The sequence below is a fragment of the Azospirillum sp. SYSU D00513 genome, assembly GCF_017356015.1.
Lineage (GTDB): Bacteria > Pseudomonadota > Alphaproteobacteria > Azospirillales > Azospirillaceae > Azospirillum.
This window is the reverse complement of sequence record NZ_JAFIQV010000008.1, coordinates 112,014-158,051: the sequence shown is the minus strand read 5'-3', so window position 1 is coordinate 158,051 and position 46,038 is coordinate 112,014. Positions and strand designations below refer to the sequence as shown.

The 46,038-nt window shown below is 68.8% G+C and carries 49 protein-coding genes and 2 tRNA genes (1 of these 51 cut by a window edge); 24 read left to right on the top strand and 27 right to left on the bottom strand.

The window, feature by feature from the left end:
• Positions 1-645 precede the first annotated feature (645 nt).
• On the bottom strand, positions 646-987 hold the full coding sequence (locus JUB11_RS08745) for a carboxymuconolactone decarboxylase family protein (protein WP_207458142.1): 342 nt from the start codon (positions 985-987) through the stop codon (positions 646-648).
• A 166-nt stretch (positions 988-1,153) separates the two neighbouring features.
• On the opposite strand from JUB11_RS08745, the gene JUB11_RS08740 reads away from it, so the two are divergent.
• The 3 genes from JUB11_RS08740 (at position 1,154) to JUB11_RS08730 (ending at position 5,859) form a co-directional block, all read left to right on the top strand.
• Positions 1,154-2,119 carry an AraC family transcriptional regulator gene (locus tag JUB11_RS08740; protein ID WP_207458128.1) on the top strand — a complete coding sequence of 322 codons (966 nt, stop codon included), beginning with the start codon at positions 1,154-1,156 and terminating at the stop codon, positions 2,117-2,119.
• A gap of 129 nt (positions 2,120-2,248) precedes the next feature.
• A complete protein-coding gene (locus JUB11_RS08735; RefSeq protein WP_207458127.1) occupies positions 2,249-4,651 on the top strand; it encodes a Tex family protein in 2,403 nt (800 codons plus the stop codon).
• A gap of 101 nt (positions 4,652-4,752) precedes the next feature.
• Positions 4,753-5,859, top strand: a complete 1,107-nt coding sequence (locus JUB11_RS08730; RefSeq protein WP_207458126.1) for a sensor domain-containing diguanylate cyclase — start codon at positions 4,753-4,755, stop codon at positions 5,857-5,859.
• Between the two features lie 207 nt (positions 5,860-6,066).
• Here the strand turns inward: JUB11_RS08730 and JUB11_RS08725 are convergent, their stop codons facing one another.
• The 3 genes from JUB11_RS08725 to fumC form a co-directional block, all read right to left on the bottom strand.
• Positions 6,067-6,777, bottom strand: coding sequence for a DUF599 family protein (locus JUB11_RS08725; RefSeq protein ID WP_207458125.1), 711 nt, complete (start codon positions 6,775-6,777; stop codon positions 6,067-6,069).
• An 84-nt stretch (positions 6,778-6,861) separates the two neighbouring features.
• On the bottom strand, positions 6,862-7,092 hold the full coding sequence (locus tag JUB11_RS08720; RefSeq protein ID WP_207458124.1) for a ribbon-helix-helix domain-containing protein: 231 nt from the start codon (positions 7,090-7,092) through the stop codon (positions 6,862-6,864).
• Positions 7,093-7,116: 24 nt separating this feature from the next.
• Positions 7,117-8,517, bottom strand: coding sequence for a class II fumarate hydratase (gene fumC, locus JUB11_RS08715; RefSeq protein WP_207458123.1), 1,401 nt, complete (start codon positions 8,515-8,517; stop codon positions 7,117-7,119).
• A 217-nt stretch (positions 8,518-8,734) separates the two neighbouring features.
• On the opposite strand from fumC, the gene JUB11_RS08710 reads away from it, so the two are divergent.
• The 3 genes from JUB11_RS08710 (at position 8,735) to JUB11_RS08700 (ending at position 9,892) form a co-directional block, all read left to right on the top strand.
• Complete coding sequence (locus JUB11_RS08710; protein WP_207458122.1) at positions 8,735-9,007, top strand: hypothetical protein; 273 nt, start codon at positions 8,735-8,737, stop codon at positions 9,005-9,007.
• A gap of 104 nt (positions 9,008-9,111) precedes the next feature.
• Complete coding sequence (locus JUB11_RS08705) at positions 9,112-9,507, top strand: TerB family tellurite resistance protein (RefSeq protein WP_207458121.1); 396 nt, start codon at positions 9,112-9,114, stop codon at positions 9,505-9,507.
• 172 nt (positions 9,508-9,679) lie between these two features.
• A complete protein-coding gene (locus JUB11_RS08700) occupies positions 9,680-9,892 on the top strand; it encodes a hypothetical protein (protein ID WP_207458120.1) in 213 nt (70 codons plus the stop codon).
• A 143-nt stretch (positions 9,893-10,035) separates the two neighbouring features.
• On the opposite strand, the gene JUB11_RS08695 is transcribed toward JUB11_RS08700, so the two are convergent.
• The gene (locus JUB11_RS08695; protein ID WP_207458119.1) at positions 10,036-10,524 is read right to left on the bottom strand and encodes a GNAT family N-acetyltransferase; all 489 of its coding nucleotides are present in this window, start codon (positions 10,522-10,524) and stop codon (positions 10,036-10,038) included.
• Positions 10,525-10,682: 158 nt separating this feature from the next.
• Between JUB11_RS08695 and JUB11_RS08690 the strand changes: the two genes are divergently transcribed.
• The 3 genes from JUB11_RS08690 to JUB11_RS08680 all read left to right on the top strand — a co-directional run bounded on the left by JUB11_RS08690 (position 10,683) and on the right by JUB11_RS08680 (position 14,356).
• On the top strand, positions 10,683-12,092 hold the full coding sequence (locus tag JUB11_RS08690) for a chloride channel protein (RefSeq protein WP_207458118.1): 1,410 nt from the start codon (positions 10,683-10,685) through the stop codon (positions 12,090-12,092).
• A complete protein-coding gene (locus tag JUB11_RS08685; RefSeq protein WP_207458117.1) occupies positions 12,089-12,457 on the top strand; it encodes a cupin domain-containing protein in 369 nt (122 codons plus the stop codon). The genes JUB11_RS08690 and JUB11_RS08685 overlap by 4 nt, the downstream gene beginning before the upstream one ends.
• 198 nt (positions 12,458-12,655) lie before the next feature.
• Positions 12,656-14,356 (top strand): calcium-binding protein, encoded by a 1,701-nt coding sequence (locus JUB11_RS08680; RefSeq protein ID WP_207458116.1) that lies wholly within the window; start codon positions 12,656-12,658, stop codon positions 14,354-14,356.
• Positions 14,357-14,426: 70 nt separating this feature from the next.
• On the opposite strand, the gene JUB11_RS08675 is transcribed toward JUB11_RS08680, so the two are convergent.
• The 8 genes from JUB11_RS08675 to JUB11_RS08640 all read right to left on the bottom strand — a co-directional run bounded on the left by JUB11_RS08675 (position 14,427) and on the right by JUB11_RS08640 (position 22,632).
• Positions 14,427-15,473 (bottom strand): glycosyltransferase, encoded by a 1,047-nt coding sequence (locus JUB11_RS08675; protein ID WP_207458115.1) that lies wholly within the window; start codon positions 15,471-15,473, stop codon positions 14,427-14,429.
• Between the two features lie 106 nt (positions 15,474-15,579).
• Positions 15,580-16,590, bottom strand: a complete 1,011-nt coding sequence (locus tag JUB11_RS08670) for a glycosyl hydrolase (RefSeq protein ID WP_348771392.1) — start codon at positions 16,588-16,590, stop codon at positions 15,580-15,582.
• 209 nt (positions 16,591-16,799) lie between these two features.
• Positions 16,800-17,552, bottom strand: coding sequence for a TIGR04290 family methyltransferase (locus tag JUB11_RS08665; RefSeq protein ID WP_207458113.1), 753 nt, complete (start codon positions 17,550-17,552; stop codon positions 16,800-16,802).
• 42 nt (positions 17,553-17,594) lie between these two features.
• A complete protein-coding gene (locus tag JUB11_RS08660; RefSeq protein ID WP_207458112.1) occupies positions 17,595-18,338 on the bottom strand; it encodes a sugar phosphate nucleotidyltransferase in 744 nt (247 codons plus the stop codon).
• A 1-nt stretch (position 18,339) separates the two neighbouring features.
• Positions 18,340-19,419, bottom strand: coding sequence for a glycosyltransferase (locus JUB11_RS08655; protein ID WP_207458111.1), 1,080 nt, complete (start codon positions 19,417-19,419; stop codon positions 18,340-18,342).
• Positions 19,416-20,039, bottom strand: coding sequence for a histidine phosphatase family protein (locus JUB11_RS08650; RefSeq protein WP_207458110.1), 624 nt, complete (start codon positions 20,037-20,039; stop codon positions 19,416-19,418). Before JUB11_RS08650 ends, JUB11_RS08655 begins: the two co-directional genes overlap by 4 nt.
• Before the next feature lie 11 nt (positions 20,040-20,050).
• Positions 20,051-21,142: an inositol-3-phosphate synthase gene (locus JUB11_RS08645; RefSeq protein ID WP_247886929.1), complete on the bottom strand. Its 1,092-nt coding sequence runs from the start codon at positions 21,140-21,142 to the stop codon at positions 20,051-20,053.
• 389 nt (positions 21,143-21,531) lie between these two features.
• A complete protein-coding gene (locus JUB11_RS08640; protein ID WP_207458109.1) occupies positions 21,532-22,632 on the bottom strand; it encodes an acyltransferase in 1,101 nt (366 codons plus the stop codon).
• A 366-nt stretch (positions 22,633-22,998) separates the two neighbouring features.
• On the opposite strand from JUB11_RS08640, the gene tyrS reads away from it, so the two are divergent.
• Positions 22,999-24,288 (top strand): tyrosine--tRNA ligase, encoded by a 1,290-nt coding sequence (gene tyrS, locus JUB11_RS08635; RefSeq protein WP_207458108.1) that lies wholly within the window; start codon positions 22,999-23,001, stop codon positions 24,286-24,288.
• Positions 24,289-24,574: 286 nt separating this feature from the next.
• Here tyrS and JUB11_RS08630 read toward each other — a convergent pair whose 3' ends face one another.
• Positions 24,575-24,937 (bottom strand): hypothetical protein, encoded by a 363-nt coding sequence (locus tag JUB11_RS08630; protein WP_207458107.1) that lies wholly within the window; start codon positions 24,935-24,937, stop codon positions 24,575-24,577.
• Positions 24,938-25,189: 252 nt separating this feature from the next.
• Between JUB11_RS08630 and JUB11_RS08625 the strand changes: the two genes are divergently transcribed.
• From JUB11_RS08625 to JUB11_RS08610, 4 genes are all read left to right on the top strand, one after another.
• Positions 25,190-26,488, top strand: coding sequence for a lytic murein transglycosylase (locus JUB11_RS08625; protein WP_207458106.1), 1,299 nt, complete (start codon positions 25,190-25,192; stop codon positions 26,486-26,488).
• A gap of 133 nt (positions 26,489-26,621) precedes the next feature.
• Complete coding sequence (locus JUB11_RS08620; RefSeq protein ID WP_207458105.1) at positions 26,622-27,458, top strand: phosphate ABC transporter substrate-binding protein; 837 nt, start codon at positions 26,622-26,624, stop codon at positions 27,456-27,458.
• A gap of 10 nt (positions 27,459-27,468) precedes the next feature.
• Positions 27,469-28,338, top strand: coding sequence for a phosphate ABC transporter substrate-binding protein (locus JUB11_RS08615; protein WP_207458104.1), 870 nt, complete (start codon positions 27,469-27,471; stop codon positions 28,336-28,338).
• A gap of 10 nt (positions 28,339-28,348) precedes the next feature.
• Entirely contained in the window at positions 28,349-29,725 is a 1,377-nt protein-coding gene (locus JUB11_RS08610; RefSeq protein ID WP_207458103.1) for a TAXI family TRAP transporter solute-binding subunit, read from the top strand.
• Between the two features lie 4 nt (positions 29,726-29,729).
• Here the strand turns inward: JUB11_RS08610 and JUB11_RS08605 are convergent, their stop codons facing one another.
• Positions 29,730-30,149 carry a secondary thiamine-phosphate synthase enzyme YjbQ gene (locus JUB11_RS08605; protein ID WP_207458102.1) on the bottom strand — a complete coding sequence of 140 codons (420 nt, stop codon included), beginning with the start codon at positions 30,147-30,149 and terminating at the stop codon, positions 29,730-29,732.
• Between the two features lie 193 nt (positions 30,150-30,342).
• Here JUB11_RS08605 and JUB11_RS08600 point away from each other — a divergent pair, with 193 nt between their 5' ends.
• Positions 30,343-30,627, top strand: a complete 285-nt coding sequence (locus JUB11_RS08600; RefSeq protein ID WP_207458101.1) for a hypothetical protein — start codon at positions 30,343-30,345, stop codon at positions 30,625-30,627.
• Positions 30,628-30,717: 90 nt separating this feature from the next.
• Positions 30,718-31,074, top strand: a complete 357-nt coding sequence (locus JUB11_RS08595; protein WP_207458100.1) for a hypothetical protein — start codon at positions 30,718-30,720, stop codon at positions 31,072-31,074.
• Between the two features lie 14 nt (positions 31,075-31,088).
• On the opposite strand, the gene JUB11_RS08590 is transcribed toward JUB11_RS08595, so the two are convergent.
• The gene (locus tag JUB11_RS08590; protein WP_207458099.1) at positions 31,089-32,246 is read right to left on the bottom strand and encodes a hypothetical protein; all 1,158 of its coding nucleotides are present in this window, start codon (positions 32,244-32,246) and stop codon (positions 31,089-31,091) included.
• Positions 32,247-32,576: 330 nt separating this feature from the next.
• Positions 32,577-32,652: transfer RNA gene (locus JUB11_RS08585), tRNA-Glu, on the bottom strand.
• Between the two features lie 139 nt (positions 32,653-32,791).
• Between JUB11_RS08585 and JUB11_RS08580 the strand changes: the two genes are divergently transcribed.
• Positions 32,792-32,867: transfer RNA gene (locus JUB11_RS08580), tRNA-Phe, on the top strand.
• 126 nt (positions 32,868-32,993) lie between these two features.
• Here the strand turns inward: JUB11_RS08580 and JUB11_RS08575 are convergent.
• Together JUB11_RS08575 and JUB11_RS08570 are read right to left on the bottom strand one after the other, a co-directional pair.
• Positions 32,994-33,923: a restriction endonuclease gene (locus JUB11_RS08575; protein WP_207458098.1), complete on the bottom strand. Its 930-nt coding sequence runs from the start codon at positions 33,921-33,923 to the stop codon at positions 32,994-32,996.
• Positions 33,924-34,000: 77 nt separating this feature from the next.
• Complete coding sequence (locus JUB11_RS08570; RefSeq protein ID WP_207458097.1) at positions 34,001-34,420, bottom strand: lysozyme inhibitor LprI family protein; 420 nt, start codon at positions 34,418-34,420, stop codon at positions 34,001-34,003.
• Between the two features lie 275 nt (positions 34,421-34,695).
• On the opposite strand from JUB11_RS08570, the gene JUB11_RS08565 reads away from it, so the two are divergent.
• A complete protein-coding gene (locus JUB11_RS08565; protein WP_207458096.1) occupies positions 34,696-35,139 on the top strand; it encodes a carbon monoxide dehydrogenase subunit G in 444 nt (147 codons plus the stop codon).
• 28 nt (positions 35,140-35,167) lie between these two features.
• Here the strand turns inward: JUB11_RS08565 and JUB11_RS08560 are convergent, their stop codons facing one another.
• Positions 35,168-35,500 (bottom strand): hypothetical protein, encoded by a 333-nt coding sequence (locus tag JUB11_RS08560; RefSeq protein ID WP_207458095.1) that lies wholly within the window; start codon positions 35,498-35,500, stop codon positions 35,168-35,170.
• Between the two features lie 9 nt (positions 35,501-35,509).
• On the bottom strand, positions 35,510-35,917 hold the full coding sequence (locus JUB11_RS08555) for a response regulator (RefSeq protein ID WP_207458094.1): 408 nt from the start codon (positions 35,915-35,917) through the stop codon (positions 35,510-35,512).
• A 216-nt stretch (positions 35,918-36,133) separates the two neighbouring features.
• Between JUB11_RS08555 and JUB11_RS08550 the strand changes: the two genes are divergently transcribed.
• Positions 36,134-37,018 carry an aldose 1-epimerase family protein gene (locus JUB11_RS08550; protein WP_247886927.1) on the top strand — a complete coding sequence of 295 codons (885 nt, stop codon included), beginning with the start codon at positions 36,134-36,136 and terminating at the stop codon, positions 37,016-37,018.
• A 6-nt stretch (positions 37,019-37,024) separates the two neighbouring features.
• On the opposite strand, the gene JUB11_RS08545 is transcribed toward JUB11_RS08550, so the two are convergent.
• The 3 genes from JUB11_RS08545 to JUB11_RS08535 form a co-directional block, all read right to left on the bottom strand.
• On the bottom strand, positions 37,025-37,483 hold the full coding sequence (locus JUB11_RS08545) for a hypothetical protein (protein ID WP_207458093.1): 459 nt from the start codon (positions 37,481-37,483) through the stop codon (positions 37,025-37,027).
• A 37-nt stretch (positions 37,484-37,520) separates the two neighbouring features.
• Complete coding sequence (locus JUB11_RS08540) at positions 37,521-37,859, bottom strand: LysM peptidoglycan-binding domain-containing protein (protein ID WP_207458092.1); 339 nt, start codon at positions 37,857-37,859, stop codon at positions 37,521-37,523.
• A gap of 98 nt (positions 37,860-37,957) precedes the next feature.
• On the bottom strand, positions 37,958-38,563 hold the full coding sequence (locus JUB11_RS08535; RefSeq protein WP_207458091.1) for a hypothetical protein: 606 nt from the start codon (positions 38,561-38,563) through the stop codon (positions 37,958-37,960).
• Positions 38,564-38,934: 371 nt separating this feature from the next.
• On the opposite strand from JUB11_RS08535, the gene JUB11_RS08530 reads away from it, so the two are divergent.
• The 4 genes from JUB11_RS08530 (at position 38,935) to JUB11_RS33355 (ending at position 42,836) form a co-directional block, all read left to right on the top strand.
• A complete protein-coding gene (locus JUB11_RS08530; RefSeq protein ID WP_207458090.1) occupies positions 38,935-39,948 on the top strand; it encodes a trypsin-like peptidase domain-containing protein in 1,014 nt (337 codons plus the stop codon).
• Positions 39,949-40,128: 180 nt separating this feature from the next.
• The gene (locus JUB11_RS08525) at positions 40,129-41,103 is read left to right on the top strand and encodes a lytic transglycosylase domain-containing protein (RefSeq protein ID WP_348771390.1); all 975 of its coding nucleotides are present in this window, start codon (positions 40,129-40,131) and stop codon (positions 41,101-41,103) included.
• A 118-nt stretch (positions 41,104-41,221) separates the two neighbouring features.
• Positions 41,222-42,301, top strand: a complete 1,080-nt coding sequence (locus tag JUB11_RS08520; protein WP_207458088.1) for a sensor domain-containing diguanylate cyclase — start codon at positions 41,222-41,224, stop codon at positions 42,299-42,301.
• A gap of 400 nt (positions 42,302-42,701) precedes the next feature.
• Complete coding sequence (locus tag JUB11_RS33355; protein ID WP_348771389.1) at positions 42,702-42,836, top strand: hypothetical protein; 135 nt, start codon at positions 42,702-42,704, stop codon at positions 42,834-42,836.
• Positions 42,837-42,920: 84 nt separating this feature from the next.
• On the opposite strand, the gene JUB11_RS08510 is transcribed toward JUB11_RS33355, so the two are convergent.
• The 3 genes from JUB11_RS08510 to JUB11_RS08500 all read right to left on the bottom strand — a co-directional run bounded on the left by JUB11_RS08510 (position 42,921) and on the right by JUB11_RS08500 (position 44,029).
• Positions 42,921-43,289 (bottom strand): response regulator, encoded by a 369-nt coding sequence (locus tag JUB11_RS08510; RefSeq protein WP_207458087.1) that lies wholly within the window; start codon positions 43,287-43,289, stop codon positions 42,921-42,923.
• Between the two features lie 125 nt (positions 43,290-43,414).
• Positions 43,415-43,789, bottom strand: a complete 375-nt coding sequence (locus tag JUB11_RS08505) for a hypothetical protein (RefSeq protein ID WP_207458086.1) — start codon at positions 43,787-43,789, stop codon at positions 43,415-43,417.
• Between the two features lie 102 nt (positions 43,790-43,891).
• Positions 43,892-44,029, bottom strand: coding sequence for a hypothetical protein (locus JUB11_RS08500; RefSeq protein WP_207458085.1), 138 nt, complete (start codon positions 44,027-44,029; stop codon positions 43,892-43,894).
• A gap of 406 nt (positions 44,030-44,435) precedes the next feature.
• Here JUB11_RS08500 and JUB11_RS08495 point away from each other — a divergent pair, with 406 nt between their 5' ends.
• Positions 44,436-46,038: the 5' portion of an EAL domain-containing protein gene (locus JUB11_RS08495; RefSeq protein ID WP_207458084.1), read on the top strand. The gene runs 881 nt beyond the window's last position; only the first 1,603 of its 2,484 coding nucleotides appear in the window; it begins with the start codon at positions 44,436-44,438; its stop codon lies beyond the right edge, outside the window.

The window sequence follows — 46,038 nt, the reverse complement described above, 5'->3', positions numbered from 1 at the left end:
AGATGCCGTAGAAATCGCTGCTTTCGATCGAGCACTCCGCGCCTATGGCCGAGATTACAAGCCAGAAGCCTAATCAAACAGGCTCTGAAACCCGATTGATGGAGGATCTCACGACTCTCGGCGTACCCTTGCAGCGCTCCCCCTGCTCACCCGCGCCCTCGTGACGGCACTGGCCGACCTCCGGCTGACGGCCGCAACGGTACGCGAAGCGCAGACACGCGCCACAACCGAACAGGACCTCGGGCAAAAAAAAGCGGCCCACCGCATGAGCGGGGGCCGCCGAGTTTATTTGGGAGGAAACGCAACCAAGTTGCTGAAGAAGGATATATGGCCTAAGTTATAAACACCTGGTTAACAGCAACGCAAATTTTCGCACCGACCGCGAAGTTTTTTTCCCCCACATGCCAAGCCAAGCCAAAAAAAAAGCGGCTCAGCCACAAATGCAGCGAGCCGCTTCAAGTCTGTTCGGGAGGAACGCAACCATGTTGCAGAAACGGTTCTATCGCCGACATGGTTAACGTCAGGTAAAGATGGAACGCTTTTCCGGTTCCTATCCTTTTTCGTGTTGGGCTGCCACTTTGTCGTGGGATCGGCCGGTCCCGTGGGACCGGCCGGAGTTCCAGGGAGCGCTCAAGCAAACGGGGGTCAGCCATTCAGGGCCGCCGCGTGGGCGTCCATCACGCGGGTGGAATAGACGAGGGCGGCGCCGGCGTTGACGGAGATGGCGACGCCCAGTGCCTCGGCGATCTCCTCGCGGCTGGCGCCCTGCTTGATCGCCGCGTCGGTGTGGACGGCGATACAGCCATCGCAACGGACGGTCACGGCGACGGCGAGCGCGATCAGCTCGCGGGTCTTGGCGTCGAAATTGGCGGTCTTCTGGCCGGCGGTGCTCATGGCCTGATAGCCCCGGATGGTGTCCGGGCTCAGCTTCGCGATGTCGCCGACGCCGGCCAGCACCTGCTGGCGGTAGAGGTTCCAATCCTGCATCATGGTCTTCACTCCTTGTTTCACCGGCCCGGATCGTCCGTGCCGCGTGGTGAGAAGAAGGTGCCACGGGGCCGGGTCCGGCTGAATGACCGGGCGGATCGATCGCATGACCGCGCGGATCAAACCGACGCGGGCAAGGTCCGGACACAGCGTTTGAGGACGGGACATGGATGACGCCCTGACGCGGCTCGCGCAGCTCATGCGCGTCCACCCGCGGCTGGACCTGCTCTGCCGCTTCGCCGAGGACTGGGCGGTCCCGCACGAGCCGGAACCGGAGGGCGAGGCACCCTTCCACATCGTCACGCGCGGGCGCTGCATGGTGGATCTTCCCGGTCTCGAGCGGTCCCTGCTTCTGGAGGCCGGCGACATTCTGGTCCTGCCGCACGGCCACCGCCACGTCCTGCGGGGCGAGGGCACGGACGCGCGGCGCGCCGGATCCTTCACCTTCGGGCAGAGCCACAACGGCGCCGTGACGGTACGCGGCAACGCGGGTGGCCTCTCTGATAGGGAGCCGGACTGCGAACTGATCTGCGGGCGGCTGCGCTTCGAGCAATGGCGCGACAACGCGCTGCTCGGCGCCCTGCCCGACACACTCCATCTCGGCACCGCGCAGGACCCCGCGCTGGCCAGGCTGGAACGGCTGGTCGAGACGATGCGGGCGGAGCTGGAGGAGGCACGCCCCGGCGCCGGCGCCATCGCCGCCGACTTGGCGAGCGCGCTCTTCACGATGCTCGTCCGCGCCCATGTGGAGCAGGAGCGGGAGGTCGGCGGGGTGCTGGCGCTGCTGGGCAACCGTACCACGGCCAGGGCGCTGCTGCTGATGCTGGAAGACCCGGCACGCGGCTGGACGCTGGACGGGCTGGCCAGCGCCAGCAACGCCTCGCGCGCCGGGCTGGTGCGGGCCTTCCGCAAGCAGGGGAACATCGCCCCGCTGGCCCTCTTGACACAGCTTCGCCTGCAACTGGCGGCACGGCAGCTGACCGCGACGGAGCTGCCGGTGAGCGAGGTGGCCGCCCGCGTCGGCTACGAGGCGGAGGAAGCCTTCTCCCGCGCCTTCAAGCGCCATTTCGGCGCATCGCCCAGCGCCTTCCGGCTGGAGCGGGCGGAGGACCCGGCGCTGGCCGAGCCGTGAGCGGCAATCTGGTGAAGGGTGCCCTGAACGGCCCCATGACCAGATCACCGTCACCAGATCGCCACTGGCCTCCGCGGGAGGCTTCGGGGTATAGAGCCCCCCTTTGTTCTCACCACGCGACGGTCCTTCATGCAGCCCATCAGCCAGCGCATCGCAACCGAGCTGTCGGCCCGCGAGTCCCAGGTGGAGGCCGCCATCAGGCTCCTCGACGAGGGGTCCACGGTCCCCTTCATCGCCCGCTACCGCAAGGAGGCCACGGGCGGGCTCGACGACACGCAGCTCCGCACGCTGGAGGAGCGGCTTGGCTACCTGCGCGAGCTGGAGGACCGGCGCGCCAGCATCCTTTCCTCCATCGAGGAGCAGGGGAAGCTGACACCGGAACTGGCCGCCCGGATCCGCTCCGCCGACACCAAGACGCGGCTGGAGGACCTCTATCTCCCCTACAAGACCAAGCGCCGCACCAAGGCGCAGATCGCGCGGGAAGCCGGGCTGGAGCCTCTGGCCGACGCGCTGCTCGCCGATCCGGCCAAGGCGCCCGATGCGGAGGCCGCGGCCTTCGTCAGCGCCGACAAGGGGATTGCCGACGCCAAGGCCGCTTTGGACGGCGCCCGCCACATACTGGTGGAGCGGTTCGGCGAGGACGCCGAGCTGGTCGGCCGCCTGCGCGCCACCATGGCGGACAAGGGCGTGGTGACGTCCAAGGTGATCGAGGAGAAGCGCGCGGAGGGCGCCAAGTTCTCCGACTATTTCGATTTCCAGGAGCCCTGGTCGAAGCTGCCCTCGCACCGCGTGCTGGCGCTGCTGCGCGGACGGGCGCAGGGCGTGCTGGACGTCCGGCTCGACCTGCCGGTCGAGGAGGGGCAGCCCCATCCGGCCGAGCGCGGCATCGCCGCCCACACGGGCATCCGCGACCTGGGCCGCCCGGCCGACAAGTGGCTGGGCGACGTGGTGCGCTGGACCTGGAAGCTGAAGATCGGCCCGCATGTCGAGACCGACCTTATGGGCGACCTGCGCGAGCGCGCCGAGGACGAGGCGATCCGCGTGTTCGCCCGCAACCTGCACGACCTGCTGCTGGCCGCCCCGGCCGGCCCGCGCGTGACCATCGGGCTCGACCCCGGCATCCGCACCGGCGTGAAGGTCGCGGTGGTGGACGCGACCGGCAAGCTGGTCGAGACCACCACCATCTACCCGCACCAGCCGCGCAACGACTGGGACGGCTCCATCGCCGCGCTGGCGGCGCTGGCGGCCCGCCACAAGGCCGAGCTGATCGCCATCGGCAACGGAACGGCGAGCCGCGAGACCGACAAGCTGGCGTCGGACCTGATGAAGCGCCACGCCGAGCTGCATCTGACCAAGCTGGTGGTGTCGGAGGCGGGTGCTTCGGTCTATTCGGCATCGGAGGTGGCGGCGCACGAGTTCCCGCAGCTCGACGTGTCGCTGCGCGGTGCCGTGTCCATCGCCCGGCGCCTTCAGGACCCGCTGGCCGAGCTGGTGAAGATCGAGCCGAAGTCCATCGGCGTCGGCCAGTACCAGCACGATGTGTCCGGCCAGAAGCTCGCCCGCTCGCTCGACGCGGTGGTCGAGGACTGCGTGAACGGCGTCGGCGTGGACCTGAACACGGCGTCGATCCCGCTGCTGACCCGCGTGTCGGGGCTGAACGAGACCATCGCCCGCAACATCGTGGAGTTCCGCGACAGCCACGGCGCCTTCCGCTCGCGCAAGCAGCTGCGCGAGGTGCCGCGGCTGGGGCCGAAGACCTTCGAGCAGGCGGCGGGCTTCCTGCGCATCCAGGGCGGGGATACGCCGCTCGACGCGTCGTCCGTCCATCCGGAAGCCTATCCGGTGGTGGAGCGCATCCTGAAGAAGACGGGGCGCGACCTCGGCAGCCTCATCGGCGACGCGCGATTCCTGCGCTCGCTGAACCCGGAGGAGTTCACAGACGAGCGCTTCGGCGTGCCGACCGTCGAGGACATCCTGAAGGAGCTGGAGAAGCCCGGCCGCGACCCGCGTCCGGAATTCAAGACGGCCGAGTTCAAGGAGGGCGTCAACGAGCTGAAGGACCTTCAGCCGGGCATGGTGCTGGAGGGTGTCGCCACCAACATCACGGCCTTCGGCGCCTTCGTGGACATCGGCGTGCACCAGGACGGGATGGTCCACATCTCCCAGCTCGCCAACGGCTTCGTGAAGGACCCGCACACGGTGGTGAAGGCGGGCGACATCGTGAAGGTGAAGGTGCTTGAGGTGGACATCCCCCGCAAGCGCATCGCCCTCACCATGCGTCTGAGCGAGCCGGCGGCCCGCCAGGCCGAGGGCGCGCCGCGCGGCGAGCGGGGCGGCGGGGATCGGGGCGGCGACCGGGCGGGCGGTGGACGCGGGCCGCAGGGCCGGCCGGGGAACGCCGGCGGCGGTCTGCGCCAGGGCCAGGGCTCCGGCCAGGGGAAGGGTCCGGCGAAGCCCGCGAAAGCGCCGGAGCCGGTCAACAGCGCCTTCGCCGAAGCCTTCGCCCGCGCCAACGCGAACAAGCGGAAGTAGGCGGCACCTCCCGCTCCTGGTGGCGTCCATGCAACTCCTGCGTGGACGCCATCCTCCGAAAGGCGTAGTCTCCTCGCTCGATCGGAGCGCACGCGAACCCCATGAAAAGCCCTGCCCTGACCATCGTCGGCGTCTACGCCGCGTCCGCATCGCTTTGGGTGCTGGGCTCGGATCTGGCCGTCGACCGCTTCCTGGAGGCGGACAGCACGTTCGCGCAGAGCGCCAAGGGCATGGGCTTCGTTCTGGTGACCTCGCTCGTCCTGTGGCTGTTCCTGCGGCGGGCCTTCGCGCTCTACACCGCCAAGGAATCGGCGCTGCGCGAGGCCATGGCGCGGGTCCAGCGGTCGGAAAGCGACCTCCGCTCGATCCTCGACAATCTTCCCGACGCCTTCTACCGCGTGGACATGAAGGGTACCATCACCATGGTGTCGCCGCATTTCGCCCGCGAGTTCGGCTATGAGCTGGAGGAGGTGATCGGCACCAACCTCGCCGACTACTACCTCGATCCCGGCGGGCGGGCGCGTTTCCTGGAGGCGTTGCGCGCCAACGGCGGGCGGGTCCAGCAGCACCGGATCGCGATGCGCCGGAAGGACGGCTCGCCGCTTTGGGTGTCGGTCAACGCACTGATCCGCCATGATGAGTCGGGCACGCCCGTCGGTGTCGAAGGGATCGGCCGCAACATCACCGAACAGCATGCGCTGGAGGACCGGCTGCGCCACCTGGCCAGCCACGACATGCTGACCGGCCTGTGCAACCGCATCCGCTTCGAGGACCGGCTGACCCACGCCATCGCCCGCGCGCGGCGCGACGGGCAGCCGTTGGCGCTGCTCTACCTCGACCTCGACGGTTTCAAGACGATCAACGACACGCACGGCCACCACACCGGCGACGAAATCCTGGTGACCGTCGCCAGGCGCCTGACCGAGGCGCTGCGCGACAGCGACACCACGGCCCGCATGGGCGGTGACGAGTTCGCCGTGCTGCTGGAGGGCGGCATCACGGCCGAAGCCGCGGCGACCGTGGCGCGAAAGATCGTCGAGACGGTCAGCACCCCCCTGCCCGGCCTGGACGAGCGGATCTCCACCAGCGTCGGCATCGCCCTCTACCCCCGCGACGGCTCCGACGGCGACACGCTCCTGAAAAGCGCCGACAAGGCCATGTACCACGCCAAGCGCACCGGCAAGAACCGCAGCGAAGCGGCGGTGTGAGCGTTCAGGTTGCGCCGGTCGGGTGGGCTCTTTCGGGAAAATAAAACAGCCATCTGTTCGGCCGTCATCCCCGCGAAAGCGGGGATCCAGGACTCACCCGAAAGGTTTTTTCTGCAAAGTTCTGGATCCCCGTTTTCACGGGGATGACGAAAAGTCGGATCTATCCCGCTTGGTCTTTATTGTACTTACTTTGAAAGAGCTTCACCCCTACCCCTCGTGCCGCTCCAGCGCCTGGAGCTGGGCGCGGATGATCTTTTCCGTGCCGGAGAAGGCCTGACGGCGCAGCAGGACCAGCACGACCCAGCCGCTGGCGATGATGAAGAGCCAGGGGTGGATCATCCAGGACAGGCCGGCGAGCGCGAAGTAATAGGCGCGCAGCCCGTCGTTCAGGGCGGTGATCGCCAGGGTCAGGGCATCGGCGATGTTCTCCGCCATCAGGCGGCGCTCCGCCGGGTCGGTGAAGGTCAGCGGGGCCGAGCCGAGCAGCGCGCAGCAGTAATTGTATTGGCGTAGCGCCCAGGTGAACTTGAAGAAGCCAAAGGTGAAGATCAGCACGAGCAGCGCCATCTTGATCTCGAACAGCTGGCGCGAGGTGCTGACGGTGAAGGTCAGGCTGGTCAGGATCTCGTGCGCGTGCTCGATGGCGCCGAAGGAGCCGAGCAGGCCGGCCAGAATCAGGATGGTGGTCGAGGCGAAGAAGGTGCAGCTGTTGATCGTGTGGCCGACGAGCTGCGAATCCATGATGCGGTTGTCGCGGTCCAGCATCCGCTCCATCCAATGGACGCGCACCTTGCGCAGATGCTGGTTCACCACCATGCGCCCGCGCAACAGATGGTCCTGCGCCAGCTTGTAGCCGATCCACATCGTCAGGAACCAGGCCAGGGCGCAGGCGTCGAGGAGCGTCAGGTCGGGCGGCACGGCGGATGCCTGTTCTGTTGTCTCGTCCTTTCGGTGTAGAGGGGGTGGGGCCGGCTGTCCAGGGGCGGTCACGCCCGCCCCCGCCTAACCGGCTCCGTCCGCGCCGCCATCCTCCCGGCCGCTCCGCACCGCGTTCAGCACGAAGACGCGGATGGCGCTGGAGAGATTGCCGGTGCGGGTGCCGTCGATCTCCTCGATCAGGGCGTTGACCGACCGGCCGCGCGCCTGGGCGATCCCCTTCAGCGCGTCCCAGAACTCCTCCTCCAGGGACACGCTGGTGGGGTGGCCGGCGATCAGGACGGAACGCTTCCTCAAGGCCCGGCCCTCAAAGAAAGGTCTTCAACGTGGGCCGACCATCTTCTCCGGCCGGACCCACTGGTCGAACTGCTCCTCCGTCAGCAGGCCCAGCGCAACGCCGGCCTGCTTCAGGGTGGTGCCTTCCTTGTGCGCCTTCTTGGCGATCTTGGCGGCGTTGTCGTAACCGATGTGCGGGTTCAGCGCGGTAACCAGCATCAGGCTCTCGTTCAGGAGCTGGCCGATGCGCTCGCGGTTGGCCTCGATGCCGACGACGGCGTTGTCGGTGAAGCTGACCGCCGCGTCCGCCAGCAGCCGGATCGACTGGAGCACGTTGTAGGCGATCACGGGCTTGAAGACGTTCAGCTCGAAATGGCCGGTGGCGCCGGCGATGGTGACGGTCGTGTGGTTGCCCATCACCTGGGCGCAGACCATGGTCATCGCTTCCGACTGGGTGGGGTTGACCTTGCCGGGCATGATGGAGGAGCCCGGCTCGTTCTCCGGCAAGGAGAGTTCGCCGATGCCGCAGCGCGGGCCGGAGCCGAGCAGCCGGACGTCGTTGGCGATCTTCATCAAGGACACGGCGATGGTGTTCAGCGCCCCATGCGCCTCCACCAGCGCGTCGTGGGTGGCCAGCGCCTCGAACTTGTTCTCCGCCGTGACGAAGGGCAGCCCGGTGATGCGTGCGACCTCCTCGGCGAAGGCCTCGGCGAAGCCGGCCTTGGCGTTGAGGCCGGTGCCGACCGCCGTCCCGCCCTGGGCCAGCGGCAGCAGGCGCGGCAGGACGGACCTGGCCCGCTCCACCCCGTACCGCACCTGCGTGGCGTAGCCGGAGAATTCCTGGCCCAAGGTCAGCGGTGTCGCGTCCTGCAGGTGGGTGCGGCCAATCTTCACGATGTCGGCGAATTCCTTCGCCTTGGCGTCGAGTGCGGCGTGCAGATGCTCCAGCGCCGGCACCAGCTCGTGATGGATCTGCTCGGCGGCGGCGATGTGCATCGCCGTCGGGAAGCTGTCGTTGGAGCTTTGCCCCATGTTGACGTGGTCGTTCGGGTGGACCGGCGACTTGGAGCCCATCTCGCCGCCCAGCGCCTGGATCGCGCGGTTGGCGATCACCTCGTTGGCGTTCATGTTGGTCTGGGTGCCGGACCCGGTCTGCCAGACCACCAGAGGGAAATGATCGGCGAGCGTGCCGTCGATCACCTCCTCCGCCGCCTCGACGATGGCCTGCCCGATCTTGGAATCGAGCACGCCCAGCGCCATGTTCGCCCGTGCCGAGGCCTTCTTCTGGATGCCGAGCGCCCGCACCAGCGGCGCCGGCATGCGTTCGCCGCCGATCCGGAAATTGTGGAGCGAACGCTGGGTCTGCGCGCCCCAGTAGCGGTCGGCCGGCACCTCGATCGGGCCGAAGCTGTCGGTTTCGATGCGCACCCCGGGCTTGCCGGTCATGGCGGTGTTCCCCTCGTCGAAAGTGATCCCGGCGTTAAGGGTTTTCCGAAACCGCCCCGGCGGCAAGGGGGAAAAACGCATGGCACGGGGCGTCCCCCTGGCGGGCCACTCCGCCTCTACCACGGAGTCGCGCGAGGATCCGCAACGGAGTTCTTGTTTCGTTCCCGGCTTGAGCGTAAGGTTAACGGCATCGAAGGGTTGGCCAGGGAGAGTCCCCATGGACGAGTTCGCGGTGGATCACGTTCGGGCGTTCATTGCTACGGCGCGCGTTGCCGAGATGAAGGCGCAGGGATGGCGCGCCGTCGCGCATGGCCAGCCCGGCTGGCGCGGCCAGGAAGGCGCCCTGCTGATGGAGGGTCCGGCGGTCGGCGGCCGCGGCCCGGCGCGCCTCGGCAACATCCTGCACGACCTGTTCGACGATCTGGTCGCCGCCGCCATCGCACGCGCGGATATGGCGGATGAACTCGACCGGATGCGCAAAGCGGCATAGGACCCTCTCCGAAAGCCTGATGCTTTATCCTTATGCCTTCCTCATCCCTTTGAAACCGCTGAGCCTTCTTGCCTGTTGCGCAATGACCACAGACGGGAAGCGGCATGAATCGGGATTGGATGGGGAATGACAAGGCCTTGGACGCGGTCGCCGCGGGCTGTGCGCTCCTCGGCAGCGTCGACGGGGCCGATGCCGCCGGGGTCGGCGGGCGCTTCCGCACTCTGCTGGACGGCGCCGACCTGCCGGACCAAAGCCTGACGGAGGCGGCCTCCGCCTTCGACCGGCATTCCGGACGGATCCGGGACAACCAGGACATCGGCGAGGAGGAAGCCATCGCCGCGTTGCGCGCGGTGAAGGGTGACGCCGATCTCGCCAGACAGACCGCCGAAGCCTGCCTCCAGCTCGCCCGCGAGGGAGACGAGCTGGCCCCGGCCCAGTCCCACATGGCCCGCAGGCTGTGCGAATCCCTCAACCTGAGTCCGACGCAATTCGGACTCTAGCAAAGCGGAGTAATCCGGATGGATGGGCGCTACCTTTACTGCCAGGTCTTAGTATTACCCCGCAAGATATGACCTCGCGCATAGGCCCGTTAGCGAGCCGTTAACTTTCGTAACGGTTAAATAAAGCCACCAAGACGCGGGCCCAGGCCACCAAGTCCAACGGAGAAGAACAATGTTCGCTGTCACCGCCGAGAAGATCAACGCCTCGTCCCTCGCCCACATCGGCCTGCTGGACGAATTCATCAAGCTCACCGAAACGAAGCTGGACGCGCAGAGCGACCCGTTCGTCCGCGAGAGCCTGAACGATCTTCTGACCAGCCTGAAGGACGAGCGCGCCGATTACCTGGACGTGCTGGGCAGCGCCGCCGGCCGGCGCGCCGCCTGAAAGGGCCATACGCGGAACATCGGACGGCAGCGCGCGGAGCAACACGCGGGATTGGGTCTGGCCCGCGAGCCGCGTTGAAACGGGACGCCTGAAAGGGTGTCCCGTTTCGTGTTTCCGGGACACGCTTCTCCGAACAGTTTTGACTATGCCTCGGATTGCGAGGCCAGGGCCGCCAGGGCATCGCCCGTCAGCCGGTAGGGAAGCCACTCCTCCATGCGGCGGAAGCCGATGCGGTCGTAGAAGGCCCGGGCGGGGTTCCAGTCCAGCACCGCCAGGTCCACGCGGCGGCAGCCCTGCTCCACCGCGCGGCGCGCCACCGCGGCCAGCAGCAGCCGGCCCACCCCATGACGGCGCGCCTCCGGCGTCACGTAGAGATCTTCCACATGGATGCCGTACCGCCCCTCCCAGGTGGAGTAGTTGCGGAAGGTCAGGGCGAAGCCGACGGGCGCTCCGTCCAACTCGGCGATCAACGCCTCGAACACCGGCCGCTCGCCCCAGCCGTCGCGCCGGAAATCCTCCTCGGTCGCCTTGACGGCGTTCGGCTCGCGCTCGAACTCGGCGAGTTCCCGGACGAAGCGCAGGATGACGGATGAGTCGGCCTCGACGGCCGGGCGGATGGTGACGGACGGCATGACGGCTCCGGAAAAAAGGAGCGGGACCATAGCGCCGGTGCCGGGACCCGGCAACAGGGCCGGACAGCATGGCTATGAATGCGGGAGGCACCGATTGCGCTTCCGCATGCACCACGCCGGCGCTCTAATGGCGGGAACGCCCGCGAAACCCTCCCAGCATGCCCCGCCGACGGTCCGACCCCAACGCCCCAGCGAACCCCCTGCTCCGCCGCCTGCGCCGCGCGCTGCTCGACCAGCGCATCGTGCTGGCGCTTGCGGCCATCGCCGTCGGCACGCTGGCCGGCGGCGGGGCCATCCTGTTCCGCCACGCCATCCTGCTGGTCCAGCATGCCGCCTTCGGCTGGGGCGAGGAGCGGCTGGCCTCGGCCGCAGCCGCGCTCCCGGCATGGCGGGTCGTGCTGGCCCCGGCGCTCGGCGGGCTGGTGGTCGGGCTGCTCGTGCGCCGGTTCCTGCCGGAAGGGCGGCCGCAGGGCGTCGCCGACGTGATCGAGGCGGTGACCCTGCGCCAGGGGCGCATCGGGATGCGCGCAGGCGCCGTCTCCGCCATCGCCTCCGCGCTGTCACTCGGCAGCGGCGCCTCGCTGGGCCGGGAGGGGCCGGTGGTGCATCTCGGCGCGGCGCTGGCCTCACGGCTGTCGGCCCCCTTGCGACTTCCGGCGCGGCATGCCCGGACTCTGGTGGGGTGCGGCGTCGCGTCGGCCGTCGCCGCCTCCTTCAACGCGCCGCTGGCCGGGGCGCTGTTCGCGCTGGAGGTGGTGACCGGCGGCGCGGTGCTGGCGGCCTTCACGCCCATCGTGTTGGGTGCCGTGGTGGGAACCATCATGACCCGGGCGGCCTTCGGCGAGTTTCCGGCCTTCCTCCTGCCGCCGCAGAGTGAACCCGCCCTGCTCGAATACCCGCTCTTCGCGCTGCTCGGCTTGGCCGCCGGGGCGGTGGCTCTCGCCTTCATGGGCGGGTCGCTCGCCGCGCAGAGGGCCTTCCAGTGGACGGAGCGGCGCCTCGGCCTGCCGCGTTGGCTGCATCCGGGCTTGGGCGGTCTGCTGCTGGGGCTGCTGGCCCTGGGCTTTCCGCAGGTGCTCGGCGTCGGCTACCAGACCATGGACGAGGCGCTGCGGCTGGCCTTTCCTCTGCCGGTGCTGGCCGCCCTGCTGATGGCCAAGCTGGCGGCCTCCTGGCTGTCCTACGGTTCGGGCTTCGCGGGCGGCTTCTTCGGCCCTGCCCTCTATCTGGGAGCGCTGGCCGGCGCCGCCTTCGGCCTGCTGGCCGGGGGCGGGCCGACGGCCAGCCTCTACGCCGTGGTCGGGATGGGGGCGGTGGCCGCCGCCGTGCTCGGCGCGCCAATCTCCACCGTGCTGATGGTCTTCGAGATGACCGCCAGCCACACCGTCACGCTGGCCGCCCTGATCGGTGTCACCGCGGCCGTCACGCTGACGCGCGCCACGGTCGGGCATTCGCTTTTCACCTGGCAGCTCGCGCGGCGCGGCGTGCGGATTCCGGAGGCGCCGGAAGCATCCACGGCCGAGAAAGCACCGGGCGAGACGCCGGCCTTCCAGAAGGAGACATCATGAGCAGCACGGCGGACATGCCCTCCGGACAAGCCGACCTCCGCGTGACCCTGGCCGACGTCGCCCGGCGCCTGTCGGCGGAGAGCCCCTTCGAGACCGTCTTCGAGCGGGGCGAGGAAATCTCGGTCGAGCTGTACGCGCCGGTGGAGACCGACCGGCAGAATCCGCACGAGCGCGACGAACTCTACATCGTCGCGTCGGGAACCGGCGTCTTCAGCCGGGATGAGGAACGGGTGCCCTTCGGTCCGGGAGACCTGCTTTATGTGCCGGCCCATGCGCCGCACCGCTTCGAGAGCTTCACCGGGGACTTCAGGACCTGGGTGATCTTCTACGGCCCAAAAAGGCCGGCGCCCTCCCCGAAAAGCTGAAGGGCGGCCCGCCGTTAAGGGAAAGTATCCGGCGACCGGGCTACTCCGGCGCGGCGGAACAATCCGCGCGCGTTGAACATGCCCCCTTCCCGTTGCTCCGTCCGCTACCACTCCAAGACCCGGGACGCCGCTTCTGTTGCTTCGCTTAAATCCATACGCCACTAGGACGAATGGCAGATAACAGGAGGCGGAGTAATCATGGCCATCGTGACTTACGGTACGGGTGGAAACAACCAGATCTGGCGGCATGACGGTTCGGACATCGTTTACGGATACGGCGGGAACGACACGCTGGATGGCGGCAACGGGGCCGACACGGTGGATGGCGGCGACGGCAACGACGTGCTCTACGCCGGCAACGACGCCGATCCCGACCGGCTGGTCGGCGGCACGGGCAACGACACCTATTGGGTCAACGGGCCGGAGGACGTGCTGGTCGAGCAGGCCGGCGCCGGGCGCGACGCGGTCATCGCCAAGTTCTCCTGGACGCTGGGCGCCAACTTCGAGGACCTGACGCTCCAGGAGGCCGGGGCCTCGGCCAACGGCAGCGGCACGGGCAACGGGCTGAACAACGTCATCGCCGGCAATTCCGGCAACAACCTCCTGTCGGGCGGGGGCGGCAACGACACGCTGAGGGGCAGTGGCGGCAACGACACGCTCGACGGCGGGGCCGGGCTCGACGACCTGTATGGCGGCGACGGGCAGGATCTGCTGCTGTCGAACGGCGACGGCAACCGCATGTGGGGCGGCGCCGGGGCGGACGTCTTCTCCCTGACCACGCGCGCCAAGGACGGCACGCCCACCTGGTCCACGGACGCCGCCTCCGACTTCGAACTGGGGGTGGACAAGATCGCCCTGGCCGCGGGCTGGACCTACAAGGGAGTCGGGACGCCGACGCATGGTCAGTCGGCCTGGCTGACCTTCGAAAACGGCGAGGATCAGGTGCGGCTGCTGATGCCGCAGCACCCCGACGTGCTGACCGCCTGGATCGCCCGGAACGGAGCGAACGCGCTCTTCACCTCCCCGCCCCCCGGCGGCAGCGGCCCGGCGACGGTCACCAACGGCACGGCCGGGAACGACGCGATCTGGCGGCATGACGGTTCGGACATCGTCTACGGCTTCGGGGGCAACGACACGCTGGACGGCGGCAACGGGGCCGACACGGTGGACGGCGGCGATGGCAACGACGTGCTCTTCGCGGGCAACGACGCCGACCCCGACCGGCTGGCCGGCGGCACGGGCAACGACACCTATTGGGTGAACGGGCCGGAAGACGTGCTGGTCGAGCAGGCCGGCGCCGGGCGCGACGCGGTCATCGCCAAGTTCTCATGGACGCTGGGCGCCAATTTCGAGGATCTGACGCTCCAGGAGGCCGGAGCCTCGGCCAATGGCAGCGCCACCGGCAACGGGCTGGACAACGTCATTGCCGGCAATTCCGGCAACAACCTCGTGTCTGGCGGGGACGGCGCCGACACGCTGACGGGCGGCGGCGGAAACGACACGCTGCTCGGCGGCGGGAGCTACGACAACCTGTCGGGCGGCGACGGGCAGGACCTGCTGCTGTCGAACGGCGACGGCAACCTCATGCGGGGCGGCGCCGGGGCGGACATTTTCCTCCTGTCCACGCGCGCCATGGACGGCACGCCGGGCTGGACGATGGACGGCATCGCCGATTTCGAGTTGGGAGTGGACAAGGTCGCCGTGGCGGACGACTGGACCTATCTCGGCATCGGCGTGCCCGGCCACGGCCAGTCGGCTTGGCTGACCTTCGACAACGGCGAGGACGAGGTGCGCATCTCACTGCCGCAGCACCCCGATGACCTGAACGCCTGGATCGCCCGGAACGGCGTGGAATCGCTGTTCACCACGGCGCCCGGCGGCGACTGGATCGGGGTCTGACCGGAAGGGCAGCGCCCGGCACGAAGGGACCGCCCACCTGTGCCCCTCCAGGGAAACAGGTGGGCGCCGCCTAAGCCGCTCCGGCCACGGCCTCCTCGGCTCGGGCGTTGCCGACGATAAGGTCATCGTACAAGGCGAGATAGCGGGCCGCCATGGCGTCCTGGGAGTAGCGGGCGCGGGCGGCGGCGCGGCAGGCCTCCGGGTCGATGCCCTCGGCCCGGTCGATGGCCTCGGCCATCTCTTCCACGTCCCCGACCAGGAAGCCGGTGACGCCCGGCTCCACGATCTCGGCCAGGGCGCCGGTCGGGAAGGCCACCACCGGGGTGCCGCAGGCCAGCGCCTCGATGGCGGAGAGGCTCGCCGCCTCGCCCGACAGGCTGGGCGCCAGCAGGCAGCGCGCCGCCCCCAGCATCCAGCGCTTGCGGGCGAAGCCGATGGGGCCGAGGTAGCGACGGCGGCCGTCGAGACGGGGATGGATCTCCTCCCGGTAATAGCGCGCGGCCTCCGGAGTGCGCGGCACGTCGCCGGCCAGGACGAACTGCATGTCGGCGCGACGCGCGGCTTCCAGGGCGAGGTGGAAGCCGCGCTCCGGTGCCACCCGCCCGATGGCGGCGACGAAGCGCCGCTTGGGCACGCGGATGAACAGCCGGTCGACGGGCACGCCGGGCTCGATGGGCGGCAGCAGGATGGCGCCGGGCGGGGCCGCCGCCGTCTGGGCCACCGAGACGCCCTGCAGGAAGGTGTCGGGCCGGGCCGGCGCCAGGGCGTCCGCCGGATAGCGGTCGAGCGGACGGTGCAGGGTCACCAGCACCGGCACGCCCGGCGGCGGCAGGTAATTCATGAAGTCGGGCCCGTGCAGATGCACGAGATCGACCTCGTGGCGGTCGATCGCCTCCATGATGGTGGCGCGCATGCGGGCGGCCGGTGCGTCACCGTTGGTTTGCATGGGGACCAGGACGCCGGCCACGCTCGAACCCTCGCGGGCGATGACGACCGAGCGGTGGCCGGCGCGCAGCAGCGCGGCGTCGATGCCCGTCAGCACCTGGTCCGCCGTTCCGGAGGGCTCCGGGCCGACCAGGGCCAGGGGCGGTGCGACGCTGAGGACGGTGAGGGTCATGGCTTGTCCTCCGGGCGGAACTCCCCCGGACCGGATGCCCCTGGCCCCTCGCTTTGCGGGGCCGGGAGCCTCTCCGGGCGGAGCGCGGAAGGTGGAGGGGACGGCGTCACACCGCCGCGGCGGAAGTGGTAAGCGCGCTGCTCGGCGCCGGGGCGTAGCGCTGCACCATCTCGGCGCAGAACTCCGCGAACTCTTCCTTCACCTGCGGCGGGCTGGTGTAGTGCGGCTCGACGCCCCGGTGCTCCGGCGTGAAGCAGAAGGTCACGGTGACGTTGAAGTCGCTCAGCGCCTCCATCTGCTGGTCGAACCAGTCCAGCGCGCCCTCGCGGTAATAGTCGGCCCAGCTCAGCCCGGTGCGGAGGTAGGTCACCCCCAGCTCCTTCATGCGGCGCACGCCCTCGTCCAGCCGGTGGTCCTGGAAGTGGAACCACTGGCACAGGCCCATGTCCGGCGTATATTGCGCGAACGTCTCATAGGCCGGCTTCTCGCTGCCGTCCTCGCGCACCAGCCCCATGTAGAAGTGGCGGTAGTAGGAGGAGCCCTCCGCCTCGCGGTGGCGGGTGGTGGCCGGCCAGGCGCGCGGCAGGTCGAACAGGCTGTACCAGTGGATGCGCGGCACCCGGCCACGCAGCAGCTCGGCCGTGCGCTCGACGCCGAAGACCTGCACTTCCTCGGCACCGAAGGTGGAGACGCCGACCTCCGACACCCAGAGCGGCAGGTCGGTGACGGCCTGGATCTCCTTCAGCTTCTCCGGCCAGTCGTTGATCTGCCAGTGGTTCCAGTCCAGCGGGAAGCCGTGCACGGCGACCGCGTCCAGATGGTCGAGCACGCCCCGGTTCTTCATGTTCGTCATGAAGCCCGGATCGATCGGCGAGATGCCGCCGAGCACCTTCGGCAGGCGCGGGTTGACCTGCGCGATGGCGTCCGCCGCGCAGTTGATCATCTCCGCGAACTGCTGCCATTCCGGGTCGATCTGGAAGTCCCAATGGGATTTGTTGTTGGGCTCGTTCCAGAGCATCACCGCTTCGATCATCGCTATAGCCTCTTTTATGTGTCTTGGAGCAATGGCTTGTGTATTTCGTGACGTCGTCTTTTCCCGGGCGAGGACGGCATTCACACCGGTCGTTGCAGCAGGCTCCCGACAGAACACCACTCTTCCGTCATCCCCGCGAAAGCGGGGATCCAGGCTTTGCGACAGAAGCGCGTCGCCTGGAGTTCTGGATCCCCGCTTTCGCGGGGATGACGTACAAGTCGCTGTCTCCTGCTTTACCTGCCGCTCCGAAACCGATGCTGAACGCCACCTCCCGAGGAGAAGGGAAAGGACTGCTACCGCTCCGGGCCGGTGGCCGGGTGGACGGTCTGGACGAATTCGGAGCGTTCGCCGCGGCGGCAGACGAAGACCTCCTCCTCCGGATGTTCGAGGATGGTGAATCCGGCGGAGCGCAGCATGGCTTCGGCGCCGGCGCGGTTCGGGATCCACCAGTTGGTTTCGTCGTTGCTGTATTTGTGCTCGACGAAGGCCATGCGCGGGAAGCCGGGCTGCTCGAAATGGGCGGTCTCGGCGAAGGGGTAGTCCGGCTCGACCGGGAAGACCTCCGCCGGGCCGCGCAGCATGGACTGGAAGACGAGCATGTCCTTGGCGACATGTTCCCAGATCAGGTCCAGCGCCAGCAGCGGGTGGCGCAGGTGGTAGAGCACGCCCATGAAGAAGACGACGTCGAACTTTTCGCCCAGCTTGGCGACGTCATAGACGGAGAGCTGGTGGAACTCGATGTCGGCGCCCATCACCTCGGCGGCGAAGCGGGCCTGGGCAAGGTAGCGCTCGTCGAAATCGACCGCGACCACCCGGTCGGCGCCGCGCCGCTTCATCTCGATGGAATAGAAGCCGCCGTTGCAGCCGATGTCGAGCACGGTCTTGCCCGACAGGTCCTGCGGGATGGCGTGGGCGAAGTTGCGCCATTTCATCGCCGGATAGTCGCCGAGGAAATGGTTCGGCGCCGTCCGCACGCCCTTCAGGTCGATGTTGTGGAACCAGTCGCCCAGTTCACGGACCCGCCGCTCGATCACCTCAGGTGTCACGTCCCTCGTCTCCCCATTTTGATTGTTCGCAATCCAGGCCCGTCAGCGTTCCGCCGCCTCGCGGCCGGCGCCGCTCAGCAGCGCGATGGCCGCGCGGTAGCCGCGCACTGTGCCGACATCGACATAGGAGGTGCCGGCGCGCACCCCGACCGCCTCCCCGCCCCGCGCGATCCAGGCGTTGACCAGCGTGCCCATGTATTCGTCCTCGCATTCGCGCTCGCGCCACAGGGCGTGCAACTCGTGCAGCACGGCACCCGGCATCTTGAAGGCGCCCCAGACCCAGGGGGTGCTGGCCTCCGGGCTCTTCACCTGGATCTCCAGCACCCGGTTGCCGCCGTCGGTGACGACGGCGTCGAAGACCTGCGGGTTCTCGACCGGGAAGAGCAGGAAGGACAGCCGGTCGTCCGGCAGCGCCGCCAGCGCGTCGTCGGGGAACCAGACGGTGTCCGGAAGCCCGATGATCACGGGCTCCGACGGGTGGATCAGCGGCAGCGCGCGGAAGATGGCGTCGCACAGCCCGCCGGGGCGCGGCTGCACCACATAGGCGAGGTCCGCCCCCTCCACCTGCCCGCCGTAATATTGCAGGATGTCGAACTTGCCGGGCGAGATGACGAAGGCGATCTTGTCGGCCCCGCCCTTCACCATGCGCTCGATGAGGTATTCGCTCACCGCGCGCGGCCGCTCGGTGCCGTCGTCGAGGCGGCTGCCGACGGGCAGCAGCTCCTTGGAGAAGGCGAGCGGCTGGATGCGCGTGCCGCTGCCCGCGGCCGGAATGATGCCCCACATGTCAGTCGTCGCCTCCGCCGCCGGTCAGGTCCAGCAGCTTGCGAAGCTGCGACACGCGATGCTCGGCCGTGTGTTCCGCCAGCGTGCGCTCCCGAGCGCGGCGGCCGAGCGTCGCCAGATGGTCGCGCGGCAGCATCAGCGCCGTGGTCACGTCGTCCGTCTCCTTGGCGACGAGGATCTCGCGCCCCGGCTCGAAGAAGCTCTCCAGCCCCTCCCACCAGTCCGACACCAGCGGCACGCCGCAGGCCGCCGCCTCGAACAGCCGGCCCGACGGGCACCAGCCCATCCGCTTCATGGCGTCGCGCGTGACGTTCAGCGTCAGGACGGAGGAGCAGAAGAAGGCCGGATGCTCGGCGGGCGGCAGGTGCTGGACGAAGAAGATGTTGGAGGTCCAGGGGAAGCTCTCCGGATACTGCGCGCCGCCGATGACGAAGCGCCGCCGGGGCAGCCGCCGCGCCGGCTCGATGAAGAGCTGTTCCAGCGCCGCCTGCCGGTCCTCGGCATAGGTGCCGAGATATGAGAGGTCGGCGAGGTAATGCTGCGCCGGGTCGGTCGGCCGGTGCACCTCCGGATCGACCCAGCCGTAGAGTGGCGCCACCGCCTTCGCCCCCAGCCGGGTCTTCAGCTCGGTCAGCGCCTCGCCGCCGGTGTAGCTGAGCACGAGGTCGAAGCCGCCCAGCCCTTCCGGCGGCAGGTAGGCCGGCCGCTCCCCGGCGTCCAGCCGCGACAGGGTGACCGGCGTGTCGAGATCGTAGAAGACGGTGCGCCGCGCCTTGCTGCCGAGCACGAGGTGCGAGGCCGCGACCCCGTCCGGGCAGTAGGAGGTGACCATCGCCACGTCCGCCTCGTCGGCGTGGCGGGCGGCGTCGCGGGCGACCTCATCCCAGTCCGAATAGAGCACGAGCGTGCCGCCGGGGATCTCCCACAGGTCGCGGTGCTCCGCATAGTAGGGCACGTCGCGCTCGTAGAAGACGACCTGGTGGCCCCGGCGCAGCAGCGCCTTGACCAGCCCGCGCCATAGGGTGGCGTGCCCGTTGCCCCAGGAGGAGCTGATGGTGAGTCCGAAGATGACGAATTTCATGGTGCTGGCGCTATGCTCCCGTCGTCGAGGGTGCCGTTCACGCGCAGGACGCGCGGCCCCCAGCTGTCGAGGGCCAGAACGGAAATCGAGGCGGGTGAGACCTCGATGCGCAGGAACAGGTCGAGGGGTACGCCGAGATAGTAGGCGAGCGCCGCGCGGATCGGGTCGGCATGGCCGACCAGCACATGCGCGCCGTCCGGGCCGCCCTGCCCCTCCCGGGCGAGCCGGTTGATGAAGCCGACCATGCGGGCCTGGACCTCGGTCATCGACTCGCCCCCCGGCGGCCGGTGCAGGCTGCGCGACGCATTCCAGTGCCGCCAATCGGGATCGTCCTCAAGCTCCGCGAAGGATCTGCCGGTCCAGGCGCCGAACTCGACCTCCTGGAGCGCGTCGTCGGTTTGCAAGGGCAGGCCCAGCGCGCGGGCGACCGGCTCCGCCGTTTCCACCGTGCGGCGCAACGGGCTCGCCCAGACCGACGTGACCCGCTCCCGGGAGAGGCGGCGGGCGAGCCGTTCGGCCTGCGCCCGCCCGCCCTCGTTCAGCGGCACGGCCATGCGTCCGGCGAGGCCCCGGCCGACATAGTCGTGGTCCGCGTGGCGGACGAGATGGACCAGCGTCATCGCCCCGGCCCTCAATCGCCGGAGAGGATGAAGCGTTCGGTGCGCAGATGGGCCTCGCTGTCGGTGAACTGGACGGGCGGCGACTTCATGAAATAGGAGGACGGCCCCTCCAGCGGGCCCCCGATGCCGCGGTCGAGCGCCAGCTTGGCGCAACGCACCGCGTCGATGACGACGCCGGCGGAGTTCGGGCTGTCCCACACCTCCAGCTTCAGCTCGAGGTTCAGCGGGACGCCGCCGAAGCCCTCGCCCTCCATGCGGATGTGGCAGAACTTGCGGTCGGTCAGCCAGGGCACATGGTCCGACGGGCCGATGTGGCAGTCGCCGGCCGGCAGCGGATGGCCGAGCTGGCTGGTCACGGCCTGGGTCTTGGAGATCTTCTTCGACTCCAGCCGTTCCCGCTCCAGCATGTTCAGGAAGTCAGTGTTGCCGCCGAAGTTCAGCTGGTAGGTGTGGTGCAGCCGCACCCCGCGCTCGCGGAACAGGTTGGTCAGCACGCGGTGGACGATGGTGGCGCCAACCTGGCTCTTGATGTCGTCGCCGATGATGGGCACGCCCTTTTCCGTGAAGCGGCGCGCCCAGACCGGGTCGGAGGCGATGAAGACCGGGATGCAGTTGACGAAGGCGACGCCGGCCTCCAGCGCGCGTTCGGCGTACCAGCGCGTCGCCTCCTCCGAGCCGACCGGCAGGTAGGAGACCAGCACGTCGGTGCGCGTGCGCTTGAGGACCGCCGTCACGTCGGCGGCGTCGGCCTCCGACTCGCTCACCACGCCGGTCAGGTAGCGGCCCAGCCCGTCCAGCGTCGGGCCGCGCTGGACCGTGACGCCGAGGTTCGGGACCTCCGCGAAGCGGACGGTGTTGTTCGGCTCGGCCAGGATGGCTTCCGACAGGTCGCGCCCGACCTTCGCCGCCGAGATGTCGAAGGCAGCGGAGAACTCGATGTCGCCGACATGGTAGCCGCCGAGCCGCACATGCATCAGGCCCGGGACATCCGTGTCCTCGGCCGCGTTCCGGTAGTGGTGCACGCCCTGCACCAGCGACGAGGCGCAGTTGCCGACGCCCACGATCGCGACCCGAAGCTTACCGCCCGTCCCATTTGCCATCATCGTTTCGCCTCGACTATGTCTTGGCCGTTTGCACGGCATTTATCCGGAAAACGAGGAGTGTAAAGACCGGTTCCAGTTTCGATAGTGGCGCGTCCGGGGGATCCCATTGGAGAGGCCGCGCCGCCGGGGATACCGGCTTGACAAGCCTCTTTCGGAGCCGCCCCAGGACAGGCCGCCGGCCCAGCCCCCACGCAACCGCCTGCACCCATCCCGTGGAAGGGCTTCCCGCAACGGGGGCTGTTTCCGGTTGCGCGAACCACCGTTTCGATACACACTCCTGATTGTCGGCGGGGCGGACGACGTCCCTCCCGCGCACACCATGTCCTTCGTTCCGAATGCCCTTCGGCCCGGCTTTCCCAAGCCGGGCCTTTTTCTTCACGCCGGCCGCGTCACGACACGGTGGAATGGTCGCGCGACATGCCCTGCGGCATCGATGCCGCGGCACCGCCGCGCCCGAAGCGCACGGCCCGGAACAGGCGGATCACCGGCTTTTCCGCGACATGATGGAAGACCACCCCGACGATTACCGGCAGCGCCACCAGGGCGGCGAAGAGCGCCCATTCGGGAAGCCAGCCGGCGACGCTCGTGCGGAAGACGCCGTTCAGCACGAAGGACTGGACCACCGCGTGGACGAGGTAGATCGCGTAGGAGGCGGCCCCCAGCGCGACCATCCAGGACGGCACGCGGATCCGGCCGGACCGCTCCAGTTCCACCAGCCCCAGCACGATCAGCACCGAGCTGACGCCGTAGGTAATGCGCTGCAGGTCCCAGCGCAGCTCGAAGGCCAGTTCGGCCGCCCAGGCCGCGGCGACGATGGCGAGCCCGAGCCCGAGCACCAGACCCGGCATCGGCACGCTGCGGCGGCTGACATACAGCGCACAGCCCAGCCCCATGATGAACAGCACGTTGTAGAGGCTGAGGATGAAGCCGCCGGGGAACGGCAGGTTCAGCACATACTGGTTGGCCAGGATGAGCGTCAGCCAGAGGCCGATGACCGGCACCATGAGCCGGCGGCTCAGGATGAACAGGCCGAACAGGGCGTAGAACATCACCTCGTGCGTCAGGGTCCAGGCGACGCCGAGCGCCGGCTGCGCTTCCTGCGGGACCAGGAAGATCGACAGCAGCAGGTAGACGGGATCGCGCTTTTCCGCCGAGCCCATGCCCGTGAAGAGGTAGGCCGGGATCAGGACGGCGAGAACGATCCAGTAGGGGAAATAGATGCGCGAGACGCGCCGCCACAGGTAGGAACCGATCCGCGCCGGCCGGCCGAGATCGGCCTGATGTGCGTACATGATGATGAAGCCGCTGAGGACGAAGAAGAACTCCACCCCCATGTGGCCGGGGAAGAACCAGCCGCCGAGCGGCTCATAGCCGAGGAAGCGTGCCTCGGTCGGGATCAGGGTCGCGTGGTGCAGGACCACCAGGAGCGCCGCGATGAAGCGTCCCGCTTCGAGCGACGTGATCTTGTTTTTCTGGGATGCCGGCTGCATCAGACATGACTTCCCTGTTAGGCAAAGGCTGGCTCCTAAGCTTGGACGGGGGCTTTACCGCCGCAATGCAGGCGAAAGCTCAGACGCGGGCGAGGCCGTGTTACCCCGGCCAAGCGAGCCGATGCGGATAGGCGTCACCACTTTCGATTAGCGCGGAACGGGCGGTCGGGCTTGACGTGGTGTGGGTTCGCCGCCTAGGGTCCCGGCCATGAACGCACGTGACCTTCAGACCTGCCGTTATTATACGCTGTCCACATAGGGCGGCGCGTTCGATCATGACCTGACGACATGCCGCCGCGGTCCGGCGGCATGTGTTTCGACAGCAGATCTCCGGGGCGCGGCCCTTCCCTCCCGGAGATGTTTTCCATGAATACCCCCTCCCCGCATTCGCCGAGCTTCGCGCCCTCCTCTGCCTTCCTGCGGACGCTGACCGAGCGCGGCTTCCTGAACCAGTGCAGCGATCTGGCGGCGCTGGACGGCGCCCTGGCGCAAGGAGTCGTGCCGGCCTACATCGGCTTCGACGCGACGGCGGACAGCCTGCATGTCGGGCACCTGATGTCGATCATGACCCTGCGCTGGCTCCAGCGGACGGGGCACAAGCCGATCGTTCTGATCGGCGGCGGCACGACGCGCATCGGCGATCCCAGCTTCCGCGACACGACCCGCCCGATGCTCGACGACGCGGCGATCGCGGCGAACATGGCCGGGCTCGGCAAGGTGTTCGCCAAGTACCTGACCTTCGGCGAAGGCCCGACCGACGCGGTGATGGTGAACAACGCCGACTGGTTGGACGAGCTGAAATACATCCCGCTGCTGCGCGACGTGGGCCGCCACTTCACGGTCAACCGCATGCTGAGCTTCGATTCCGTCCGGCTGCGGCTGGAGCGGGAGCAGCCGCTGACCTTCCTGGAGTTCAACTACATGATCCTCCAGGCCTACGACTTCGCGGAGCTGTCGCGGCGCCGGGGCTGCCGGCTGCAGATGGGCGGGTCGGACCAATGGGGCAACATCGTCAACGGCATCGAGCTGGGCCGCCGCATGGATGGAACCGAGCTGTTCGGCCTGACCACCCCGCTGCTGACCACCGCGTCGGGCGCCAAGATGGGCAAGACGGCGGCGGGTGCCGTGTGGCTGAACGCGGAGCGGCTGAGCGCTTGGGAGTTCTGGCAGTTCTGGCGCAACACGGAGGACGCGGACGTCGGGCGCTTCCTGCGCCTCTTCACCGAACTGCCGCTGGAGGAGATCGCCCGGCTGGAAAGCCTGCCCGGCGCCGGCATCAACGAGGCGAAGAAGGTCCTGGCGAACGAGGCCACGCGGCTGTGCCACGGCGACGCCGCGGCGGCCGAGGCGGCGGAAACGGCCCGCCGCACCTTCGAAGGCTCGGACGGCGCCCCGGCGGAGGGCCTGCACACCATCACCGTGGAGCGGGCGGACCTGACGGCCGGCGTCGCCGTGGTCGACCTGCTGGTGCGGGCCGGGCTGGCGGAGTCCAAGGGCGCGGCGCGGCGGCTGGTCCGGGACGGCGGCGCGCGGGTGAATGGCGAGGTGGTCACCGACGAGGCCGCGCTGGCCGGCCTCGCCGAACTGGACGCGGACGGCCGCATCAGGCTCTCCGCCGGGCGGAAGCGGCATGCGCTGGTGCAGGCGGCGTCTTGAGGCCCTTGCCGTTCCGACGGCCACACGGGGTCGGGATCGGCGCGGCCTGTGTGGAGTTGCTGTTTCGGTAGGTGTCGTGATGTCGGAGGGCGTAAAGCCGACCGCAAGATGATAACGGCTTTTGCCGCTCAACCACCTTCCGTCATTCCCGCGAAAGCGGGAATCCAGGCCATATAAGCACTTAGGTGCAGAAGTTCTGGATCCCCGCTTTCGCGGGGATGACGGTTGGGTGATCGTTGTTCCGGTTCTTCTTGTCTGCGCTAACAGTGCGTCATTACCCCGCCGCTCACAGCGGCAGGGCGCCCTGGCGTTCCTCCGCACGGGCGGCGGGCCGGGGGACGGGGTGGCGGTTGTTGTCTGCGATCAGGCGGGCCATGTCGCGGCGCGCCTTCTCGGCCTCGTACAGGGGCCGGTACTTGCCGATGAAGCCTTTCCGGCAGGCGCGGTGGAAACGCTGGGCGGCCTGGTCCCATCCGTCGCCGGGGCGCAGCCAGCTGACATAGGTGGTGCCGGTGCGCGGGTCGGTGCGGAGGTACCGCCCGCGTCCCTTTTCGCCCCGAACCCACTGGCCGGGGTTCAGGTGCAGCGCGCCGCGCGCCAGCAGCATGGAAACCTGGGGGGTAAGGTCGATGGTCGGCATGAAAGGCATGGCAAATCCTCCGGGACCGGAGCCTTCCGCAGGAGGGAAAGCCGGCCGCGAGTCTCGTTCGTGGTCGTTGGGCAAGAGTCATTTCGGGATAGTCCCCATATGGGTATTATCGGCGGTTTGTTCAAGTTTTGTTCACGGATGATCGGCCCGCTCAGGAGCCATTTCCGGGCTATCTCACGCGTTTGTCGGTTGAGCCGGAGGGCCGTCCGTGCTTAGGGTTCGGAGCCCTTTTCCAGCACGGTTCGAAAGCGTATGCGCACCCTCCTCCCGCTGCCCGCGTCCGCCCTTCTCGGCGCCCTGCTCCTCGCCGCCTGCCAGACGACCTCGGCGCAGACGCCCGCCGCCGGTGGCGCGTCGCCCGCCGCGGCCGCCACGCCGACGGCGGCCGTGCCCGCCGTGCGGCCGACGCAGAGCTTCCCGGATTGGCTCCAGGGCCTGCGCGAGGAGGCGACGCGCCAGGGCATCCGGCCGGCGACCTTCGACAGGGCCTTCGCGCGGGTGAAGCTCTCGGACCGGGTGGTCGAGCTGGACACCAGCCAGCCTGAATTCACACGCCAGGTCTGGCAGTATCTGGACAGCGCCGCGAGCGACCGCCGCGTCCAGGACGGGCGCGCCCGCATGCAGGAGAACGCCACCCTCCTGCGCCGGATCAGCGAGCGCAGCGGCGTGCCGGCGGAAATCCTCGCCGCCTTCTGGGGGATCGAGACGAATTTCGGCGGCTCGACCGGCGGCTTCTCCGTCATCGACGCGCTGACCACGCTGGCCTACGAGGGGCGGCGTGCGACCTATTTCCGCAACGAGCTTCTGGCCGCGCTGAAGATCCTCGATTCCGGCGACATCCCGCTGGAGCGGATGAGCGGATCCTGGGCCGGCGCCATGGGCCAGACGCAGTTCATGCCGACGGTCTTCCTGGCCCACGCCGCCGACGAGGACGGCGACGGCCGCCGCGACATCTGGGGCAGCATGCCGGACGTCTTCGCCTCCACCGCCGCCTTCGTGCGGGCGAACGGCTGGCGCACGGGCGAGCGCTGGGGCGAGGAGGTCGTGCTGCCGCAGGGCTTCCCCTACGACCAGGCGGAGCTGTCCATCACCAAGCCGATCTCCGAATGGCGCCGCATGGGCGTGCGGACGGCCGCCGGCGGGGAGCCGGCGGGCGACGGCAACGCCGCGATCCTCGTGCTGGCCGGGCATCAGGGGCCGGCCTTCCTGGCGCGCGACAACTTCCGCGCCATCATGCGCTACAACCCCTCCACCAGCTACGCGCTGGCGGTGGCCGTCCTCGCCGACCGGCTGGCCGGCCGGCCCGGCGTGCAGGGGGCGTGGCCGCGCCACGAACAGCCCTTGAGCAAGACCGAGCGCGTGGAGCTTCAGCAGCGGCTCGCGGCGCTGGGTATGGAACCGGGCACCGCCGACGGCATCGTCGGCGCCAACACCCGCAACGCCGTGCGCCGCTTCCAGGCATCGGTCGGCGCGGTGCCCGACGGCTTCGCCACCAAGTCCCTGCTCGACCGGCTGCGGCAGGCTTCCGCGAACGTGCAGCTTCCGGGCTGAGACACGCCGGACGGCGAGCCCTTTCCGCGACCCGGATTTCCGGGCGGCGGAAAGGGAGCGGCGCCGGTTATCGCTTGCTTTCCACAGAGTGCATTTGAGCTAATGCCTTCGCATAGAAATGCGGAGGTGCGGGGTGACGGCTGTTCGAGCGGCGGCGATTGCGGCATGGCTGGCCGCCGGCCTCATCACGGGGGCGGGGGCGCCCGCCTTGGCCGCCGGTGAGCGTGCCACGGTGCATGTGCGCGGGTCCAACTCGCTGCTGCCCGTCGCCCGGACGGTGGCCGAGGCCTACATGGCGGAGCATCCCGGCGAGGCCGTCGTGGTCAGCGGCGGCGACAGCGGACCGGGGCTGAAGGCCCTTCTCGACGGCACGGCGGACATCGCCATGATCTCCTCGGCGGTGCCGGAGGAGGTGCGCAAGCGCGCCGCGGCGCTGAAGGCCACGCTGGTCGTGGAGCCGGTGGCGGTGGACGGCATCGTACCGGTGGTCCATCCCGGCAACCCAGCCCCGTCCCTGTCGCTGAAGCAGATCGGCGCGATCTACGCGGGCGCTGTCACCAATTGGCGGACGGTCGGCGGGCCGGACGCCCCGATCACGCTGCTGTCCCTGCCCTCCTCCTCCGGAACGGCCGACGCCTGGCGGCACGGCGTGCTGGGGGAGGCCGTGCAGACGCCGAAGGCGCAGTCGGTGTCCGCCGCCCAGATGAAGGCGGTGCTGGCCGCCGATCCCCACGCCATCGGCTATCTGGGAATGGGTACCGCCGACGGGGCGCTGAAGGCCCTGCCCGTGGACGGGGTGGCGGCGTCGCGCGAGACGGTGCGGGACGGCCGCTTCCCGATCCGGCGCGAGATGGCGCTGGTCACCCGGGGCGATTCCGGCGAGGCCGCGCGGCGCTTCGTTGCCTACTTCCGTTCGCCGGCGGCACGAGCCTTGGTCGAGGCGGCCGGGCTGCAACCGGCCAACCCGTGAGGAACAGATCATGAGCGTGGGGCGGAGGCTGCTGCTGGTGGCCGGCGGCGGGGCGGTGGCGTTCCTGCTGGGCGGGGCCACGACAAATTGGGACCTGGGGCAGGAGCAGCGGGTTTCGCTGCTCATCGCGGGGTCGGAGGAGTTCCTGTCCTACGCGTCGGCGCTGTCCGACGCCTTTGCGCGGGAGAATCCGCGGACGGACATGGTGCTGGAAGGCGGCGGGACCGCGCCGGGCCTGATCGCGGTCCGGCGCGGCGCCATCGACGTCGCCATGGCTTCCCGCGAGCCCAGCCGCGCCGAGGAGGACAAGCTGACCCGCTCCTACCTGGTCGCCCGCGACGCGGTCGCGCTGATCGTCAACCCGACGAATCCCGTGCAGAACGTCAGCAAGCGGCAGGCCGCCGCCCTGTTCGAGGGCAAGGCCGCGGGTTGGGCGGAGCTGGGCTGGAGCGAGGCCGGGGCAAAGGGCGACACCGATGGCGCCGTCCGCGTCTACCGCCGCAAGGAGGGCTCCGACGTCCAGAAGGCGCTGGAAAAGCTGGTCCTGGACAACGGTGACATGACGCCCAACGCGGTGCTCCTGGAAAGCGGCGCCGCCATGATCGAGCGGGTTGCGGCGGATCCGGCGGGCGCCGGCTACGCCACGCTGGCCGACGTCACGGCGGCGCAGGCACGGGGCGCCCAGGTGAAGGTGCTGGCGGTGGACGGGGTGCCGATCACCCGCGCCACGATCCTGTCTGGCCGCTATCCGCTGACCCGCTCCTTCTACTGCGTCCTTCAGGGCGACAAGCGGCCGCAGGCGCGGGCCTTTCTGGCTTTCGCGCAAAGCCGCGCCGGGCAGGACGCGCTGGAATCCATGGGCCTGATCGCGGTCCGCTGAAGGGAACATCATGTCCGACGATTACACCTCCCATCTCACGGACATCGCGGCCCGGTTCCAGGGCAACGAGCTGGTGCGCCGCTGCGTCGGCGTCCTGCTGATCGCGGCGCTGCTGGGCGTGTCCGGCTATTTCGTCTACGACCTGATGCCGCGCCGCTACCAGCTCACCATCACCGGCGGCGAGATCCTGGGCAACCGGCATTACCTCGCCAAGGTGCTGGAAGAGGAGGCCGGGGAGTTCGGCGTCGCGCTGAAGATCGTGCCGACGCGCGGCAGCCTGGAGGCGCTCGAGAAACTGGAATCCGGCGAGCTGGACCTCGCCCTGTCCCAGGGCGGGCTGGAGCCGACCTTCGAGAACATCGTCCACGCCGCGACCATCGCTCCGGAACTGATCCATTTCATCGTAAAGCCGGAGATCCAGGGCATCCAGGACCTGCGCGGCAAGGTCATCAACCTCGGCGGCAAGTCGGGCGGGACGCGCGTCGTGGCGCAGCAGATCCTGAAGATGTCGGAGCTGGAGGAAGGCGTCGATTACGTCGAGACCAACTTCAGCGCCGAACGGATCGTGACGATGCGTCCGGAGAAGCTGCCGGACGTGGTCGTCAACGTCTCCTTCCAGCCCTCTTATCTGGCGGAGTTCCTGGTGCAGGAGCGCGGTTACCGCATCCTGGAGATTCCCTTCCCCGGCCCGTTGGCGCTGCGGCTGGGCTGGGTCGCCGACGCGACCATCCTCGCCTACACCTACGGCGTCGAGCCGCCGGTGCCCGAACAGGACAGCCGGACCATCGGCGTCAACCTGCACCTGCTGGCCAACGCTGGCGTGCCGCCCCGCGCCGTCCATGCCCTGCTGGACGCGCTCTACAGCCCGGCGGTTCAGAGCCGGCTGCGCATGTCCTTCGACGAGGAGAACATCGCCCTGCCCTCCGGATTCCCGCTGTCGGAGGGAACCACCAGCTTCATGGCGCGCAAGGAGCCCTTCTTCTCCGCCGAGATGATGGAGGACGCGCAGGCCGGTGCGGGCCTGCTCGCCTCGCTGGTGTCGGTGCTGCTGATCGGCGTGCGCTGGTTCCGCGGAAAGCCGATCAAGGAGGAGTTCGACGACGCCGAGATCAAGGCACGCATCGCCGCCGTCGCCGCCCTGGAAGGCGAGCTGCTGGAGCTGGGCCGCGCGGGTCCCGTGCCGCGGGCCGAGTTGGAGGCGCTGGACCGCCGTCTGGCCGCGCTGAAGACCGAGGCACTGGAACGGATCGGGGCGCTGAAGCTCGCCGACCCGTCGCTGGTGCCGACGCTGCTGGCGGCGGAGGGCAGCGCCCGCGCCCGGCTGGCGGCGCTGGCAGTCCCTACAGCGGCAGCGGCGGAGCCTCTGCCGGAGCCCATGCCGGCCTGACGCCCTACTCGCCCAGCAGATGCAGGGCGAGCTGGCGGCTGTGCGGGCGGGCGCGGTGCTCGAACAGGTAGATGCCCTGCCAGGTGCCGAGCGCCATGCGCCCCTCCATCACGGGGATGGAGAGCTGCGTGTTGGTGAGTGCGGCGCGGATGTGGGCCGGCATGTCGTCCGGCCCCTCGTCCGTGTGGAGGTAGAGCGACGGGTCCTCCGGCGCCAGCCGCTTGAAGAAACGCTCCAGGTCGCGGCAGACGTCGGGGTCGGCGTTCTCCTGGATGAGGAGGGACGCCGAGGTATGCCGGCAGAAGACCGTCAGCAGCCCCGTGCCGATCCCCTGCCCCGCCAGCCACCGTTCCACCGCCCCGGTCACCTCCACCAGCCCGGCGCCACGGGTCTGGACGGTCAGGGTCGTGACGGCCTGCTTCATGGGAGGTTTCCTTGGGCTCTGCGTTGGGAGTTCGTACCGAATTTCTAACGGCGCCCGAACCCGTACGGAAGGTGCTGCGCAGAGTTCCCTATTTTTCCTGCCCGCCCGGCGAAAAAATCCGGGAATAAAAAATTTCGGGTCCGTGTTCGCCCGGTGACGCTGTGCCACCGCAACATCGGGATGGGTTTCTCCCATGACGAACAACGCCGTCATTCTGCACGTCTACGACGCCGAGCTGCCCGACCGCCCTCAGGCGACGCGGAAGGTCAAGGAGGTGGTCGGGCTGCTGCGCCAGGAGCGGGGCGAGCCGGACGCCGCCTTCCTGAACCGGGCCGAGGCCACGGTCCGCTCCCTGCGCGAACAGGTCTGGACGCCGCCCCGCCGCCCCGCCGGCGGCTTCGCCGAACTGCTGGGGCTGGAGCCCGGCCGGCGCGTCTATGCGGGCGAGCTGGAGGTCGAAACCGTTCCGACGTTATGACGCTCGGCCGAAAGTTGGCTGTACGGAAGGGCTGTCTTGATTTCCGAAAAATCGGGGTATCTCTAATTGTAGAGAGAGCGGAGGTGCCCGATGTTCAGCCACACCAACAAAGATGCCGAACTCCGGAGAGTCGCGACCCGGAACGCCGTCGTCGTCCACAGCTACCGCGAAGGCGACCCCTACCACCCCGGCGGCACGCGGGAGATCACCCAGATCGTCGGCGTGATCCACCAGGAACCCGGCGAGGACGACCAGAGCTTCGACGGGCGCGTGCGCAAGACGCTGGAAGACATGCGCGCCCGCACCTTCAAGGACATCCTGCCGCCCGGCGACCCGCTTGTCGCCAGCGTCGGCGACCGCCCGGCCTATTCCGGCACGCTGCATGTGGACGCCGCGCCGACGCTGGGCGAACGGCTGGCCAGCGTCATGACGGTCGAGAAAGCCTGAAGGGCCGCGCCCGCCTAACCCTCGCGGCCAAGCAAGCCGGCCTCGTTCAACCGGGCCTTGAGAGCCGTCTTGGCGAAATGACGGGCGCGCAGCCGGTCGATGCGGTCGAGGAAGTCCGCTTCCCAGCCGTCGCGCACCGCCAAGGCCTTCAGGTCGAGCAGAAGCGCGACCGCCTGCTTGTACTCGGCGGCGCGCTTCATCTCGATCAGGCTTTCCACCTCCCGCCAGGCGGCCTCGACCCGTTTTTCCAAGACCCTGAGCCGCCGGGCCTGCGCATCCGCCTCGGCGCGCTCATGCCGCGCCCGTTCGAGGGCGGCCTGTTCTTCGGCGCGCCGCTGCCGTGCTTGGGCATGAATCGCGGCGGCGGCGCGAAGATCGCCGACACGGCGCGGCTGGAGTTCGGGCAGTCCGCGCCCCAGCGTTCGCATGCTCTCGCGGCAGCGCCGGCGTATCTCTCCGGGGATCGTGGCCCCCTCGCCCCGAAGGACGCGCAGGAGAAGCGCGTTTTTCTCCTCCTCCGGAAAGCTGCGGACGAAAGCCTCCAACGCCGTGTCGGTCAACGGGTCTTCCGCCGGAGCGTCCCCCTCCGCCGCAGCGGCGACGAGGTCCTGATCCAGTTCGAAAAAGGAGGCGAAGGCCCGCAACGCGCCGTTGAGCCGCGACAGGCCCGGAGGCCGCGGCGGTTCCAGTTCTCCATCATCCAGCGTGTCCCACTGCACCTGGAGCAGCCAGATCAGATAGAGGCAGCGCAGATCGCCTTCCAGCAATTGGAAGCGCAATGGCGCCAGCACGGCCATCCAGCCGGTGCCATCGTCCGTACGGTCCAGTTCCATGTCGATGGCCCCGAACCTCAGGATCAGGCTTCCATCCTTCTCCACCACCCGAAAATTCTCATCGTCGGCATAGGGCTCGAACAGCCGCGGGTCGAACAGCCGGCGCGGCAGACGGACCATGAAGGTCCGCGAGGCCCAGTCCGCGACATGGACGTGCAGGTCGAACCATCGCGTCATCATCTCCACGGGATCGCCCGACAGATCGCCCCAGTCATACTGGTTGGCGAAGCCATGCGCGGTGATCCGTGCCCGCGACGAGATGGCCCGCAGCTGAGCTTGGTCCCCGGCGTCGAGCGGCCGGTCTACGGCCAGGAACTCGTAATATTGGTACGCGCTCATGATCCGATCTCGAGGGAAGACAGCGGCGGAAGGTGCCACCGAAACGGCATCCACTCTTTCCGGATCACGGGCCGGACGCAATGGCGACCGCTTCCAACCCCGGAAAAGCGGATGGCGGCAAGGGCGGTGATCAAAGGCACGGCCATCGAAGGGGCGCTTCGCCGATGCGCGAAGGCGTGCCGTTCCTCACCCAACTAAAACAGTCGAATGTGACCGCCCTAGCATCGGAGCAATAAACGCCCAAGGACTGAAGAACGCGAAAGGGCAGAAGGAGGCTTCGGGACCTTCACCGATCGAGAAATCGGCACCGTGCGGTTGCAACGTGGAAGGTGGCGTCCCCAACGAGATTCGAACTCGTGTCGCCGCCGTGAAAGGGCGGTGTCCTAGGCCTCTAGACGATGGGGACGTCGTCGCCGTGGGCCGGGTATTTACCGGCGTTTTTCCGGGAGCGCAAGCAAAAGCTTTGGCTAGACAGACCCAAAAATCTTCCCTATAAGACCGCCCACACCACGCCGCAGCGGACGAAACGCCCCGCCGGCCAGGATGCCCAGGTAGCTCAGTTGGTAGAGCAGGGGACTGAAAATCCCCGTGTCGGCGGTTCGACTCCGTCCCTGGGCACCACCTCTCTTCCCCATGTAAATGTTCTGAAGCACACGAGCCCGGCGGCTCCGCAGGCCAGATGCAAAGTCCCGCGCCATCGCGCAGGAACCTCTTCCCTGCGCGCTTCGTCCGTCTTTCCTGTGCTGGTCAGGGTTCGAAGAATTCCTCGTCCAGCTTCTTGATGTGAAGCACCTCCTCGACCCGGCACCCGACGCCGTGCCGGATCATGAGCCGGGCGAACTGCGTGCCGTCGATCAGGACAATGCGCTTGCTCAGAAGATCGGCGGTTTCGCGGGCGGAGGGAGAGAAGGTCGAGGTGGTGACGAACAATCCCTTACTGGCCTTGAAGCGGTCCAGGCTGCCGAAGAAGTCACGGATTGCTCCGGCACCGACGGTGTTGCCTTCCGCATAGCGCTTTGCCTGGACATAGATCCGGTCCAGACCAAGAGGGTCCTGGTCGATGACCCCGTCCACGCCGCCATCCCCGCTGCCCCCGACCAGCGCCTTGTCCATGTCGGCAACCGAGCCGCCATAACCCATCGCAATGAGCAGGCGGACCACGAGGCTTTCGAAGAAAGCGGGCGTTCCGGTGCGGACGCGCTGGAGCAGGTCATCGGCCAGCGCCGCCTCAAGCTGCCGGTGCGCACCCCGCATCACCTCATCCGGCGTCAGCACGGAAATGATCCCAGCCTCGGCCACCGGGATCTCGGCGTCGCCACCGGTCACGGCCTCCGCTTCCGCTTCGCGGAAACGCTGGAAATCGGGGAAGCGCGTCAGAAACTTGATGTCGATGCGGTCCGGCGGGTTGGCCAGCACCTCCCGGCCACGTTCCGTGATGCGGTAATGCGCACGGCGCGTGCGCTCGACCAGTCCGGCCTTGCCCAGATAGGCGATGGACCAATGGACGCGGTTGGCAAAAGTGGTCTGCCGGCCGGAGGGCAGCAGTTGCGACCGCTCCTCCGCCGTCAGGCCGAAGGAGTCCGCAAGCCGCTCCACGAAATCGGTCGTGCGCACCTCGCCCTCGGCGGAAACGCGCAGCACCGGAAGCATCACGGTCTGGAAATCGGGTAGTGCCATAGTAAGTCCTGTTCGCGCGGCACCGCTCTGATGCGGTCCTTCATCATGCTGGTGTTCGCTGTGAAGACCTATGCGTCTCAATAGACCTCGGCGATGTGTTCCAATTCTTTTGCTCGCTCGGCCGTCATCGCAAGATTGCAGGATGCCGCGTTGACGATGGCAATGGTGCCCCCAGCTCCGGCCTCAAAACCGCATTTCAATTCGCGGTACTTCAACCATGTCCTTTGGACGTCCCGCAGTTCCTTGCTCCGGGCCGGGTCCGTCTCCTCGGCGGCCTTCATGGCTGCCTTGTAAGCAACATTAAGCAGCGCGTCCTGCCGTTCATGCTCCGCGGAAATGCAGTCGAGCATCTCCGACGTGACGCCGCCGCTTCGATCCATACACTGGCTGAACCGGACCGAATAGCTTTCTTCCGGGGAAGCAATGGCCATCGCCGGCAGCATCAATACGGGCAGAAGGAAAGCGGCAGTCACTCGGATTTTCGATGTGATGTTCATGTTTACCGTGCAATCCATTTCCAGCAGAAATTCTCTGGCATGCCCCTGAGCAAGCGGAGCAGGACAAGAGGCGGCGGACCTGAACGGCCCTTTACGCCGCTTCTTTCCTCAACCGAGCAGCACTCAAGGCTCAGTCCAATCCACCATGACGGGTAACATGTTGTAGCATACGCTGTCACCTCCAGCATCGTTCCTGCCGCCCCTACCCCGTCCGAACGGGGTGGCGTGCCGGAATCCCGTCCCCACCTGTTAGGGTCGGCGGTAAGGGAGGACCCATGGAACTGAGGGGGGAATACCGGATTCCGGCGGGGCGCGACCGGGTGTTCACGGCCTTGTGCGACCCGGCGGTGCTGATGCGCTGCATTCCGGTACTGGAGGAGATGGAGCGGCTGTCGCCGACCGACTACACGGCGCGTGTCCGCGCCTCGGTCGGGCCGCTGAAGGCGCGCTTTTCGGGAAAGCTGCATCTCGACCCGGTCGAGGCGCCGCGCTCCTATCTGCTGCTGGCGGAGGGAAGCGGCGGGTTGGCCGGGATGGTCAAGGGGCAGGCCCGCGTGACGCTGGAGGAGGCGGACGGGCACACGCACCTATCCTACACGCTTGAAGCGGCGCTGGGGGGTGCCGTGGGGCGCATGGCGGTGAAGCTGGTTCAGGCCAAGGCCGACCGCGTCATCACGGCCTTCTTCGAGCGTTTTTCGGCGGAGATCGGGGCGGTCTGACCGCCGCCCGCGCCATGAATCCGGGCGTTCAGCGCGGCTGGGCGCCCAGATCCTCGAAGGCGAGCCGCTTGCCGTCGTGCCAGAAGCGGCCCTTGCCGTTCACGGTCAGGGCCTTGCGGCCCTCGCGCGCCTCGAAGGTTGCGGCGTAGTAGCAGTCGTAGGAGCCGGGCTTGTCCTTGCTGTCCACGCAGCCCTGCTTGCGGAAGGCCTCGAACTTCGTGAAGGCGCCCTGCCCCTTCCCCTGCACGGCCGTGCGCATGAAGCCTTCGACCAGCGCGCGCATGTCCGCCTCCGACGGCTCGCCGGAGCAGCCGGCCAGCAGAAGGCAGCCCAACAGGACGGGAATGGCACCACGGAGCATGGCGGCCTCTCAGACGGGCGCGGGGAGCAGGCGGTCCACCCGCTCCTTCAAGGCGCCCAGCGAGGGCGGCTTGACCACGAATCCGTTGACACCCAGCGCCATGCCCCGCTTCACGATTTCCGATTCGGTGTGGTTGGTCAGGAAGACCACGGGCGTGCGGGGGTTCGCAACCTCCGCGCTGGCGCGCAGGCTGGCCAGGAAGTCGAGCCCGGAGACCGGCTTCATGTCGATGTCGCAGAGGATCAGGTCGGGTTTGGAGCGGATGCAGGCCTGAAGGCCGCTTTCGCCGTCCTCCGCTTCGATGATCGTGCGGAATCCGATCTGCGACAGGATCTGCGCGATGATCCTTCGGACGAAAGGCTGGTCCTCGATGATGAGGATTGCAAACTGACCGTAGTCGACCGGCAACCTATCCATCGATTCCTCCGCGCAAGGCACCACCCACTGATAATGCGTGCCGCACGCATGAGCAACCATCACGTGCTTCCCTCCGGTCGAATCCCGCGCTCCGCGCTGGCTGCCCCGCTGATCCGTTACCGGCAATTCGGCGTTTCCGGTGACGCGGCTTTTGTCCAGAATGGCCCCTGGCGCAAAAGGCTTCCGGCGCACACGGGTTCGAAGGGGAGGATCGGCATGAACGGGGATGGACTCGACGTCTGGCGCATGGAGGGCGGGCGGCTCTCCGCCACGGTCAAGGCGGACGGGGCCGAGCTGTGCTCGCTGCGCGACGCCGCAGGACAGGAGCTGCTGTGGCAGGCCGGCCCGGCCTGGCCGCGCCACGCGCCGGTTCTGTTCCCCATCGTCGGACGGCTGAAGGATGACCGGCTGCTGCACGAGGGCACGGCCCACCGCATGACTCAGCACGGCTTCGCCCGTGACCGGCGCTTCGCTTGGATGGAGCGCGGGCCGCACGCCTGCCGTCTCGTTCTGACCGACGACGAGGCGAGCCGGGCGCTCTACCCTTTCGCCTTCCGGCTGGAGCTGGCCTTCACGCTGGCGGAGGAGTCGCTGACCATCCGCCACACTGTTTTCAACCCCGGCGCCACGGTGCTTCCCGCCTCGCTCGGCGTCCATCCGGCCTTCCGTTGGCCGCTGCTGGACGGCGTGCCGAAGACGGCGCACGAGCTGCTCTTTTCCGAGGAGGAAACCGCCCCGATCCGTCGGGTGCGGGGTGGCCTGCTGCGGGAAGAGGGCTTCCCGACGCCGGTCCAGGGGCGGCGTCTGCCGTTGGATGAGTCCCTCTTCGCCGAGGACGCCGTGATCCTGGACCGGCCGGCCAGCCGGTCGGTACGCTACGGCGCGCCGGGCACCCCCGCCATCATCCTGTCCTGGGACGGCTTCGAGGAGCTGGGGATCTGGTCGAAGCCGGGCGGCGACTTCCTCTGCATCGAACCCTGGCGCGGCCATGCCTCCCCCGAGGACTTCGACAGGGAGTTCCGCGACAAGCCGGGGCTGATGCACATCCCTCCCGGCGAGGAGCGGAGCTTGGCTTACACCATCACGCTCGCCGGCGCCTGACCGGCCTCAGGGCTGGGCGACAAGGGGCAGCACCCGCCCGTCCGGATCGATCCGGTGGGGAAGAATCGTGATCTGGTCGATCCGCAGATCGGTCACGCTCGGGTAATAGCGGTCGGTGCGGTAGGCCATGCGGTCCAGCTTGTTCTTCCGGTCGAAGAAAAGATGGATGCGGTCCACCATTTCCACCCGCGTCGTGCCGTCGGGGAAGCGGGTTTCCCCACGGATAGCCGGGAAGGGAAAGCTGTAGACCATCTCCGACAGGTTGCTGTAGCGGTCGAAGACCGGCCCCCTGGCCGGCGGGCCGAGCAGGCCGACCACGTCGTCCCGGCCGGCGCCGATCGGGATGACCCGCGCGGGGACGAGCAGACCGGCAGGCTCCGGCGGGCGCACCACGCAGCCGGCCAGCAGGGTCAGGGCCGTGGCGGCGAGAAAGCGGCGCCTGACAAGGAGCGGTACAAGGCGCATGGGTGGGTCCCTCAAGCTATCCTCCGGGCGGATCCGGTCAGGGCAAGCCGACCAGCGTCCCGGCGTTCAGGCGGGCCTGCGGACTGAGCAGCGGGTTGAGGCGGAGGATGTCCTCCAGGGGCACGCTGGTCTTCCGGGAGACGTCGGCCAGCGTCCCGCCTTTCTTCACCTGGTAGAAGCTCCGCACCGCCGGATGCACCGTGCCCGCAACCGGAGCGTACCTGCCGACGGGCGTGGCCGCGAGGTGCGGCACCGTCGACACGGGCGGCACCAGCATGACGACGCCGGGCGCCGCGACGATGGCCGAGGCGCCGCCCGCCGCCGGCTGCACCGGTGCCGCATAATAGAGCGTCTGCGCGCCGGCTCCTGCGGACATGCACAGCATCAGGGACAGAACAGAAGCGCCGGGCAGCGTCGCCCGAAGCCGAGCGGCGGGACTGTGGACAACGGCTTTCATCGCGGGACGATCCTCGGTCAGCGGACGTAATAGACCGGCGGGCTGGCGATCAGCGGCACGGTGACGACGGAACTCGCCATCGGGGCCGCCTGGACCGGAGCCGCCTGATCTGGAGGCGCCAGAAGCGGGACCGGCTGAGCGGGCGCCGACTGAAGGGGCAGGGTACCAATGGAGGCCCCGCCCGGCGCCGGCACGAAGGGTGCTGCCTGCGTGAGTGTTGCCTGCGCGGGCGTCGGGGGCGCGGGCGCTGCCGCGATCGGGGCGGACAGGACCGAAGCCGCGGTGACCGGGGGCACGGCGGTGCCCCGAACGGTCATTGCAGAGGCGACGGCCGCCGGAATCGGGAAAGCGGCCGCGGGGGCACCCGCCATCACTGGTGCCATCAACGGGGCCGGAGCGAGAATGACCGGCGCGGTCGATCCGTCGAGGGGCCCCGATCCGGGGTAGACGGGCACGGTGACCGCCGGCACAGCCAGCATCGGCACGGCGTAGGGCGGTGCAGCATAGGTGTGAGCGGCGTAGGTGGCGTTCACCGGAGTGGCAAGGCCCAGCGGATAGGCGACGGCACCGCAGCCGGACAGGCCAGCGGCTAGGGGAAAAAGCAGGAGAGTCGTCACGCGCATGGCGGTCACCTTGTCGTCCGTCCGGCCGCTCGACTATCACATGGGCGGCCCACGACCGTCCAGAGACGTTACCCCTTTCGCGTTGCGCCACTCCCGGCCCGAGGGGACTCCGCTTCCCTTCGCCGAACGCGGGCAACGCCCCCGGGCGTTGAGTTGAATGGCTTTACGCCACCGCAATCTTGAAGAAAGTTTCTATTCGGCCAATAATGATGGCAGGGCAAACTTTTGCCGAGGGCATCGTGACGCCATCGACGCCAAGTTCCAGGGGACTCATCGCCTTACCACTAGGGGTCAAGGCTTTCCCGCGGCCCGTCGGGCATAGGGCGGGGTGGCGGCGCTACTGCCTGGCCGGCCTGCGGCTGGCGCCCTCGATGGGAAAGCCCGCCCTTCTCTCCTGCTGCCTCGTTCCCATCCTGGTGCTGCTGGCGCCCGCCCCCGCCAGGGCCGGCGATTGTCCAGCCACCCGGCCGGACGGGCAGGCCGCCGCCGTGAGGATCACCATCAGCACCCCGGCCGGACCGGCGCACGGCACCGGGATCGTCTGGGACGCCCGTGGCACTATTGTCACGAACGACCATGTCGTCGCCGCCGGCACCGTCCACGAGGTGACCTTTGCCAGCGGCGCAACCGGCGCCGCCCGAATCGTGGCGCGCGCGTCGGACCGCGACATCGCCGTGCTGGCGGTCGATCCGGCATCGCTCCACGGACCTGGGACGGGGAACGTTCCGGCCCCGCAAGCCGCGGCACGCGATCTGCGCCCCGGCGACCCGGTCTTTGCCCTCGGCAATCCCTTCGGCCGCGGCCTCGCGCTGGCGCAGGGCGTCGTCAACGGTTTCGGGCGGGAGGTCATCACCGGCCCGCGTACACATCTGTACGACATGCTGGAAACCACCACACCGCTGAATCCCGGCAATTCAGGGGGGCCGCTGTTCGACTGTTCCGGGCGCGTGGTCGGCATCAACACCGCCGTCCTACAGCAGGGCGGTGGCAGCCTGGGCTTCGCCATCCCCATCGACCATGCCCGTGCGGTGGTCGCCGCCCTGCTCCAGGGCCGCGCCGAGGTGGTGGAAGCCGTCTCCACCCCCATGGCGCCGGCACCAACGGCGCTGGAAGCCGTCGCGCCGGCCCGCCCAGAGCTCGGCGTCCAAGTGGTGCCGGACCGGGTCGGGCGCCTGATGATCCGGCAGGTGGTCCCGGGTTCGCCCGCCGAACGGGCCGGGACAAGGCCGGGCGACGCCATCACCAGGGCGAACGGGCGCCGCGTGTCCAGCCTGGCGGAGTTGCGGAGCGCGCTCCGCACGGCCGAACGCCCGGTCATGGTGCTGCGCATCCTGCGGAACGGCGCAGCGCTCGACATGCCGGTCCGGCTCACACCCGCCTCCTGACCAGCCCGCGCTCCTGGCCTCCAGCCCGGAGACCGGCATCTGAAGTATCAGCGCCTGGGCCGGCCCCTGCGGGAAGAAGTCACAGACCGCGCCGTTTACGCTTCGTCGCGGATGTGCAATCGTCCGACCCGTCGAAAGTATGAAGGGGCGGGGCTGAAGGTGGGCAGCACTGTGCGTCGCGTGAAATCACTGTTGGGCGCGGTCGCCCTTTCGGCCCTGGTCGCCTCCTGCGCGGGCGATGCTCCGCAGACGACCGCGGGCAGCGGCAACTTCGACCAGCACATCGCCGAGGCGTCGGCCCGCTTCAACATGCCGGAACACTGGATCCGCGAGGTCATCCGGCAGGAGAGCGGCGGGCGCACCATGATGAACGGCCGCCCCATCGTCAGCCACGCGGGCGCCATGGGGCTGATGCAGGTCATGCCGGGGACCTATGCCGAGATGCGGCGCAAACACGGGCTCGGCCCCGACCCGTTCCATCCGCGCGACAACATCCTCGCCGGCACGGCCTATCTGCGGGAGATGTACGATCTGTTCGGCGCGCCCGGTTTCCTGGGCGCCTACAATTGCGGGCCGGGCTGCTACGGCGACTATCTGGCCGGACGCCGCACCCTGCCCGGCGAAACGCGGCGCTATCTCGCCTCCGTCGGTCCGCGCCTGAACGGCGCGGCACCCGCGCCGGGCGGCTACGACACGGGCATCGTGGCCGTGGCCGCGGTGGACCCGGTTCCCCGCTCCGCCGTGCAGCCGCCCTCCGCCCAGACGGTCACGCGGGCACCGGTCCAGGTTGCCGAACTGCCCCCGCCGGCCGTTGCCCCGCCCTATGTGCCGCCGAGGCCCTCCGTGGCGCCGGGACCGGTCGTCGCCCGCCCCGCTCCCGTCCCCGCCGCTCCGGTGCAGGTCGCCGGGCAATGGACCATCCAGCTCGGCGCCTTCCGTTCGCCCGATGACGGCTCGCGCGTGATCGACCGCGCGCGGCGCACCCTGCCCACCCTGCTCGACCGCGCCAGCCGAGTCGTGCAGCCCGTGAGCACGGAGGACGGCACCCTCTACCGCGCCCGGCTGACCGGCCTGTCGCAGAAGAGCGCCGCCGACAGCTGCGCCAGCCTCGCCGGCCTCGGCATGGCCTGCTTCGTGGTCCCGCCCAGCGCCTGACGGCGTGAGCCGGGGCAGATCAGGCAGCCACCCGGCACGCCTGACCGCATGCTCCGCGGCCGGATTGACAAGGATCTGACGCGGCGGCACCCTTACCCGAAATTAAGGAGTGTTTGCCATGCCGGCCGCGCCGAAACCGACGAACGAGACCGAGCGGCTTGCGTCCCTGCGCCGCATGCTGCTGCTCTCCTCGCCGGCGGAGGAGATGCTGGACTGCGTCACGCGCTCGGCGCACCGCATGGTGGGCGAACCCTTCGCGCTGATCACGCTGGTGGACGAGAATCGGCAGTGGTTCAAGTCCCGCGTCGGCCTCGACGCTGGTGAAACGCCGCGCGATCTGTCCTTCTGCGCTTACGCGATCCTGGGCGAGGAGATGCTGGTCGTCCCGGACGCGCGCGAGGACGCCCGCTTCGCCGACAACGCGCTGGTGCTCGGCCCGCCCTTCCTGCGCAGCTACGCCGGCATGCCGTTGAAGAACGCGGAAGGCCACAGCATCGGCACCCTGTGCCTCAGCGGCGTGGAGCCGCGCGCCTTCACCGCCGCCGACCTCCAGGCGATCCGCGACCTCGCCCGGCTGGCGGAGATGGCGCTGGAGAACCGGCGCCTCGGCGAGACGCAGATGCAGCTTCTGGCGGAACTGGACGAGGCCCGGCGCGACGCGCTGATGTGCACGCTGGCCCAGGTCTGGAACCGCCGGGGCTTCGAGGCGCTGTACGCGCGCGAGGCGGCCAAATGCGCGCGGGAGGGAACGCCGCTGGCGCTCGTCGCCATCGACATCGACCGCTTCAAGGCGATCAACGACACCCATGGCCACGGCGTGGGCGACCGCGTCATCCGGATGCTGGCGGATATCCTGCGCGGCAGCACCCGCGGCCACGACATCATCGCCCGCGTCGGCGGGGAGGAGTTCCTCCTCCTCATGCCGGGCATCGCGCTGGAGGAGACGGAACGGGTGGGCGCGAAGCTGGTCCAGGCGGTCCGGGACGCCGGCCTCATCCCCCTGGGACCGGACGCGGCCGAGCCGCGTCGCTTCACGATCAGCCTCGGCATCCTGTCCATCGACCCGCAGGCGGCACCGGGCGCGCGGGATCTCGCGCTGGCCCGCGCCGACGAGGCGCTCTACGCCGCCAAGCACGGGGGTCGCGACCGCGCCGTGCTCGCCGAACCGGTGGGCGAGCCCGTGCCAGCGGCGGAATAGGAGAGCGGCCTCTCCGCCCCCGCCCGACCAGCTCCGGCCTCATTATCCCCGATAGACCAGCTCGAACGCCGTGCCGCCCCTTGGCCGTCAGGGACACGGATCCATTGGCCTGGCGCGCGATGGCCTTGACCAGCCCCAGGCCGGCGGCCTCCGGATCCGGCGCAAGGTGTCGTTCGGCCCCTCGCGGATGGAAACATCCGTGGAGCGCAGTGCCTTCAGGGTCGGCAGGCTGGTGATGATCTGAGGCGCGCTGCAGTTCGCCCAGCGCCGTGGAGAGATCGGCCCTGCGCTCCTCCATCCTTTCCCTGAGCATCCGGTCGGCCCAGCGGAGGAAGCGCTCGCCCCGGCCGCGTCCGAGCGGCCGCCCCTGGCGCTGCTGGACATTCGCATCAAAGGCGACATGGACGGGATTGATCTGGCGGAACAGCTGCGCGCGGACGGCTGCCGTGTCGTGTTCGTCACCGGCCGGAACGGCAAGACTACGCGCCGCAGGGCGGAGGCCATGGACCACCAAACCACCACGGCGATCTTCTGAAGTCCTTCATCCCGGAAGCCCTGGAGCAGGCCATCACGGTCGCCTTGCCCACCTTTGTATCACGTTGACGGCGCGGCACCTGCCTCACGCCGCGACGCCGAGCCGCATCGACTGGACGATCTCGATCAGGCTGCCCAGCCGGAACGGCTTGCGCAGGAGGAACGTCCGATCGCGCTCCTCACGGGGCAGGAGGTCGCCGTTCGCGGTCATCACGACCACCGGCAGGCCGGGACGGCTGCGCCGGATTTCCCGGATGAGTTCGCCGCCCTCCATCACCGGCATGCGGAGATCCGTCACCAGTATGTCCGCAGCGTCCCGCGCGTCGGCTTCGAGCGCCTGACGCCCGTTGTACGTCACCGTGACCCGGAATCCCTGGTCTTCCAGCACGGCGGCCAGCGCAAGGGCTACGAGGCTCTCATCCTCGGCGATGAGGATGTGAGGGGAGGCTTCCATCAACGACACCTGACACACCAGCTGTTTTCCGCAACGGGATACGGCGCCCCGCGCGCCCCGGATCAGGGCCTATGCGGAAAGTGGTGGCGGGGAGAGGGAAGCCTGCCGAAGCCTCCGCTCGGGAGTCAGCCCCGCGCGGGGTCCGGCAACTGCGCGCCGCCGCGGGTGTAGACCTGCCGCAGGAAGCAATATTCGTCGAGCTGGACGACGACGCTGCCCGGCTGACCCCTCAGTTTCACCCAGGCGTCGTACATGACGATGCGGTCGCGGTTGAGATCGCGATAGAGGCCGTAGACGACACCCTCCACCTGCGCGATCGGGATGCGTGCGCCGGCGAGCGCCTCGGCGACGGCCGGGTTGCACTGGTTCGGGGCATAGCGGTCGAGGGCGGCCACCGCACCCGGCTCGGCCGGCGCCGTCGCGGGCTCGCGCAGGCCGGCACAGGCCGCAAGGGTCAGAAACGCCACGGCCAAGGCCAGGCCGGCGGGTAATCTCGGCATCGGTTCTGTTCTCCGGAATCAGGCCGGGCCGGAATGGTTCCGGCCCGCCGGACGGCTCAACAGCCGGACCGGCGGTGCGTTGCCCGGCGGCCCTTTCCGGCCTCAGCCGAAGATCATCACCCCGAGCACCACCCAGAACAGAAGCGACAGGAGCATGGCAAGCACCAGCCATTCCGGCCGCTTCCTTTCGCGGCGCGGCTCGTAACGGTGCGTCGGGTAGTCGTTGGTGATGATAGCCATTGGCACCTCCATCCTGGTGCCGAACCCGACCGGTCTTTTCCACCGATGCGGATCGGCGCGATGTTCAGACCCCGGCGCCCCGTCCGCCGGAGCGGAGACGACTGGGGTTAGCCCCGTGGGGCGTCGCTCATTGCTTAGTGGTACCAACAGAATTTTCGCGCCTGTGTTCCGGGGGCAACGGCGCGGCCTGTTCCACCGATACGGAAAAATCGGGGCGCCGCATGCCTTTCCTATGCCGGGCCTCCCGCATCCCAAGTCATATTGCTGCACGGTTCCTGCCCCGCCATCCCAAAAATTACACAACCGTGACGGTTGCTTTACAGTTTCTCAAGGATCCCGCCCCTACTTAGGTTCAAAGCACAGCCGGAAAGTGCCGCGTCCGGCCGAATAAAAAGGCGGGGGGAAAATGCAGGACCAAGCCCTGGGGGAACCCGTACCGGAGGGACGTGCGACGCTTTGGGGCGTCCTGTTCGTGATCGCCGCCTTCACGATCCTGGTCGTGTCGATCACCTGGCTGGCCGCCCTCAACGAGATAAGGCACGATCGGGAATCGACGGACTCCGTGTCCCGCCAGCAGGCGGCCGACCTGGTGCGCGCCTTCGAGGCGCGTCTCATCGACCGGATGGAGCGGATCAACCACGCTCTCGTCGAGATGGGGGATGAGCTGTCCTGGGAACTGTCGGCCCAGGAGCTGATGACGGCGGCCAGGATGCCGATGCGGGGCCGGCTCTCCGGCTTGGTCCATGGAATACCGCAGGATGGGCTGATCGAGGTTTCGATCATGGATTCCTCCGGCCTGCTGGTCGATTCGACGCTCCCGGAGCGGGAGAGCGAGCACCGGCATGGCTGGGAGCCGTTCCGGGTCCACCGCAACCGGCCGGCGGGCATCCGCGAGGAACGCACCTTCATCGCCAAGCCGGAGTTCCTGCCGGGACCGCAGCGCTGGTCCCTGACCTTCACGCGGCGCGTCAATGGCCCGGACGGCGAATTCGCCGGAGTCCTCGCCTTCTCCTACGACCCGGTCCTGTTCACCCGCTTGGCCGGGGATCTGCCGATCGGCGAGAAGGGCAGCGTGTCGATCATCGGGAACGACCGAGTCCTGCGCATGCTGCACACCCAGCGCGTCGACCCGCTGCGACGGCAATGGATCGGCCGCGAACTGCCCGCCGACCGCCCCTATTTCGATCCGGATCGCCCCGCCGCCGATGTGGTGCCCATCGTCAGCGCCATCGACCAGAGCAGGATGCTGGGCGCCTTCCGGCGGATGACCCATTGCCCGCTGATCGTCGCCGTCCACCTGTCCCAGGAGGAGATCTTCGCCCCGGTGGACGAGCGCGCGCGCTTTCTCATCAAGACGACGGGCCTCTTCACGGGCATCCTGGTCCTGTTCACGAGCGGGCTCGCGGCACTGGTCCTGCACCTGCACCGCACGCGGGCGGCGCTGGGCACCGCGAACCGGCGGCTGCGCGAGAACGAGCTGGAGCTGGAACAGCGCGTGGCCGAGCGCACCGACGCGCTGGAGCGCTCGAACGAGCATGTGCAGCGGCTGGCCTACCACGACACGCTGACCGGCCTGCCGAACCGCGCCCTCTTCGCCGACCGGGCGGCGCACGCCCTGCACTGCGCGGCGGCGGACGGGCGCGGGCTGGCGATGCTGTTCCTCGACCTCGATCATTTCAAGATGGTCAACGACACGCTGGGCCACCGGACCGGCGACGAGCTGCTGGTGGAGGTGGCCGGCCGCCTGCGCGGCGCGATCCGCCCGTCGGACACGGTGGCGCGCATGGGCGGCGACGAGTTCGTGATCCTGGCCGAGGGGCTGGCGGGCACGCGCGAGGCGGCGAACGAGGCCGCCCACCGGGCCGAACGCATCCTGGAGGAGCTGTCCCGGCCGATGCTGCTGGACGGGCACACGCTGCATGTCAGCGGGTCGGTCGGCATCGCGGTCTATCCGGACGACGGCACGGACGCCGCGTCCTTGCTGAAGAACGCCGACACGGCGATGTACG

Coding starts and splice junctions, on each gene's coding strand:
- JUB11_RS08535 (WP_207458091.1), bottom strand. CDS start 38,563: ATGCGCGTGACGACTCTCCTGCTTTTTCCCCTAGCCGCTGGCCTGTCC.
- JUB11_RS08705 (WP_207458121.1), top strand. CDS start 9,112: ATGAATCGGGATTGGATGGGGAATGACAAGGCCTTGGACGCGGTCGCC.
- JUB11_RS08500 (WP_207458085.1), bottom strand. CDS start 44,029: ATGGCTATCATCACCAACGACTACCCGACGCACCGTTACGAGCCGCGC.
- JUB11_RS08545 (WP_207458093.1), bottom strand. CDS start 37,483: ATGCGCCTTGTACCGCTCCTTGTCAGGCGCCGCTTTCTCGCCGCCACG.
- JUB11_RS08550 (WP_247886927.1), top strand. CDS start 36,134: ATGAACGGGGATGGACTCGACGTCTGGCGCATGGAGGGCGGGCGGCTC.
- JUB11_RS08675 (WP_207458115.1), bottom strand. CDS start 15,473: ATGACCCTCACCGTCCTCAGCGTCGCACCGCCCCTGGCCCTGGTCGGC.
- JUB11_RS33355 (WP_348771389.1), top strand. CDS start 42,702: ATGGACGGGATTGATCTGGCGGAACAGCTGCGCGCGGACGGCTGCCGT.
- JUB11_RS08645 (WP_247886929.1), bottom strand. CDS start 21,142: ATGATGGCAAATGGGACGGGCGGTAAGCTTCGGGTCGCGATCGTGGGC.
- JUB11_RS08640 (WP_207458109.1), bottom strand. CDS start 22,632: ATGCAGCCGGCATCCCAGAAAAACAAGATCACGTCGCTCGAAGCGGGA.
- JUB11_RS08600 (WP_207458101.1), top strand. CDS start 30,343: ATGACGAACAACGCCGTCATTCTGCACGTCTACGACGCCGAGCTGCCC.
- JUB11_RS08650 (WP_207458110.1), bottom strand. CDS start 20,039: ATGACGCTGGTCCATCTCGTCCGCCACGCGGACCACGACTATGTCGGC.
- JUB11_RS08510 (WP_207458087.1), bottom strand. CDS start 43,289: ATGGAAGCCTCCCCTCACATCCTCATCGCCGAGGATGAGAGCCTCGTA.
- JUB11_RS08605 (WP_207458102.1), bottom strand. CDS start 30,149: ATGAAGCAGGCCGTCACGACCCTGACCGTCCAGACCCGTGGCGCCGGG.
- JUB11_RS08610 (WP_207458103.1), top strand. CDS start 28,349: ATGTCCGACGATTACACCTCCCATCTCACGGACATCGCGGCCCGGTTC.
- JUB11_RS08730 (WP_207458126.1), top strand. CDS start 4,753: ATGAAAAGCCCTGCCCTGACCATCGTCGGCGTCTACGCCGCGTCCGCA.
- JUB11_RS08685 (WP_207458117.1), top strand. CDS start 12,089: ATGAGCAGCACGGCGGACATGCCCTCCGGACAAGCCGACCTCCGCGTG.
- JUB11_RS08615 (WP_207458104.1), top strand. CDS start 27,469: ATGAGCGTGGGGCGGAGGCTGCTGCTGGTGGCCGGCGGCGGGGCGGTG.
- tyrS (WP_207458108.1), top strand. CDS start 22,999: ATGAATACCCCCTCCCCGCATTCGCCGAGCTTCGCGCCCTCCTCTGCC.
- JUB11_RS08540 (WP_207458092.1), bottom strand. CDS start 37,859: ATGTCCGCAGGAGCCGGCGCGCAGACGCTCTATTATGCGGCACCGGTG.
- JUB11_RS08700 (WP_207458120.1), top strand. CDS start 9,680: ATGTTCGCTGTCACCGCCGAGAAGATCAACGCCTCGTCCCTCGCCCAC.
- JUB11_RS08505 (WP_207458086.1), bottom strand. CDS start 43,789: ATGCCGAGATTACCCGCCGGCCTGGCCTTGGCCGTGGCGTTTCTGACC.
- JUB11_RS08590 (WP_207458099.1), bottom strand. CDS start 32,246: ATGAGCGCGTACCAATATTACGAGTTCCTGGCCGTAGACCGGCCGCTC.
- JUB11_RS08655 (WP_207458111.1), bottom strand. CDS start 19,419: ATGAAATTCGTCATCTTCGGACTCACCATCAGCTCCTCCTGGGGCAAC.
- JUB11_RS08560 (WP_207458095.1), bottom strand. CDS start 35,500: ATGCTCCGTGGTGCCATTCCCGTCCTGTTGGGCTGCCTTCTGCTGGCC.
- JUB11_RS08735 (WP_207458127.1), top strand. CDS start 2,249: ATGCAGCCCATCAGCCAGCGCATCGCAACCGAGCTGTCGGCCCGCGAG.
- fumC (WP_207458123.1), bottom strand. CDS start 8,517: ATGACCGGCAAGCCCGGGGTGCGCATCGAAACCGACAGCTTCGGCCCG.
- JUB11_RS08630 (WP_207458107.1), bottom strand. CDS start 24,937: ATGCCTTTCATGCCGACCATCGACCTTACCCCCCAGGTTTCCATGCTG.
- JUB11_RS08565 (WP_207458096.1), top strand. CDS start 34,696: ATGGAACTGAGGGGGGAATACCGGATTCCGGCGGGGCGCGACCGGGTG.
- JUB11_RS08680 (WP_207458116.1), top strand. CDS start 12,656: ATGGCCATCGTGACTTACGGTACGGGTGGAAACAACCAGATCTGGCGG.
- JUB11_RS08575 (WP_207458098.1), bottom strand. CDS start 33,923: ATGGCACTACCCGATTTCCAGACCGTGATGCTTCCGGTGCTGCGCGTT.
- JUB11_RS08625 (WP_207458106.1), top strand. CDS start 25,190: ATGCGCACCCTCCTCCCGCTGCCCGCGTCCGCCCTTCTCGGCGCCCTG.
- JUB11_RS08710 (WP_207458122.1), top strand. CDS start 8,735: ATGGACGAGTTCGCGGTGGATCACGTTCGGGCGTTCATTGCTACGGCG.
- JUB11_RS08555 (WP_207458094.1), bottom strand. CDS start 35,917: ATGGATAGGTTGCCGGTCGACTACGGTCAGTTTGCAATCCTCATCATC.
- JUB11_RS08595 (WP_207458100.1), top strand. CDS start 30,718: ATGTTCAGCCACACCAACAAAGATGCCGAACTCCGGAGAGTCGCGACC.
- JUB11_RS08660 (WP_207458112.1), bottom strand. CDS start 18,338: ATGTGGGGCATCATTCCGGCCGCGGGCAGCGGCACGCGCATCCAGCCG.
- JUB11_RS08740 (WP_207458128.1), top strand. CDS start 1,154: ATGGATGACGCCCTGACGCGGCTCGCGCAGCTCATGCGCGTCCACCCG.
- JUB11_RS08690 (WP_207458118.1), top strand. CDS start 10,683: ATGCCCCGCCGACGGTCCGACCCCAACGCCCCAGCGAACCCCCTGCTC.
- JUB11_RS08570 (WP_207458097.1), bottom strand. CDS start 34,420: ATGAACATCACATCGAAAATCCGAGTGACTGCCGCTTTCCTTCTGCCC.
- JUB11_RS08745 (WP_207458142.1), bottom strand. CDS start 987: ATGCAGGATTGGAACCTCTACCGCCAGCAGGTGCTGGCCGGCGTCGGC.
- JUB11_RS08695 (WP_207458119.1), bottom strand. CDS start 10,524: ATGCCGTCCGTCACCATCCGCCCGGCCGTCGAGGCCGACTCATCCGTC.
- JUB11_RS08530 (WP_207458090.1), top strand. CDS start 38,935: ATGGGAAAGCCCGCCCTTCTCTCCTGCTGCCTCGTTCCCATCCTGGTG.
- JUB11_RS08520 (WP_207458088.1), top strand. CDS start 41,222: ATGCCGGCCGCGCCGAAACCGACGAACGAGACCGAGCGGCTTGCGTCC.